Source organism: Mycetocola sp. BIGb0189, assembly GCF_024810155.1.
Taxonomy (GTDB): Bacteria; Actinomycetota; Actinomycetes; order Actinomycetales; family Microbacteriaceae; genus Mycetocola; species Mycetocola lacteus.
Window position 1 is genome coordinate 227692 of sequence record NZ_JANUED010000007.1, and the last position, 42103, is coordinate 269794.

The 42103-nt window shown below is 65.9% G+C and carries 40 protein-coding genes (1 of these 40 cut by a window edge); 21 read left to right on the top strand and 19 right to left on the bottom strand.

Features of this window, described 5'->3' with window-relative positions:
* Positions 1–2092, bottom strand: partial view of an MMPL family transporter gene (locus M2390_RS12615; RefSeq protein WP_259179203.1) — the 5' portion only. It extends 725 nt beyond the left edge of the window; only the first 2092 of its 2817 coding nucleotides appear in the window; the start codon lies at positions 2090–2092; its stop codon lies beyond the left edge, outside the window.
* Positions 2093–2212: 120 nt separating this feature from the next.
* Here M2390_RS12615 and M2390_RS12620 point away from each other — a divergent pair, with 120 nt between their 5' ends.
* Positions 2213–2872: a TetR/AcrR family transcriptional regulator gene (locus M2390_RS12620; RefSeq protein WP_187977284.1), complete on the top strand. Its 660-nt coding sequence runs from the start codon at positions 2213–2215 to the stop codon at positions 2870–2872.
* A gap of 163 nt (positions 2873–3035) precedes the next feature.
* Positions 3036–4430 (top strand): hypothetical protein, encoded by a 1395-nt coding sequence (locus M2390_RS12625; RefSeq protein WP_259179205.1) that lies wholly within the window; start codon positions 3036–3038, stop codon positions 4428–4430.
* A 310-nt stretch (positions 4431–4740) separates the two neighbouring features.
* On the opposite strand, the gene M2390_RS12630 is transcribed toward M2390_RS12625, so the two are convergent.
* The 3 genes from M2390_RS12630 to M2390_RS12640 all read right to left on the bottom strand — a co-directional run bounded on the left by M2390_RS12630 (position 4741) and on the right by M2390_RS12640 (position 8643).
* A complete protein-coding gene (locus tag M2390_RS12630; protein ID WP_259179207.1) occupies positions 4741–5586 on the bottom strand; it encodes a hypothetical protein in 846 nt (281 codons plus the stop codon).
* 278 nt (positions 5587–5864) lie between these two features.
* The gene (purL, locus tag M2390_RS12635; protein ID WP_396823061.1) at positions 5865–8237 is read right to left on the bottom strand and encodes a phosphoribosylformylglycinamidine synthase subunit PurL; all 2373 of its coding nucleotides are present in this window, start codon (positions 8235–8237) and stop codon (positions 5865–5867) included.
* A 154-nt stretch (positions 8238–8391) separates the two neighbouring features.
* Positions 8392–8643, bottom strand: a complete 252-nt coding sequence (locus M2390_RS12640) for an LPXTG cell wall anchor domain-containing protein (RefSeq protein WP_259179210.1) — start codon at positions 8641–8643, stop codon at positions 8392–8394.
* A 127-nt stretch (positions 8644–8770) separates the two neighbouring features.
* On the opposite strand from M2390_RS12640, the gene M2390_RS12645 reads away from it, so the two are divergent.
* Both M2390_RS12645 and M2390_RS12650 read left to right on the top strand, forming a co-directional pair.
* Complete coding sequence (locus M2390_RS12645) at positions 8771–9859, top strand: VanZ family protein (RefSeq protein ID WP_259179212.1); 1089 nt, start codon at positions 8771–8773, stop codon at positions 9857–9859.
* Positions 9860–9989: 130 nt separating this feature from the next.
* The gene (locus tag M2390_RS12650; RefSeq protein WP_259179214.1) at positions 9990–11060 is read left to right on the top strand and encodes a hypothetical protein; all 1071 of its coding nucleotides are present in this window, start codon (positions 9990–9992) and stop codon (positions 11058–11060) included.
* A gap of 88 nt (positions 11061–11148) precedes the next feature.
* Here the strand turns inward: M2390_RS12650 and purQ are convergent, their stop codons facing one another.
* The 4 genes from purQ to M2390_RS12670 form a co-directional block, all read right to left on the bottom strand.
* Entirely contained in the window at positions 11149–11850 is a 702-nt protein-coding gene (gene purQ / locus M2390_RS12655; protein WP_259179216.1) for a phosphoribosylformylglycinamidine synthase subunit PurQ, read from the bottom strand.
* The gene (gene purS / locus M2390_RS12660) at positions 11847–12104 is read right to left on the bottom strand and encodes a phosphoribosylformylglycinamidine synthase subunit PurS (protein WP_121687635.1); all 258 of its coding nucleotides are present in this window, start codon (positions 12102–12104) and stop codon (positions 11847–11849) included. The genes purQ and purS overlap by 4 nt, the downstream gene beginning before the upstream one ends.
* 185 nt (positions 12105–12289) lie before the next feature.
* Positions 12290–13576 carry an alpha/beta hydrolase gene (locus tag M2390_RS12665; protein WP_259179217.1) on the bottom strand — a complete coding sequence of 429 codons (1287 nt, stop codon included), beginning with the start codon at positions 13574–13576 and terminating at the stop codon, positions 12290–12292.
* Between the two features lie 141 nt (positions 13577–13717).
* The gene (locus tag M2390_RS12670; RefSeq protein ID WP_259179219.1) at positions 13718–14605 is read right to left on the bottom strand and encodes a phosphoribosylaminoimidazolesuccinocarboxamide synthase; all 888 of its coding nucleotides are present in this window, start codon (positions 14603–14605) and stop codon (positions 13718–13720) included.
* A 110-nt stretch (positions 14606–14715) separates the two neighbouring features.
* Here M2390_RS12670 and M2390_RS12675 point away from each other — a divergent pair, with 110 nt between their 5' ends.
* From M2390_RS12675 to M2390_RS12695, 5 genes are all read left to right on the top strand, one after another.
* Complete coding sequence (locus tag M2390_RS12675) at positions 14716–15639, top strand: biopolymer transporter Tol (protein ID WP_259179221.1); 924 nt, start codon at positions 14716–14718, stop codon at positions 15637–15639.
* Positions 15636–16733 (top strand): hypothetical protein, encoded by a 1098-nt coding sequence (locus M2390_RS12680; protein ID WP_259179224.1) that lies wholly within the window; start codon positions 15636–15638, stop codon positions 16731–16733. Before M2390_RS12675 ends, M2390_RS12680 begins: the two co-directional genes overlap by 4 nt.
* A gap of 33 nt (positions 16734–16766) precedes the next feature.
* Positions 16767–17126 (top strand): DUF4180 domain-containing protein, encoded by a 360-nt coding sequence (locus M2390_RS12685; protein ID WP_259179225.1) that lies wholly within the window; start codon positions 16767–16769, stop codon positions 17124–17126.
* A 118-nt stretch (positions 17127–17244) separates the two neighbouring features.
* Positions 17245–17589 (top strand): PadR family transcriptional regulator, encoded by a 345-nt coding sequence (locus M2390_RS12690; RefSeq protein WP_030147855.1) that lies wholly within the window; start codon positions 17245–17247, stop codon positions 17587–17589.
* Positions 17586–18122, top strand: coding sequence for an HAAS signaling domain-containing protein (locus M2390_RS12695; RefSeq protein WP_259179227.1), 537 nt, complete (start codon positions 17586–17588; stop codon positions 18120–18122). Before M2390_RS12690 ends, M2390_RS12695 begins: the two co-directional genes overlap by 4 nt.
* Here M2390_RS12695 and M2390_RS12700 read toward each other — a convergent pair.
* The 5 genes from M2390_RS12700 to M2390_RS12720 form a co-directional block, all read right to left on the bottom strand.
* Entirely contained in the window at positions 18119–19156 is a 1038-nt protein-coding gene (locus M2390_RS12700) for an aldose 1-epimerase family protein (protein WP_259179229.1), read from the bottom strand. The two genes, M2390_RS12695 and M2390_RS12700, sit on opposite strands and share 4 nt — an antisense overlap.
* A gap of 150 nt (positions 19157–19306) precedes the next feature.
* Positions 19307–20986, bottom strand: a complete 1680-nt coding sequence (locus M2390_RS12705) for an MDR family MFS transporter (RefSeq protein WP_259179232.1) — start codon at positions 20984–20986, stop codon at positions 19307–19309.
* A gap of 35 nt (positions 20987–21021) precedes the next feature.
* A complete protein-coding gene (locus M2390_RS12710) occupies positions 21022–21672 on the bottom strand; it encodes a TetR/AcrR family transcriptional regulator (protein ID WP_259179234.1) in 651 nt (216 codons plus the stop codon).
* Positions 21673–21859: 187 nt separating this feature from the next.
* Positions 21860–22345 (bottom strand): hypothetical protein, encoded by a 486-nt coding sequence (locus M2390_RS12715; protein WP_259179236.1) that lies wholly within the window; start codon positions 22343–22345, stop codon positions 21860–21862.
* A 4-nt stretch (positions 22346–22349) separates the two neighbouring features.
* Positions 22350–23306, bottom strand: a complete 957-nt coding sequence (locus tag M2390_RS12720) for an AraC family transcriptional regulator (RefSeq protein WP_259179238.1) — start codon at positions 23304–23306, stop codon at positions 22350–22352.
* 133 nt (positions 23307–23439) lie between these two features.
* Here M2390_RS12720 and M2390_RS12725 point away from each other — a divergent pair, with 133 nt between their 5' ends.
* Positions 23440–24168, top strand: a complete 729-nt coding sequence (locus M2390_RS12725) for an SDR family NAD(P)-dependent oxidoreductase (RefSeq protein ID WP_259179240.1) — start codon at positions 23440–23442, stop codon at positions 24166–24168.
* A 127-nt stretch (positions 24169–24295) separates the two neighbouring features.
* Complete coding sequence (locus M2390_RS12730; protein WP_259179242.1) at positions 24296–25402, top strand: FAD-binding oxidoreductase; 1107 nt, start codon at positions 24296–24298, stop codon at positions 25400–25402.
* 61 nt (positions 25403–25463) lie between these two features.
* Here the strand turns inward: M2390_RS12730 and purD are convergent, their stop codons facing one another.
* Positions 25464–26738, bottom strand: a complete 1275-nt coding sequence (purD, locus tag M2390_RS12735) for a phosphoribosylamine--glycine ligase (protein WP_259179243.1) — start codon at positions 26736–26738, stop codon at positions 25464–25466.
* 17 nt (positions 26739–26755) lie between these two features.
* On the opposite strand from purD, the gene M2390_RS12740 reads away from it, so the two are divergent.
* From M2390_RS12740 to M2390_RS12755, 4 genes are all read left to right on the top strand, one after another.
* Entirely contained in the window at positions 26756–27127 is a 372-nt protein-coding gene (locus M2390_RS12740; protein ID WP_187977317.1) for a sterol carrier family protein, read from the top strand.
* Positions 27124–27882 (top strand): SDR family NAD(P)-dependent oxidoreductase, encoded by a 759-nt coding sequence (locus M2390_RS12745; protein ID WP_259179245.1) that lies wholly within the window; start codon positions 27124–27126, stop codon positions 27880–27882. The genes M2390_RS12740 and M2390_RS12745 overlap by 4 nt, the downstream gene beginning before the upstream one ends.
* A 57-nt stretch (positions 27883–27939) precedes the next feature.
* Positions 27940–28179 carry a PLD nuclease N-terminal domain-containing protein gene (locus M2390_RS12750; RefSeq protein WP_259179247.1) on the top strand — a complete coding sequence of 80 codons (240 nt, stop codon included), beginning with the start codon at positions 27940–27942 and terminating at the stop codon, positions 28177–28179.
* 107 nt (positions 28180–28286) lie between these two features.
* Positions 28287–28952, top strand: coding sequence for a hypothetical protein (locus M2390_RS12755; RefSeq protein WP_259179249.1), 666 nt, complete (start codon positions 28287–28289; stop codon positions 28950–28952).
* A 146-nt stretch (positions 28953–29098) separates the two neighbouring features.
* Here the strand turns inward: M2390_RS12755 and M2390_RS12760 are convergent, their stop codons facing one another.
* Genes M2390_RS12760 through M2390_RS12770 form a run of 3 tightly spaced genes read right to left on the bottom strand, consistent with a single transcriptional unit; the run spans position 29099 to position 32024 of the window.
* Positions 29099–29863, bottom strand: a complete 765-nt coding sequence (locus M2390_RS12760) for a heme ABC transporter ATP-binding protein (RefSeq protein WP_259179251.1) — start codon at positions 29861–29863, stop codon at positions 29099–29101.
* Complete coding sequence (locus M2390_RS12765; RefSeq protein WP_259179253.1) at positions 29860–30936, bottom strand: iron ABC transporter permease; 1077 nt, start codon at positions 30934–30936, stop codon at positions 29860–29862. The genes M2390_RS12760 and M2390_RS12765 overlap by 4 nt, the downstream gene beginning before the upstream one ends.
* Complete coding sequence (locus M2390_RS12770; protein ID WP_259179255.1) at positions 30933–32024, bottom strand: hemin ABC transporter substrate-binding protein; 1092 nt, start codon at positions 32022–32024, stop codon at positions 30933–30935. The genes M2390_RS12765 and M2390_RS12770 overlap by 4 nt, the downstream gene beginning before the upstream one ends.
* Before the next feature lie 207 nt (positions 32025–32231).
* Between M2390_RS12770 and M2390_RS12775 the strand changes: the two genes are divergently transcribed.
* From M2390_RS12775 to purF, 4 genes are all read left to right on the top strand, one after another.
* Entirely contained in the window at positions 32232–36875 is a 4644-nt protein-coding gene (locus M2390_RS12775; RefSeq protein ID WP_259179257.1) for an HtaA domain-containing protein, read from the top strand.
* Between the two features lie 108 nt (positions 36876–36983).
* The gene (locus M2390_RS12780) at positions 36984–37367 is read left to right on the top strand and encodes a hypothetical protein (protein ID WP_121687601.1); all 384 of its coding nucleotides are present in this window, start codon (positions 36984–36986) and stop codon (positions 37365–37367) included.
* Positions 37364–38473, top strand: a complete 1110-nt coding sequence (purM, locus tag M2390_RS12785) for a phosphoribosylformylglycinamidine cyclo-ligase (protein ID WP_259179262.1) — start codon at positions 37364–37366, stop codon at positions 38471–38473. Before M2390_RS12780 ends, purM begins: the two co-directional genes overlap by 4 nt.
* 35 nt (positions 38474–38508) lie before the next feature.
* On the top strand, positions 38509–39963 hold the full coding sequence (gene purF / locus M2390_RS12790) for an amidophosphoribosyltransferase (protein ID WP_259179265.1): 1455 nt from the start codon (positions 38509–38511) through the stop codon (positions 39961–39963).
* Between the two features lie 76 nt (positions 39964–40039).
* On the opposite strand, the gene M2390_RS12795 is transcribed toward purF, so the two are convergent.
* On the bottom strand, positions 40040–40567 hold the full coding sequence (locus tag M2390_RS12795) for a GNAT family N-acetyltransferase (protein ID WP_259179267.1): 528 nt from the start codon (positions 40565–40567) through the stop codon (positions 40040–40042).
* A gap of 92 nt (positions 40568–40659) precedes the next feature.
* Positions 40660–40851, bottom strand: coding sequence for a DUF3073 domain-containing protein (locus tag M2390_RS12800; RefSeq protein WP_030147884.1), 192 nt, complete (start codon positions 40849–40851; stop codon positions 40660–40662).
* Between the two features lie 225 nt (positions 40852–41076).
* Here M2390_RS12800 and M2390_RS12805 point away from each other — a divergent pair, with 225 nt between their 5' ends.
* Positions 41077–41502: a CrcB family protein gene (locus M2390_RS12805; protein ID WP_259179268.1), complete on the top strand. Its 426-nt coding sequence runs from the start codon at positions 41077–41079 to the stop codon at positions 41500–41502.
* Positions 41499–41879, top strand: coding sequence for a fluoride efflux transporter CrcB (gene crcB / locus M2390_RS12810; protein WP_259179271.1), 381 nt, complete (start codon positions 41499–41501; stop codon positions 41877–41879). Before M2390_RS12805 ends, crcB begins: the two co-directional genes overlap by 4 nt.
* Positions 41880–42103: the final 224 nt, after the last annotated feature.

The window sequence follows — 42103 nt, forward strand, 5'->3', positions numbered from 1 at the left end:
CCTCGGGGATGAAGGCGGCGAACACGGCGATCATGATGATGGCGGCGGCGGTCACCACCTTGGCCGACCCGGTGAAGCCGCGTTCGATGGCCTGCTTGGCGGTGGCCCCGTGGACGTATTCCTCACGCATTCGGGCTACCAGGAAGACCTCGTAGTCCATCGCGAGTCCAAACAGCACACCCATCAGCAGGATGGGCATGAATGAGATCACCGGACCGGTTTGATGCACGTTGAACAGATCTGCAGCCCAGCCCAGTTCGAACACCGCGGCCACCACACCGAAAGACACACCCACGCTCAGCAGGTAGCCCAGGGTCGCCTTGATCGGGACCCAGATCGAGCGGAACACCATCGTCAGCAGCACCAGCGAGAGGCCCACCACGAGCAGACCGAATGGTAGCAGTGCGCCGCCGAGCATGGTCGAGACGTCGATCGCCATGGCCGTGTAGCCGGTGACCGAGAGCGAGACGCCGTACTTGTCCTGGAAGTGATCGTGCATCGAGCGGATCTTCGCCACCAGGTCCTGCGTCTGCTGCGAGTTGGGCCCATCGCTCGGGATCACCTGGATGATTCCGGTGTCCGCCGAGGCGTTGGGGGTCGCCAGCGGAACGGACTTCACGCCGGGCAGCTTCTCAATCTCGGCGGCCATATCCGACATCAGCTTGAGCGGATCGGTGCTCTTGACGATGGTTCCGGTGACGATCAGCGGACCGTTGAATCCGGCACCGAAGTTATCGGCGATGCTGTCATAGGTTTCGCGCGACTCCGAACCCGGGGCGTGCGACCCGGCATCCGGCAGGGCCAGACGCAGGTGCAGACCGGGCAGGGCGGCGGCGCCGAGACCCACCACGATCACGATGATGGTGACCAGCGGGAAGCGGGTCACCGCGCGCACCCAGCCGAGGAAGAAGCGGTTGGGCTTGGGCTCGGTGTGTACGGGTGCGGCGGCGGGGGCCGGGGCGGCATGGGCGGGCTTCGTGTCGTCGGCTTCGCCCTTTCCGCGGCGGGCAGCACGCTTCTCGGTGCGGGCGGCGTTCTTCAGCGCGCGACGTTCGGCGCGGCTGCCCACCTTGGGACGCAGGCGTTCGCCGGCAAAGCCGAGCATCGCGGGCATCAGGGTCAGCGAGATGAGGACGGCCACCAGGACCGATGCGGCGGCACCGATACCCATCGTGGTGAGGAAGGGGATGCCGGCCACGAACAGGCCCACCAGGGCGATCATCACGGTCAGACCGGCGAAGACCACGGCCGAACCGGCGGTGGCGATGGCGCGAGCGGCGGACTCGCGTGGGTCCATTCCACGCGCCAATTGCTCGGTATGTCTGGCCAGAATGAACAGGGCGTAGTCGATGCCCACCGCTAGGCCCAGCATCAGGGCGAGCATCAGGGTCGTGGACGGGACCGAGCCAAAGACGGTCACAAACATGATCGCCAGCGCCGACACACCCACACCCATCAGGGCGTTGAGCAGCGGCATTCCCGCGGCCACGACCGAGCCGAAGGTGAACAGCAGCACGATCAGCGCAACGACCACACCCACGGCCTCGGTCAGTGAGACGGCGGGAACCTCGGCGTTGAAGACGTCGCCTCCGAGGGACGCGGTGGCCCCCTGCGGAAGTTCCTTCTTGAGGTCGGCCAGCGCGTTTTCTACGCCGTCGATGGTCTTGGGCTTGACCTCAAGTGCGGTGCCGGAGAACTGGATCGAGATCAGCGCGGCACGATCGTTATCGGCAATATTGCCCTTGACCGTGTCGCCAAAGGGCGACACCGCACCCTCGATGCCGTCGATCTTCTCCAGCGTCGCGACGGTGTCTTCGACGCTCTTCTTGATCGTCGGATCGTCGATCTTAAGCTTGTCGCCGCTGACCACCACGATCTGGCCGGATGCGCCACTGATCTGGGGGAAGGTGGTCTTGAGGCTGTCGAGGGCGACCTGAGACTCGGTGCCCGGGATGCTGAAGCTGTTCTCGGTGCCCTGGCCGAGCAGGCCCGCGCCCGCACCAAACAGCGCGAGGATCACGATCCAGATACCCAGCACAAGTTTGCGGGCGCCGAAGGCCCAGCGGCCCAGCGAATAGAGTAGGGATGACACGAAATAACTCCTGAACGAGGGGCTCGTGGGAAAAGTTTGGATACGCTAGTGTATTCAATACACAAATGTATTCGATACATCGGTGTATCGCAATTTGTAGTGGAGAAAGCTGAGGATTTTATGAGTGCAGATACGGGAGAAGCGCCGGTCGTCGAAAGTGCCCGCCGCAAGCGGACCCGCGATCGCCTCATCGATGCCGCCTATGACGTGTTTGCCGAGCACGGGATCGCCGCGGCGACCGTCGAGCAGATCACCGAGCAGGCCGGATTCACCCGTGGTGCCTTCTACTCCAACTTCGAATCAAAGGAAGAGCTGTTCTTCGCCCTCGCCGACCGCGAAAACCAGGTGCGCTTCGACCGGCTCGAGGCGGGCCTGACCGCCTACCTCCCCGAGCGCGGTCAGATCACCACCGACCAGATTTCCGGCATCGTGCGTGACTTCCTCGGTCTGCAGCCCGATAACCGCTCCTGGTGCCTGATGCAGAGCGAGTTCCAGATGCTCGCGCTGCGCGATCCCGAGGTGGGCAAAACCTACATCGCCGGAGAGAATCGCGCGATGTCGATGCTCGGTGCCCGCCTGGATGAGCTGGTCGCGATGGTGGGGCTGCGCTTCACCATGGACTCGCGTGAGCTCTCCCAGGTGCTCGGTGCCATCTACTCGGACGGCATCACGCGCGTCATGCTCGCCGGCTCAAGCAACCCCGGCCCGGACACCATCGACGAGGTCTCCGACACCATCGCCCGCATCGTGCAGGCCTTCACCGAGCCGATCCCCGCCTAGCTCGTTCCGTCCCCCGGGCTAGCTCGTTCCTCCACAGGCTCTCCTTCCTGAGTGGTTTTCCACAGCCGAGTGGAAAGCCTGCCGGAGGTAATTGAGAATCCTAATATTCTGTTATGCAGAGAGTGATTCTTCGATGAGTGGGGCAATGCGATCGTGGCGTGTCATGCATTTTCTACGCTTCGGTGAACGAAACGTCAGGCAAACGCCGATTCTTTCCGTCAACCGCGATTCAGACATCGGATTTGGTCAAAGCGATATCGAGGCATTAGCGGCTCGGGCCTTGGCTGATGTGATCGATAAGTGGCCCCAGTGGGTTCACCGACGAGTGGACAGTGTGCACCCGCTTGAAGGGGAACGCGGGCGACTCAAACACTCGATTGACTGTACGCCGGTTCCCGAGCCGTTGCTCGCGTATGACCAGACTGAACGCGTACGCACCGACATCAACGATGTTCACGGGCTGTTGATGGTCCCCCTGGCATTCATCTCCAAGGGGCCAATGCGTCATCTCGACGCATTAGATGCGCGTGGAAACTCTTTGCCACTGATGGGAGCATCCGAAAGTAACCCTCTTATGTATGAAACCGTTTTGGTCTTGCTTGAGGCTTCCGGGGTGAGGAGAAGTGATGAGCTTGAGCGGATCGTGCGGGTGATTTTGTCGGACGAGGGAATGAAATATTCGGCACAGGTACGGGAGCTGTGTGAGGCAGGACGGTGGAATGGGGAGCAGATCTGGGCGGAAGACGTCTTCTTATCGAACGATGTCGTTGACCTTGTAGAGCAACTAGCGTCGAGCTTTCTCCTTATCGGCCTCGTGCCTGCGCGAGATAGCGGGATTCGGCAGGTTGTGAAATTCTCCTACCACTGGGTGATCGAGGAAGAACAAAGCATAAAAGCGAGATTCTTGAATCTATTCGTGGCAATCGGATGGGCCGAAAAAGAGATCGTCATCAACATGCATATGCCCCACGCGACAGCCTCGTACCACCTTGAATTCCAGACACCGCCACAATTGGACGTACGAAGCCTTCACCTCCCAAGCTCCGATGTCCCGAATCCCGTCTTCGGACCGACGCTGGATGACGATTCTGGAGTGCCGGTGGCTCACGTCCATGGTGCCTACGGATTTCTGCCCAAAGATGACGCAATCGTGCGGCTTGCCGTTCCGTGGAGAGGGCTGCGGGTGGTGACCCTATTCGTGACGTCTCTCACCGCCCTCATTTTTTTCCTCGCGCTGTTTCTGGACGGGGCCACACCGACGCTGAGAGAAGTGGGTGGGAACGCTGCTGCCCTCTTTCTAGCCGTACCAGCGGTCTTTATCAGCTTCCTTGCCTCAACGCCAGAGAACGTGTCGGCATCACGAGCCTTGGTACCGCTGCGCATCATGCTCATGACGTGCGCCCTGCTTTTGTTTGCGATGGCGGGAAGCTTGGTCGGGAAGCTTCATCTTGGCCCCCTTCTCCTCCTGTGGTGGGTGGGGCTCATCACTTCGCTGGTACTTGCGTTTCTCCTTGCGAGCGCAGGGCTCGTGAGACGAATCTTCAGTGCAATGACCTAGAGTACGTAACTGTGATCACGTATACTCGCGGTATCAACTTCGGGTGAATCGAAAGTGAGGAACGTATGACGACCAAGCAAGAAAAGAGCGGTGCAGGAGCACGGCGATTTGTTGTTCGAGGCGCGCGGATTTCCTCAATTGCTGGAGGTAAGACCCTGTCGGATCGCGCATCGCGAAAGACAAATCAGGCAGCCGAAAGTGCCTCGGTGATGAGCTCGCCTTCGTCTCGAGTGGGTAAGAGTCGATTCGCCTAGGTTTCCTAAACCTTTTACGAGGTCATTTCAGTAATCCTTAGCCGCAGTGGTGAGGGCTATTCCGTGTCTGGTCTTCTCTCCAGACCACTCGCGTAGTTCCAGCCCGGGTATCGCTCCACGAGGGTGTGAACCTCACGCCAGGGATCACTGGGAGCGGGATGCCAGAGCTGACCGGGCTGGACCAGCGCGAGCGTATACGGAGTGTGTTGCAGGAGCGCCGACACCGCGATGACGCCGAGTGTGGCGACGTCGGTTGTGCGGATGTGGGTTTCGATGCGAAAACGGCGCAGGCGATACCGTTTAGGATCCTGCCACTCGTGAAACAGGGTGATCGCGCGTGGCGCGATGTCTGCGGCTGAATAGGTCAGCGGGGCTAAGCTCGTGCCCTGCTCGGTGCCGTTTTCTGCATTATCGCTCGCCGCAGTGCCGTGGGCCTCTGCACTGTGCCCGTCGTTGGCATTCGGTTCGGTCAGACCGCCCGTGCGCGGAATGATGGCCCAGGCCAGATTCAGCGCCGTGAGTCGTGCCGAATACTCGTGAAGGGGCCGTTCGAGCGCGAGGAGTTCGGCGAACGTTGCCGATGTGTCGGTGGGACGCAGGCCTTGACCGAGCGCGATTGCTGTAGCCAGCTCCGAAGTGCGCAGGGTCATCGCCCAGGGCTCGGGGATTGCCGGAGGCAGGTTAAGCGGCGAATCCCATCCGATCCACCGCCACCGCGTGCGGCCCGAACGGTGCATGGAGTCCCAGCGTCGGGTATCCCCAAAGAGCCAGAAGAATGCGGGAAATACCAGATTGGCGGGTGCCCAGCACGCATCCCAGGATCCGAGGATTCCACGGGCCTCCGCCACCGGAAGGCGCTCGGCGTATCCGCTCCACTCGGCCGCAACGTGAGCGGGTTCCACGGTCCAGTCCCACCCCCAGTTTCGGGCGGATTCCGGGTCGGTGCTCGTCTGTGCCGGTGGGTGGCGGTCGCTACCGCCCACAAAATGGCCCCGCAATTCGCCCGCACGGATCATGCCAACCGAAAAGCAGGCATGCCGTGCCCAATCCCGCGGCGACTCCGTCATTTCGTCTCCTCGACCTCCGGGATCGCGCCTCGATGCCCGAGTGAGAGTCTAGGTGAAAACACGAAGCGGGCCGGGCACCGAAGTGCCCGGCCCGCCGCCGTATTCGCTACTCGCTAGGCGAAGCGCTTGGGCAGGGTGTCGACGTGTGCGGTGCGCAGCTCGTCGAGGCCCACGGTGAAGACGTCCTGGACCTCGAGGGTGTTCGAGGAGGCGTCGGTCACACCGATGCGCTGGACCGGGTAGCCGCGGCCCTCGCACAGTCCGCGGAAGCGGACGTCGTCCTCGCGGCGCACCGAGACCAGCACGCGGCCGGTCGACTCTGAGAACAGGGCGGTGGTGGTGTCCACGCCGTCACGCTCGATGATGTCGCCCAGCCAGATGCGGGCACCCACGCCGAAGCGCAGGACACCCTCGGCGAGGGTCTGTGCGAGCCCGCCGTCGGCGAGGTCGTGGGCGGCGCTGACGAGGCCCTCGGCGGAGGCTGCGCGCAGCAGCTCACCCAGGACGATCTCGCCGGGCAGGTCCACCTCGGGCGGGGTTCCACCGAGGTGCGAGTGCACGGTGCCGGCCCAGGCCGAGCCGGAGAGCTCCTCGCGGGTGGTGCCCAGGAGGTAGAGGTTCTCGCCGTCGTCCTGCCATCCGCTCGGGGTGCGGTCGGCCACGTCGTCGATCACGCCGAGCACACCGACCACGGGGGTCGGGAAGATCGGGGTGTCACCGGTCTGGTTGTAGAAGGAGACGTTTCCACCGGTCACCGGGATGCCCAGCTCGAGGCAGGCGTCCGAGAGGCCGTCCACGGCCTCGGAGAACTGCCACATAACCTCGGGGTTCTCGGGGGAACCGAAGTTCAGGCAGTCGGTCACGGCGGCGGGAACCGCGCCGGTCACGGCCACGTTGCGGTAGGCCTCGGCCAGGGCAAGCTTGGCACCCTGACGCGGGTCCAGCTGGCAGAAGCGGCCGTTGGCGTCGGTCGCGATGGCGATACCCAGGCCGGTTTCCTCGTCGACGCGGATCATGCCGCCGTCATCGGGGAAGGACAGCGCGGTGTTGCCGAGCACGTAGTAGTCGTACTGGTCGGTGATCCAGGACTTATCGGCCTGGTTCGGCGATGCGACGATCGAGAGGAACTGCTCGCGCAGCTCGGTGCCTTCGGTGGCACGGGGCAGGGCCTCGCCGCGGTCGGCGCGCAGGGCGTCGAGCCAGGTCGGGTAGGCAACCGGGCGGTCGTAAACCGGGCCGTCCACCGCGACGGTGGTGGGGTCCACGTTGACGATCTCCTCGCCGTGCCAGTTGATGATCAGGCGGCCGGTGTCGGTCACCTCACCCATGACCGAGGTCTCCACATCCCACTTGGCTGCGACGGCCAGGAAGGCGTCGAGCTTCTCGGGGGTGACCACGGCCATCATGCGCTCCTGCGACTCCGACATGAGGATTTCCTCGGGGGTCAGGTTCGGGTTGCGCAGTAGGGTGTTGCTCAGCTCGACGAACATGCCGCCATCGCCGTTTGCGGCCAGCTCGCTGGTGGCGCAGGAGATGCCCGCGGCACCGAGGTCCTGGATGCCCTCAACCAGCTCATCGCGGTACATCTCGAGGCAGCACTCGATCAGTACCTTCTCGGCGAAGGGGTCGCCGACCTGAACGGCGGGACGCTTGGAGGGGCCGTCCTCCTCGAAGGCAACCGAGGAGAGGATCGAGGCGCCACCGATGCCGTCGGCACCGGTGCGGGCACCAAACAGGACCACCTTGTTGCCCACGCCCGAGGCGTTGGCGAGGTGCAGATCCTCGTGGCGCAGCACACCCACGGCGAGGGCGTTGACCAGCGGGTTGCCCTGGTAGATCGGGTCAAACACGGTCTCGCCGCCGATGTTGGGCAGGCCCAGGCAGTTGCCGTAGAAGGAGATACCGCCGGTCACACCGTGCAGGACGCGTGCGGTGTCGGGGTGGTCGATGTCGCCGAAGCGCAGCTGGTCCATGACGGCCACCGGACGGGCACCCATCGAGATGATGTCACGGACGATTCCGCCGACACCGGTCGCGGCACCCTGGAAGGGCTCCACATAGCTCGGGCTGTTGTGCGACTCGACCTTGAAGGTCACCGCCCATCCCTGACCGATGTCCACCACGCCGGCGTTCTCGCCCATGCCAACCATGAGGTTCTTGGTCATCTCCGGGGTGACCTTCTTGCCAAACTTCCGGAGGTAGTTCTTGCTCGACTTATAGGAGCAGTGCTCGCTCCACATAACCGAGTACATGGCCAGCTCGCCCGAGGTAGGGCGGCGGCCGAGGATTTCACGGATCTTGAGGTATTCGCCCTCGGTCAGACCAAGCGCCGCATACGGCTGCTCGCGTTCCGGGGTGGCGATCGCGTTGGCCACGGTATCGGCCTCGGCGGCCGCGGCAGACGCGGCCTGGTTCTCTACGGTGGGGGGAATAGCGGTCACGGGTACGGTTTCTCCTCGAAGCAGCTGGTGCCGGACACCTCCCATCCTAGAGGGTGCGGGGGCCTACAAATCACCGTTCTGAACGCCCGACCATACGGCCTCGACACGCCGCGGTTTTGCGGGGAAGAAATACCCCTGAACCAGCGGCGAAAAGCCCGGCCTCCCGGCCTCGTTGAGAATGCGAATTTTCGCGAAAAACCTAGTCTTCGGACTTGTTTTTTCGTGCCCGCAGCAGGGTCAGAGCCACCCCGGCAATCACCAGAATGGCCCCGATGATGATGATCGGGAGTAACCCCTGAGCCCCGGTCTCGGCTAACTGCGCGGCGCTCTCGCCGGCAGCGCTGGGCAGGACGTTGAGGCCGACGGGCGCGAGAATTCCGGCAACGGCCGGAATGGCCAGCAGCGCAAGCAGGACGATGATCGCGCGATTGGGGTTCGATGTTGTACCCATGCCGAAAATCTACTCCGAGTACCGCTAAAAGTCGAGGGTCATCTGGAGGCTGATGTGGGTCATCCGGTGGGTGGAAAAGCGGAGAAAATGGCGGGGTGAACGCGGGCGGGAATGTTAGTGTTCCGAGGTGAATGAACTGCTGACCCCCGCCCTCATCGCTCTTCTTGCCGGTGCCGGTCTCGCCGTCGTCCTGGTGGTGCCCTTTATCGCGGCGAGCTATCGGCGGCGCGGAGGACTGAGCTTCTGGCGCAGCATCGGGTGGCTCGCGTTCCTGATCTATATGATCGCGATCTGGTGCTACACGCTGTTGCCCATCCCGAGTAGTGCCGACTATGCGGCCAGCGGTGTCCAGCTGGATGTCATGGACGGTGTGCGCGATATCGCGAATTATCCGCACGCGGGCCTGCGTGACCTGGTACACAACACCGCATTCCTGCAACTCGCACTGAACGTGGTGCTGTTTATTCCGTTTGGGTTCCTGATGCGCACCCTGTTCCAGCGTGGGTTTTTTGTCTCCACGCTGCTCGGTTTTGCCCTGTCTTTGCTGATCGAAACCACGCAGCTGACGGCCGTCTGGGGCCTGTTCCCGCGCCCGTACCGTGTATTTGATGTGGGCGATCTGGCGACAAATACGCTTGGTGCCCTCGTAGGCTCACTGCTCGCCTTCGTGTTTGTGGGCTTTGCTCGGCGCGAAGAGGTCCGTCAGCGTGAGCCACGTCCGGTGACCGCCGGACGTCGATTCCTCGGGTTCTTCTGCGACCTGCTTTTCCTGGGCTTGGTGGGTGGCGGGCTGGTGTTGATGGTTCGGGTGTACCGAGCCACGGCTCTGGGCCAGTCGGGGGCCGAACTTGCGACAACCACCGAGCTGGAGACGCTGGTGGGGCTGATCCCGATCGCCATCCAGTTCCTCTGCGTGATGATCGGTGGGGTGACCGTCGGGGAGTCCGCCGTCATGCTGGCACCGGTCTACCATCGGGTGCCCGCATTCATTTCCCGTGTACTGCGCTTTGTGTTTGGCCTCGGAGGGTATGTGGCGCTGACCATGATTGATGTCCCGGCAACCGCGTTCATTCTGCCCGTCTTCACTCTCGCCTCGATCATCGGTGTGTGGGCCACCCGGGATCGTCGAGGTCTCGCCGATGCGATCGCCGGAAGCTCGGTGGCCGATCGGCGACTGGTTCGGGGTGGAGAGCTGCGGGATCCCGCCCTCAGGTAGCGCGTGTATCGCGCGCGGCAGATGTGAGTTTTCTGGGGAATTTCCCCGGGGAGTGCTGCGCGCTTGCAGCGATCTCGGGCAGGCAGCACGCTAGGGAGGGGAGCGATTCTCCCCGCTGAAAGGGACGTACATGGCGGCATTGGGATTCGGACGTGGCTGGGTGAGGGTTGCCCGGGTGGAGGCATCACGGACGTGGTACACACGAAGTGGCCGGTGGATCCTCCTGGTGGCGATGCTCGCGGCGGCCATTGCGGCAGCCGTACCCGCGATTGCGGGTGGGCTGATCGCCCAGGATGATGTGGTCCCTCCGGAGCTGAACCTGGATGATCCCAACGTGGTGGGCTCGCTCTATCTGGCGGGTGCGGGAATTCTTGCGGTTCCGGCTCTGCTGTGGGGCATGCTGATCGGGGATCCGCGCGCGCCCCGGCGTCATGCGGTCGGTCGGGCGGTCCCCATGATGGATGCGGTGACCGAGCCTGCGGTACCGGTTCGCCGCGGAAGCCTGGCCGATTCACGGAGGCAAAGTGCCGTGGCGGCGGCACAGCACGCTCAAAGAAGCGTCGAGCGCGCCCGGCTTCGAGTGCGGGCGGTCCGTATTTCGGAACGGGTAAGCCTCGCGGCAGATCCCCGTGCCACGGTGATCGCGCGTGCCGTTGTTGCCGCCGGTGCCGGTCTGGTGCTGGGGATAGCGATGCTGGGCACCGCGGTGCTGACCTCCGTGGTTACCCTGACGATTTTTGGTTCATCACTGTGGCTCACCGACGACCACACGATGATGATCGGTGTCCGGATGATCCTGGTCTCGGCGATCCTCACGGCCACCGGCGCGGGCATCGGGGCGCTGCTGCACGGGCTACGTCCGGCCGTCCTTCGACCGATCCTGCTGACCCTTGTCGCCCTGGTGGTGGTGGGAGCCGATGTGGCGGTGCGGATCGCACAGTCCCTCGGGGCTCTCCCGGAATCGGCGCTGCGCTTTGTCCCAAGCGTGGTTGTTCGCGCCGCCTGTGGCATCTTCGGAACCGGTTTTCCTCCGGCGACTCCGTATGCGGTGTCCGGGCCGCGAGCCCTCGCACTGTTGGTGGTGCTCGCTTTGCTGGCGATCGCCGCGGCGACCACTCGCGCGGCGGTTGCGGCCAGGCACGTCCCGGAGACACGACAAACGCATCTCGAGCACTCCGTTCCGCAGTCAGTCGATTCTTAGCCGATGACCGGACGCGTCTCGTAGACACACAAAACGGCCCGCCTGGACTCGCGAAAGCGAATCCGGGCGGGCCGAATGCGTGTGGCGCCTAGACCGCCAGCAGGGCGTTGAGGGCCGAGGTGAAGAAGGCCAGGCCGTCGGTACCCGAACGCATGGCGTCCGCGGTGTCCGGGCCGAAGCCGGGCTCCACCGCGTGCTCGGGGTGCGGCATCAGGCCGACCACGTTGCCCGCGGCGTTGCTGATGCCGGCGATGTCGCGCATCGACCCGTTGGGGTTGACCCCGGAATAGCGGAAGACCACGCGGCCCTCGCCCTCCAGACGGTCAAGCTCCTCGTTCGAGGCGATGAAACCACCCTCACCGTTCTTCAACGGGATGATGATTTCCTGGCCCTGGGTGAAGGCGTTGGACCAGGCGGTGTCGGTGGACTCCACGAGCAGGCCCTGGTCGCGACGAATGAAGTTACCCTTTTCGTTGCGGATCAGGCCGCCGGGCAGCAGGTGCGCCTCGGTCAGCATCTGGAAACCGTTGCAGATTCCCAGCACCGGCATACCGGCATTTGCGGCCGAGATGACCTCGGTCATGATCGGCGCACGGGCGGCAATCGCACCCGCACGCAGGTAGTCGCCGTAGCTGAACCCACCGGGCAACACGATGGCGTCCACACCCTGCAGGTCGTGGTCGGCGTGCCAGAGAGCTACCGGCTCGGCACCGGCGATGCGGATCGCGCGCTGAGCGTCACGATCATCCAGCGAACCGGGGAAGGTGACCACACCGATCCGGTGGGTCATGCCTGGGCCTCTTCCACGCGGATGCTGGTGACATCCTCGATGACCTGGTTGGAGAAGATCTCGTCGGCGAGGGTGGCGACGTCGGCGAGAATCTGCTCGGTGACCTCACCCTCGACGGTGAGTTCGAAGCGCTTGCCGATGCGCACGTCGGTGATGGCGGAGTGGCCCAGGCGGCCAAGTGCTCCGGCCACGGCCTTACCCTGCGGGTCCAGCAGGTCGGCCTTCGGCATTACTTCTACGATGATTTTTGGCACCAGTGTCTCCCGGTGAGTCAGGGGGCGGATACGCATTCAGTCTAGTGGGCGATTCGCAAGAAATTTGCCACCGGCCGGTGCGCATGACACTCCGAAAGATGCCGCATGTTTTCGGGGGCTGATCACCCCAAGAATCGGGCCGAAAATGCGGGGGCTCGGTCGGGGTTTTGACCCGCGCCTTCGGCCTAGAGGGTGCGCAGGATCGCGACCGCGTGCAGATGCCAGTGCTCGGCGAGTGGCACAGCGGCGGTATACATGCCCGCGTCATGGGTCGCGCCCTGGAACTCGATTGCGCTCGCCGAAACCCCGGCCCGACGCAGGGCCCGAGCGTAGGCGGCACCGTCCCCGCGGAGGGTGTCGTACTCGGCGATGATGATGTGGGCGGCCGGAAGCCCGCCGAGATCGGCGGCGTGCAGGGGCGAGGCCAGCTGCGTGCGGGCCTGATCGGGGTGGGCCAGATAGCGCGACCGGATTGCGCGCAGTTCACGGGCTACCAGGAATTTTGGGACCCGCATTTCGCGCAGAGGACGCAGGTCGATATGGGAACCGGTGAGATCAAGGCTCGGTACCTCCAGCAACTGGAGGCGTAGCGGATGGTTCGCGCGCTCGCGGTTGGCCAGGGTCACCGCGGCGGCGATGTTTCCACCCGAGGAGGCACCGGTGATGCCGATCCGGTTCGGATCCAGACCCAACGCCGGTGCCCGGGTAAACAGCCAGTCGAGCGCCGCATATCCCTGCTCCACCGGGGTCGGGAAGCGACTGCCGGGTGCGCGGGCGTAATCCACCGCGAGGTAGGCGACGCGGGCATCCTGGGTGCGCCGGCGGAAGCCCGCATCCACGCTGGTGTAGTCAATTCCGCCCACGTGAAAGGCCCCACCGAAAAACGCCAGCACGACGGGGAAGCCGGTCTCGGGTGCGGGGGACTCGGGTAGGTAGAGGCGCACGCGGACCTCGGGGAACCCGGGAACCGGGATCACAAACTCGCGTGTGGTGAGATCGGGCCCGTCGAGGCCGACCCGTCCGTGGAGCTTGCGATCCCAGAGCAGCGCGTTGCGCTCCTCCCAGGCGGGAGTGCCGCGCGGTACCCGGTGGGCCTTGGCGGCGGTGAACGCCTCGAGGGCACCGGTTGGCGAGATTTCCCGCCAGTGTGCGGTGGCCTCGGGCCCGGAGTCTTCGGGGGCGGGGTTTGCGCTGGTGCAGGGGTCTTCAAACTCCTCCTCGTCGAATGGAGTATCCCTCGAGGCCGGGACCCGGGGCTCCAGTGCCGCCGTCCCGGGGTGCCGAGAGCCCGCGAAAAGGCGCGAGCCGAGATCACCCAGAATCGCGATCGCGTGGGCGGGTAGCCCGCGGATTGCCGTCAGCACACGCCCCGGCAGTGCCCGGGTGGTCGCGGCTATTCGCTGTCGAATATCGGTGATCGTCCCGGCACGGTTTTCTCGGAGCTGACGCTCAAAGTACGGGTCCAGTGGCATCCGCATCCCTCCTTCCGGCCGTACCCCCGCACGGCCCTGTGCTCCAGGGTAGCGATCCGAGGGCAGGCAAAACAGGGCATCAACACAAAACCCGGGATCTCGCAGGGAGATCCCGGGTTGTGGACGGCGCGGCCCGGGTGATTAGGCTCCGCGCAGGCGCTCCAGCAGCTCGCGGTACCGGGCGGCGGTGCGCTCGCGAATGTCGAGGGGCAGCTCGGGCGGGGTGCCGGTCTTGTCCCAGTTGGCCGCGAGCCAGTCGCGCACGATCTGCTTATCGAAGCTCGCCATCCGCGCGGCCGGATCGGTCTCGGATGCGTAGATGTCGGCGTCCCAGTAGCGGGAGGAGTCGGAGGTCAGGACCTCGTCGGCGATGGTGATCGCACCGGTCTCGGGGTCACGGCCGAACTCAAACTTGGTATCGGCGAGGATCACCCCGCGCTCCTCGGCAATGGCCGACGCCCGGCGGAAGATTTCCAGGGACAGATCGCGCAGTGCGGTGGCATCCTCGATGCCCACCAGCTCGATGCTACGCTCAAAGGTGATGTTCTCGTCGTGCTCGCCCAGCTGCGCCTTGAACGCCGGAGTGTAGAGGGGTTCGGGTAGACGGTCACCGTTCTGCAGGCCCGCGGGCAGCGGGATGCCGCACACACTCTGGCTTACCTGATACTCGGCCCAACCGGAACCGGTGAGGTAGCCGCGCACCACGGCCTCGATCGGGAACATGTCCAGCGACTTGGCGCGCATCGCGCGGGCGGCCACCGGCGCGGGCAAGTCCTCGCCCAGCGGCAGCAGGTGGTTGGGCACGAAGTCCAGCCGCTCGAACCACCAGTTGCTCAGGCTCGTCAGCAGCTCACCCTTTTCCGGGATGCCGGGGGAGAGGACGTGGTCAAACGCGCTCACCCGGTCGCTGGCAACCACCAGGATTTCGGGCGCAGGCGCGCCTTCGGCAAGGCCCGCGGGACGGTAGAGGTCGCGCACCTTCCCGGAGTAGAAGTGGGTCCATCCGGGCAGCTCTGCATATTCGCTCACGCCTCCATTATGGGGTATCGGGCGTGTCTCAAAAACCGGGCCGGGAATTCGCTCAGCGGTCCCACCGCGGGCTACCTGCGCGGAGGGCTTCCGCGGAGTAGGGTCGATGCATGAGCACTCCCGTGACCTCCTCGTCCTCCTGGCGACAGCTCCTGCCCGGGCAGCACGCCGAGCTGCGTATTTTCCACGTGGACACCGGCCTGGATGAGCTGGTCTATCGCGAAAATGAGGCCGTAATCGAGGCCCCGAACTGGAGCGTGGACGGCGACTGGCTGATCCTCAACCGTGACGGCCTGCTGTATCGGATCGCGCCCACCGGCGGCGAACTCGAACGGCTGGACACCGGGGAACTCATCGATTCCAATAATGACCACGTGCTTTCGGCGGATGGTCGATTCCTCTATGCGTCCTCCGAGGACGGCCACCTCTACGAGGTGCCGCTGCCCGGCGGGCCCGCACGGCGGGTCACCCACCCGGGTGACGGCGTCCCGATGCACTACCTACACGGCATCTCCCCGGACGGACGGACGCTCGCGTTTATCGGCTCCCTGCCCGCCCGGGGGATCGAGGACTACAACGTCCTCATCGCGGATGTGGCCACCGGCGCGATTGACGCCCTGACCACGGCCGCGGCCCCGCACGATGGATCCGAATACGATCCGAGCGGAGCATATGTGTACTTCAACTCCGAGCGGGCCTCCACGATCCCCGGGCACTCGCAGCTGTTCCGGATGGGTACCGATGGGGCCGGCATCACCCAGCTGACCTTCGACGAGCGCGTGAACTGGTTCCCGCATATCTCCCCGGACGGCACCCGGCTGGTGTACCTGAGCTACCCCGCCGGGACCCTCGGCCACCCGGCAAACCTGCCCGTCGAGCTGCGACTGTCCACCCCCGAACTGGATCCCGCCCACACCCGCACCGTGGTGTCGCTGTTTGGCGGGCAGGGCACGATCAACGTGCACAGCTGGGCCCCGGATTCGACCCGCTTCGCCTACGTTGCCTATCCCGTTACCGAGGAGACGAACCGATGACCACCCCGATTTGGCGCACCCTGCTGCCCGGCCAGCGCACCGAGGTGCGCGTCTATGACGTGACCACCGGCACCGACTCCCTGGTTTTTGCCTCGGAGACCGACCTCTTGGAGGCCCCGAACTGGCACCCGGACGGGACCTTCCTGGTGCTCAACCACGAGGGCGGCCTGGTGCGGGTCCCGCTGAGCGGCGAGGGGCCCCCCGAGGTGATTCCCACCGGCAACCGCGGCGACCTCAATAACGACCATGTGCTCTCCCCGGATGGTGGCACCATCTACGCCACCGCGAAGAACGGGCACCTCTATGCGATCCCGATCGCCGGTGGCATCCCCACCCAGATCACCCGGGATGATGACGGCCTGGTGAAGCACTACCTGCACGGCATCAACGCCGGCGGCACCCTGCTCTCGATCGTGGGGCTGAGCTTCCCACACGGCCCCAACACCCCCGAATTTGCGCGGTTCCGCGTCGCCCTGGTGCGGATCGCCGACGGTGCCCTGATCCCGCTCAGTGCCGCCGCCAGGCCCGAGGATGGGGCAGAATTTGGGCCCGACGGGTCGCTGTACTTCAATGCCGAACCCGAGGGATCGACCCCCGGTCACGCGCAGCTGCACCGGATGGCTGCCGCGGACGTGCAGGGCACACTGGGTGAGGTCAAGGACCCGACCTCCCCGCTCTCGATTGTCGAGATCCTCGGCGAATCCGCCTTCCCGCTGCTGCGGGCGATCGAGCACGTGGAGGACTGCGCGCTGCCTCGGCTGGTGGGGGAGCTTCCGGCGGGCACCGTGGCGAGCCTGGCCGATGGATCCGGGCGGGACTTTGTCCTACCGGTGGCACACCAGCTCACCAACGACGAGCGGGTCAACTGGTTCCCGCACCCCTCGCCGAACGGGGAGCACCTGCTGTGGCTGTCGTATCCCGCGGGGACGCTGGGTCACCCGGAAAACCTCGAGGTGGAGCTGCGCTTGGGCACCCCGGACGCGGCCGAGGCACGCACGGTCGCCCGCCTGTTTGGTGGGCAGGGCACCACCAACGTCAACGGATGGTCGCCGGACTCGACCCGGTTTGCCTACGTGGCCTACCCGATCGGCTAGTTTTCGGCCGCGCGGGTTCGCTAGCCTGAGCACATGAGTATTGAGGAGATCGCCCAGCACCGCGTGATGGTGCTGCCCGAAACCGGAGAGTATGTGACAACCCCGGACGGCATGGCCGAACTGATCGGCTCGCTCTGGGGACAGAGCGTGACCCTGGTCGCGGTCCCGCGCGAACGCCTCGATCCCGAGTTCTTCCGGCTGGCTTCCGGAGTTGCCGGGGAGTTCCTGCAGAAGCTGGTGAACTACCGCACCCCGGTCGCGATCATCGGCAACATCGGTGCCGAGACCGCCGCCAGCGCGCCGCTGCGCGACTTCGTCTGGGAGTCCAACCGCGGCACTCAGGTGTGGTTCGAGCCGACCCTCGACGCCCTGCGTGAGCGCCTGCGGGGCTAGACCCGCCTCGGATTCTTCGCGCCCGATCATGTTCCGGGTGTGGATGTGTGCTGCCGTTCGGAAGGTCGCTAATATTAATTAGTACCTAACAGTGTGTGATACCTGCTACGCTCTCAGCATGTCGGAGGAAACCGAGGCCGTTCTGGTCCAGCTGCGTAAGGGCGTGTTGGAGTACTGTGTGCTCGCCTGTCTGCGGGGTGGACCCGCATATGGGCTCGAGCTCGCGCAGCGGCTCGCGCCGCATCGGGCACTGTTTGCCAATGCAGGCACGCTGTACCCGCTGCTTTCGAGGCTTAAGAAACAGGACCGGGTAGAGACGTACTGGGAGGAATCCAGCAGCGGCCCGCCGCGGCAGTACTACCGGCTGTCTCCGTCGGGAACTCGGGCGCTCGAAGCCTTTGAACTGGTGTGGGGCCGGTTCAATCAGGACGTTGAAACAGTACTAGGAGGGGAATCAGTATGACCGGGGAATCTGCCATTGACCGTCCGCTGGTGGCCGCGTATTTGCGGGAACTTGACCTCGCGTTGGTCGGAGCCGACCCGCGCGAACGTGCCGAGACACTGGCTGCCATTGAGCACCATGTGAGTGATGCGCTCGCCGAAGATAGCTCACCCGAGGCGACCAAGCGTGTCCTCGCCGAGCTGGGCCCCCCGAGCGCCATTGCCGGTGCGGCCAGTCCCTCGTCCGGTCCGCAGCCCGCCTCGGCCGTACCCAAATCCGATCGCCTCGCCACCGGTGCCCTGGTCCTCGCCTGTAGCAGCATCGTGCTCATGCTGGCGTCGCCGCTGGTTGCCGTGCCGCTGGCGCTCATCACGATCATCATGTCGATCGTGCATTTTCGTGCGCCCGGTGCCAACCGCCGATACACCTGGCTCGCGCTGGGACTCGCGCTCGTCCCGCTGGTCCTGGTGGCCGTGTATCTGCTGCTGTTCTTCCCACCGACGGGAAACGACATCAACCCGGGCGTTCCCGGGTTCGGCTACCCCGAGGACTAAGCCTCCGCCGAGCCCTCGCGCGCGAAGGCGAACTCGATGCGGTGGCGCACCGTTTCGCCGGGCTGCAGGATCGGCAGGGTGCCGGCCTCGCGGGCGGCGGCGCGGCCGGTGATGGTCGCGCAGTTGGAGGGTTCGAGGCCCAGCACGTAGGTGCCCTCGCCAAGCATCTTCCACTGGTAGAGGTTGCCTAGGGTGGCGCGGTCAAAGCGGATCTCGGCGCTGATGCCGATGTTGGGGTTGGTCAGGCGGGCGCGGCTCCAGCCGCTCGCCTCGGCGGCGGGCGGCACATGCCGGTAGACGCGCTCGGGGATATCGGCCACCGGCGCGTGGAACTGGTTCCAGATATCCATCTCGGCACGCGCGTGCTCGTCGATCCCGATCCGCTCATCGGCGGCGATGTCCAGGGTGCTTTCGGGACTGAGCAGCGGCCAGCCGAAGTTCGCGTGATACAGCACCATATGCGGCTGATCGGTGTCGCCGAGGTTGGTCACCTGATCGGTGATCCGCAGCGTGCAGCCGCCCACCCGGGCGGTGATTTTCCGCCGCACCTCGATGTTCTCCCCGAATACGGTGGCCTGACGCATGGTCCCGATCACCGTGAGTTTGCCGCCGCGCACCCGCACCGTTTCCAGGGTGGCCGGGGTCGCGCCAAAGCGTCCGTGGGTGCCAAACTCGCGGCCCTGATCGGTGCTGGGCGGACCAAACGTGTCCATCCCGCAGGTGGCAAGCAGCCCGCCACCGAAGGTGCGCAGGAAGTTCTCACCCTGTCCGTCATAGGCGGCGGGGGATCCGATCCCGGTGGGGGACAGCCAGGCCACTGGAACCCCGGCAAAGCTCACCCGGCCCACATCCAGCGCGCGGTCCGGGTGCAGGTCCACGCTCAACCCGCCGCCGGTGTCCAGCGCAATCCGCCGCGATCCGGCCCCGGGACCGTTGGCCTCCACAAACGAATCGATGCGGGCCAGCTGCTCGGCCCGGCCGGTAAACCGGCGAATCTGTTCGGCCGGAACGCCATAGGTGTGTGCGGTGGTCAAATCCCTGAACTCCCGTGTTCGTGGAGGGCCAAGACGGTGAGTGGCCCGATCACTCCCCATCCTGGCGCACCCGGCCGAAAATCTCGGGAGAGACACAAAAACCCCGGGCCGATCGGTGAACGATCGACCCGGGGTTTTGTGATGGGCGGGTTAGCGCTGCGCGCCCTGCGGGCCGGGGCCGGTGGGCCTGTCCGGGGCGATCACGGGGATCGAACCGGTGTCGGCACCCACCACGGAACCGGCGGCCACGGTGACCGAGTCCACCGAGATGGAACCGGTCGCGGGGGCGGAGTCGGGACCCTGCTTGGCGCGCTCAAGCGAGGTGGCCAGCGGCTTCTCCTTGATGAAGAGCAGCAGCACGATACCGAGGATCACCAGCGGAACCATGTACAGGAACACCGGGGTCAGTGCGTCGTTGTAGGCGCCGATGATGATGTCGCGCACCTCCTTGGGGAGAGCCTTGACCACGGCCGGAGTCAGCGAGTTGCTGTCACCGCCGGCGCTCCCGCCGCCGGGCTGCTGCGGCATCCGCTCGGCGAACAGGTCGCGCAGACGGGCCACGAAGAGGCTACCCACCACGGCGGAACCGATCGAGGCACCGATCTGACGGAAGTAGTTGTTCGCGGCGGTCGCGGTACCCACCTGGGCCAGCGGGAACGAGTTCTGCACGATCAGCACCAGGATCTGCATGTTCAGGCCGAGGCCCAGACCCATGATGGCCAGGTAGGCGCAGATGATCCACACCTGCATGCCGGCGGTCATCGTGGACAGCAGGACCAGCGAGAGCGCGACCAGTGCGGTACCGATGATCGGGAACATCTTGTACTTGCCGGTGCGGCTGACGATCTGACCCGAACCGATCGAGGAGATCAGCAGGGCGGCCATCATCGGGATCATCAGGAAGCCGGCCTGGGTGGCGTCGGCTCCGGTGACCATCTGCAGGTAGGTCGGCAGGTAGGCCATCGCACCAAACATGGCGATACCGATGATCAGACCCGCTCCGGTGGAGAGGTTGAAGTTGCGGTCGCGGAACAGGTGCAGCGGCATGATCGGCTCGGCGGCGCGGCGCTCGACCATCACGAAGGCGACGGCGGTGACGATGGCACCGATGATCAGGCTGATGATGACCGGGGAGTTCCAGTCATAGGTGGTGCCACCCCAGGTGGTGACCAGCACGAGGCAGGTCGAGGCCAGGGCGATAAACAGCATGCCGGCCACATCGAGCTTCGGACGGGCACCGGTGTGCTTGGGCAGACGCAGGAACGCGACGGCCGAGGCGATCGCCAGGATACCCAGCGGAATGTTCATCCAGAAGGCCCAGCGCCAGCCGATGCTCTCGGTGAACCAACCACCCAGCAGCGGTCCGGCCACCGAACTCAGCGCGAACACACCACCCATGATTCCCATGTAGCGGCCACGCTCGCGGGCGGGGACCACATCGGCGATGATCGCCTGGGAGAGGATCATCAGACCACCACCACCGAGGCCCTGGATCGCGCGACCGGTGATCAGCCAGGTCATGTCGGGGGCGAGACCACCGACGATGGAACCGGCGATGAACAGCGCGATCGCGCCGATGAACAGGCCCTTACGGCCGATCAGGTCGCCGAGCTTGCCGTAGACCGGCAGCATGATGGTGGAGGCCAGGATGTAGGCGGTGGTGACCCAGAGCATGTGGTCCACACCGTCGAGCTCGCCCACGATGGTGGGCAGCGCGGTGGAGAAGATGGTCTGGTCAAGCGAGGAGAGCAGCATGGTGACCATGAGCCCTGCAAATACGAGAAGAATGCTGCGCCTGGTGGGGGTGGCAGCCGCTGAGGGAATAGACATGAGGTGCGTTTCTGATCCGTGTGTGGGTGGGGGAATTAGGAGTGTGTGGGCTCGTCGATGATCCGTCGGATCATCTGGAGCGAGTCTGCGATGAGTTCTTCCTGGGGTGCCCCGTCGGGGTCCTCGAGCCAGCGGTGCATGGCCGGATGCATGATCGCGAAGGCGAGCAGCACCACCACCCGGGGCTCATCGGGGAAGACGTCGGAACCCTCGGTTCCGACGGCATCACGGCGCTGTTGCAGCAGGGCGGTGAGTTCGGTTTCGGCCTCGGCCATCCGCGCGAATTCGCGCACCGCAAGATCCGGGGTGGAGTGGATGAGCGCCCGGCGCTCACGCATCGCCGCGGGGTCGGTGCGGTTGCGGGTGCTCATCATCCGGCGGAACAGCTCAACCAGGTCGAGCAGCGTGGTGCTGGGCCGCTCGTTGACAAACCAGTCGATCATTTCGGGGGTCGGGCGGGGCGGGGTGTGTCCGAGGAACACGCCCTCCTTCGATCCGAAGTAGTTGAAAAACGTGCGCGGGGAGACCATGGCGGACTCGCAGATCATCTCCACGGTGACGCCCTCGTACCCGTGTTCCTGGGCGAGATCGAGGGCCGCGCGTTCGATGGTGCGTTCGGTGGCCAAGCGCTTACGTTCGCGCAGTCCCAGTTCGGACTCGGGAACACCGGCGGCGGGGAAATACATAACTAACCTTCTTTGTGCAGAGGAGTTAATTATGCAGAGACTGCACGCTTTGCGCAATCCGGCGTGGCTGACGCTCGTTTTGTGAGGCTTTCCGGTGGCCCGAGAGCCGCGTCATTCCGGGCGAAATTAAGTAGCTGTGAGGTTGCTGCGAGGGGGTGCTTCTGGGGATTCAGGATGTGGACGAAGACTAGATGAGGGTAGAGATACGCCGTATGATCTCGGCGCGCTCCTCCTCGACCGGAACCACGATCAGGTAGCGCGCACCCGACTCGGTGTGAAATGAGAGGGCTGGGCCGCCGCGATTAATGAGTCCCAGCGTGCCCCCGCCGAGCAGGCGCAGACCAAGGCCGGTGTGCCAGGGATTCACGGTCTCCGAGGCAACTGAGCGAAGCTGGTTCGCGGGGATGGTCTTGACATACAGGGGGAACCAGATCAGCCGCACGGTGTCCTCGCCAATTTCGATGCGATGGTGGCTGAGCAGGCACCCGGTCAGGACCGCGGTGACCACAACGAGGACGACCGAGGACAGAATCCATTCGCCGGACGAGAGCCCCTGGGTGGTCAGGAGATAGACGAACATGCTCGCGCTTGCGAGCATCAGGAGGGCAACCAGGGTCAACACGAGTGGTGAAAGAAACGTGGACGTGGTGCGAAAGTGGCTCCGGGGCTGCATGCGGTCAGTGCTCCTTCGGGGCGGCCGAGGATGCGGGCCGGGTGGGGAGCCGGTTCGCCTCGCGATACGCGCGCGGTGCCAGATCGAAGGCCCGGGCGAAGGCGCGGGAGAAGGCGAACTCGGAGGTGTAGCCCACCCGGTGGGCGATGGCGGCGATCCGCTCATCGGTTTCGCGTAGCTGCTGGGCGGCGAGATCCATCCGCCAGGACACCAGATAGGCACCGGGGGACTGCCCGACCAGAGTGGAAAAACGGCGGCTGAGCGTTGCACGTGAAACGCGCGCCTGCTCGGCCAGCGTATCGAGGCTCCATTCGCGGGCAGGATCGGCGTGGATCGCATTGAGTGCGGTTGCGACCACCGGGTCGGTCAGCCCACGCAGCCAGGACGCCCGGGTGAATTCGGTTGTCGCGATCCACTCGCGCAGGATATGGATCAGCAGCACGTCGATCAGTCGATCGATGATCGTGTTGGTGGCCATTCCCGGCCGAGACACCTCCTGAGCGAGCAGCTTGGTCACCTCGATGATCGGGCCGCCCTCGGGATGCGCGGGAATGTAGATGACCTCGGGTAGCAGCTCAAACAGCGCGGTGCTGGTGGTGAGGTTATGGATGTAAAACGCACACAGCACGTTGGTGGAGCGCGGCGCGCTGCCGGTCTCCAGGACCTCGCCGGGGGTGCGTGAGCGCACGTGGTTGTAGCGGTCAAAGTGGACCGGGGTGGTGTCGCGGTCGCTGGCGAAAACATGAGCGGATCCGTGTGGGAGCAGCACCACGTCACCGGGAAGCATTTGAATCGTCTCATGCCCGGGCACCGAGAGGTAGGCGACCCCCGCGGTGATCGCGTGGAAGGCCGCCTCGGGCACCGCATCCAGTTCAAAACCCCAACGGTTGCCGGCGCTGATCGGGGTGGTGAGGCTGCCGCGGACCCCGGCCAGGGACAGGACATCTTCGAGTGCGCTCATGGCCTCAGACTACTCGGCATCGCAGGGCCTGCTGTCGAATGAGACGAACAGATAAAAAATCGAGCAAAACAAGCATTCACCGAATCAGTGCGGGTTCCTAGAATCGAATCATCATCAACGAATTGAGGAAATCATGCAGATCAACAATGCCATCGTGTTTGTCACCGGAGCCGGCCGAGGCCTCGGCACCCACTTTGTTACCCACCTGCTGAAGCTGGGGGCGGCGAAGGTCTATGCCGGGGCGCGGGACACGGCGCGGGTGAGCGCCGAGTGGGTCACGGATGAGCGGGTGCAGCTGGTCACCCTCGACGTCACCGATCCGGCCAGCGTGGCCGCCGCCGCAGCGATTGCCGCCGATGCCACCATCCTGATCAATAATGCGGGCACCCTGAGCTTTGGTGGTGCACTCGACGGGGCGATTGAGGACTACCGTCTGGACCTGGAAACGAACCTGTTCGGCGTGCTGAACACCTCGCGTGCCTTTACCCCAAGGCTGATCGCCAATGGGCCGGCCGCCATCGTCAACGTCGCCTCGATCCTCGCCTTCGCGCCCGCCCGCAATATGACCGGATACAGCATTTCCAAGGCCGCCGCACACGAGTACGGCCAGGCGCTGCGTGCCGAGCTGCGGGACAGCGGAGTGCAGGTCTCGGTGGCCTATCCGGCACAGATCGATACCGAGATGCTCAGTGGTGTCGACATGGATAAGGCACAGCCGTCGAGCGTGGCCGAGCGGATCCTCGCCGGGGTTATTGCCGGTGAGCGTGACATCTACCCCGACGACGCCTCCTCCTCCCTCGCGGGCCTGTACGCGGAAAACCCGTGGAGCCTGGAGCGGATCTTCCTGCGCACCGGCGAATAGGCGAGGCCGGGGTCGTCAGGCTGGTGCCCCGACGGCCCCGTCCGCGTTCTGATTCGCCACCTGCGCACCCACACAGACCGTGCCTGGGCCGGGGAGTGGGCGGTGGCCCCGCTGGTAGCCTTCATCCATGAGTGCGCAGACGACAAAACGCATTGCCGTGATCGGTGCCGGGGTGCTGGGGGCCGCGATCGGGTACTCGCTGGCCCGAAGCGGATCCCAGGTTCTGATTCTCGATGCCGGACAGCCCGCCGGTGGTGCCACCGGCGACGCATTCGCCTGGATCGGGCTCTCCGCCTCCGCGGCCGACCTCGAACAGGCGGCACTGCGCCGCTTCGCCTCCGCGGAGCTCGACCGCCTTGCCGAGGAGCTGACGCTCCCGTTTGCCCTGACCCGTCGCGGTGCGCTGTCCTGGTCGGACGCCCGCGGTAACCCGGATGCGGACCTGATGATCGATCCGGAGCTGCGGGCGCACGTACGCGTACTGTCCACCGAGGGGTGCGCCGCCCGGGAACCGCATCTGCGCACCCCGCCCCGAGCGGCGGTCCTGGCCGAAACCGATGGCAGTGTGGATCCGGTGGCGCTCACCCGGTCGCTTCTGAGTGGTGCCCTCGCCCGTGGAGCAGAGTTCGTGCCCGACACCCGTGTGCATGAGCTGGTGGTGACCGACGGCCGGGTTACCGGGGTGCGCACCGCGGCCGGGACCGTCACCGTGGATGAGGTCGTGGTCGCGGCCGGGACGGGAACCACCGCGCTGCTGCGGAGCGCGGGAGTGCACGTACCGGTGGTCGCGTCGCCGTGCATCCTGCTGCGGCTGCGAACCTCGGCACCGCTGATCAACGGGATCGTGTCCGGTCCCGAGTTTGAACTTCGCCAGGCAGACGAGACAACGCTGCTCGCCGCCGAAGACTACCTCGATGACTCGGTGGAAAACGGGCCGGAGGCGGTGGCCACCCGCGCGCTCGCAACCATTCGCCGGGAAATCCGCGGGGCCGAGGAGGCCACCCTGGAGAGCGTTCGGGTGGGGCTGCGGCCGATTCCCGAGGACGGACGTCCGGTCCTCGGACGTACCGGAACCCCGGGGCTGTCGGTTGCGGTCGCCCACGCGGGCATCGCCCTGACTGCGGGCATCGGCACGCTGCTGGCGCGGGAGCTGCTGGAGGGGATCGAGTCCGATCTGCTGACCACGTTCCGGCCATCCCGCTTCGTCGAACCGGACGCCACCCCGCACCCGTGACACAAAAAACCACCGTGGGCCCGCTCCGCATGGAGCCTGCCCACGGTGGTCAGGGTTGGAGCTAGTGTGCGACCTTCGCGGCGATGTCGGTGCGGTACTGGCCGCCCTCCAGGCCGATCTTGTCCAGCGCCGCATAGGCTGCGGCGCGGGCGGCGGTGAAGTCGTCGCCGAGGCCCACCACGTTGAGCACGCGCCCACCGGTGGCGAACAGCGCGTCACCCTGGACGGCCGTTGCCGCGTGGGTCAGGTGCACGCCGGGGACGTTTTCGGCATGGGCCAGGCCGGTGAGTACGCGACCGGTAATCGGTGCCTCGGGGTAGCCCTCGCTGGCCAGAACCACGGTGACCGCGGCCTGGTCGGAGAATTCCGGACGGGGCTGCTCGGCCAGGGTGCCGGTCGCGGCCGCATAGAGCAGCTCGGAGAGGTTCGAGGTGAGACGCGGCAGGACGATCTGGGTCTCGGGATCGCCGAACCGGGCGTTGAACTCGATGACCTTGACCGTGCGGCCACCATCCACCAGGATCAGACCCGCATAGAGCAGACCCACAAACGGGGTGCCCTCGGCGGCCAGCTGACGGATGACCGGGGCGGCCACGGTGTCCAGCACCTGGTCCACAAACGCGCGCTCGGAACCGAAGTGCTCATCCAGCCAGGGCAGCGGCGAGTAGGCGCCCATGCCGCCGGTGTTGGGGCCGGCATCGCCGTCCTGCAGGCGCTTGAAGTCCTGGGCGGGGGAGAGCGGCAGCACGTTCTGGCCGTCGCTCAGGAAGAACAGGGAGACCTCTTCGCCGTCGAGGAACTCCTCGATCAGCACGCTGCCGGCGTCGAGGTACTGGCGGGCGTGCTCGATTGCGGCGTCGCGGTCGGAGGTGACCAGCACACCCTTACCGGCGGCCAGGCCGTCGGCCTTCACCACGTGGGGTGCGCCGAGCTCGTCGAGGGCGGCCACAACCTCCTCGACGGTGGAGGCGCGGAAGGCGCGCCCGGTGGGGACATTCGCCTCGGCCATGATCCGCTTGGCGAAGTTCTTCGAGCCCTCAAGGGCGGCGGCGGCACGGTCGGGGCCGAACACCGGGAACCCGGCGGCACGCAGCACATCGGCCACACCGGCTACCAGCGGGGCTTCGGGACCGATGATCACCAGGTCGGCGTTTTCGGCACGCGCGAGTTCGGTGACCGCGTCGGGGTCGGTGGCGTCCACGGCGACCACGGGTACGCGCGCGGCGATACCGGCATTGCCGGGGGCCGCCACGATGGCGTGACCGGCGTCTTCGCCGAGCAGGGACAGGACGATTGCATGCTCACGGGCACCGGAGCCGAGGACCAGGATCTTCACGGTACTAGCCTAGAGGTATGGCACGTGCACAGATACCCGATTCCGACGGTCTCGCGGCCGTTCTGGCCACCCGCGGCGAGGCACCGACCCGCGATCAGAAGGCGATGGCCGTTCGCTATACGCTCCAGCTGCTCGCCGAGCGCGCACCCGGAAACACCGTCGAGGTACGGGTTCCACCCTTCGGGGCCACCCAGTGCATCGAGGGTCCGCGGCATACCCGTGGCACCCCGCCGAACGTGGTCGAGATGACCGCCGAGGTGTGGCTGGATCTGGCGCGCGGCGTCCTGGACTGGGATGACGCGGTGCAGGCGGGTAGTGTCTACGCCTCGGGTCAGCGCGCCGATATTGGTGGGCTGCTGCCGCTGCTGCGTGGAAGGTTTGCCGAGTGAGCGCCGCCGAGAACCGCGGCCCGATCACGCTGATCACCGGCGGAACCCGCGGCATCGGGGCCGCCACCGCCCGTCGTCTCGCGGCCGCCGGGCACAGCCTCGTGCTCGGATATCGGGGTAACACCGCCGCGGCACAGGCGCTGGTTGCCGAGCTGGCCGCAGCCGGAACCGCGGTCCTGGCGGTCGGGGCAGACCTGTCCACCGACGCGGGGATCGACACCCTCTTTACCGCGGCCCTGGAGCGTTTTGGGCACCTGGATAACGTGGTGAATAACGCCGGGGCGACCCTGCACATCGGACCACTGGCCGAGACTCCGAGCGACACCGTGCGTGCGGTAATCGACACTAACCTGACCTCGGCGGTGCTGGTCGCCCAGCGTGCGGTGCGCGAATTCCTGGCCGCCGAGACGCCCGGCGTGCTGGTGAATGTCTCCTCGACCGCCGCCCGCAACGGATCTCCCAACACCTACGTGCACTATGCGGCGGCCAAGGCCGGGGTGGATGCGCTGACCCAGGGGCTCGCCGCCGAGGTGGCCCCGCACGGAATCCGGGTGGTCGGGGTGGCCCCGGGCACCACGATGACCGACATTCATGCGGATGCCGGGGAGGCCGACCGCCCGACAAAGGCGGCCGCGCGCATCCCGCTGGGTCGGGCCGCCGAACCGGACGAGATTGCCGCGGCCATCGCCTGGCTGGTCACGCCGGATGCGAGCTACACCGCGGGTACCACGATCCGGCTCTCCGGCGGGGCGTAGGCCGTCTCGGCCAAAGCAAACGGCTGTTATTCTGGGGTTCACTATCGAGGGGGAACCATGGAACCGAATCCGCTGCTACCGGCCGGCTACGACATCGTCTGGAGCCTGGTCGTGTTGGCGATCATCGGACTGGCCATCGCCGCACTGATCTCGCTGGCGCGCAGCCCCCGCACCGGCACCCCAGCCGACTCGTTCCGCGCCCTCTGGGCCCTGGCGATCATCTTCCTGCCGCTGATCGGTGCACTCACCTGGTTCTTCTTCGGTCGCCAGCCCGCCCGCGCAAACCCCCGAAGCTAGTACCTCCGGGGCTCGCGCACGATTCACGGACCATCACCGGCTCTATCGAGCTCGCGGATGTTCCGGGCGCTCGGTTGATTCTCGACCTCAATTGCAATTCTGTGGGCATGACGGCATTGAGAATTCAGCAGGAGTTGCTTCACGGTGCGTATTCGGCGGGCAGGAACCCGGTTGCCTTTATCGATGAGTCGTATCTGGCCCCCGGTGCCGTGCCGCACTCGCAGGCGGCACCCTTCTACCTGATGGCAGCGTATGTACTGCCGCGGGCCGAGCTGAACGAGGTTCGGCACGAGCTTCGGCGCATTGCGGGGGCGGAGTATTGGCATTCCACCCAGGCGCACCAATCAGAGAACGGGCGGCGTCGCATTCATGATTTTGCTCGATATATCGCCACCGGTGCGGACGAACTGATGATCAGCGTGCGAACCCCGGTTGAGCATTCGGATTCCGGAGGTGAGCGCGCGCGGGTCCGTTGCTTTGGATTGTTGTTGGGCGCGTTGGAACGAGGCGAGGCTGGAGATGGCATCGGGCTTGCGGTCTTCGAGGAGAGAAAATTCATGACTCAACGCAACGCGGACGCCCGGATCATCGCTCGGGCTCGAACAAGCGCTATTATTTCGCGGCAACTGAGAGTGATTCCCGCGTCGCCGTCACACGAGAAGCTCCTGTGGCTTCCCGACCTTCTGGCGTTTGCGATGTATCAACAGCGCGTGGGCGGGTCGCAGAACTATTCACATACATTTCGTGAGCGCGTGATTGAGGTGCGCGTTTAAAAGAAGCAACCCCCGGGTGCCGTAGCAATCAAACCGGGGGCCAAGGTGACTGCCCGAGTACAAATACCGGGGGATCACCTCTTGCTGTCTCTCATGGTGCCACTCAGTGCCGCCAATTGCAATGAAGTTGACCGCATTGGCCGGGACTAGCGCAGCGGCACGATCAGGGGCGGGCGGTCCGGGCGCTCGATGATCTCGACCCGCTGACCGTAGACCTCCTCGACCCGTGCGGTGGTCAGCACCTCACTCGGGGTGCCCGAGGCGGCGATACGCCCGCGCGAGAGCAGGGTGATCCGGTCGGCATAGGCGGCGGCCAGGTTCAGATCGTGCAGCACCACCACCACGGCGTCGCCGGCGCGCGCACGGTCGCGGGCGATGCGCAGCACGTCCTCCTGATGGCGCAGATCGAGGGCCGCGGTGGGCTCGTCCAGCAGCACAATCGGCGCGCGCTGGGCGAGCACCCGGGCCAGTGCCACGCGGGCGCGCTCGCCACCGGAGAGGTGGGGGATCGTGCGGTCCATCAGGTGGGCCACGTCGGTCTGCGCCACGGCCTCGGCGATTGCCCGCTCATCCTCGGCCTCGGCCGGGGTGCGCTGCCAGGGCGCGCGTCCCATTTCCACGATCTGCGCGGCCGTAAACGGGAAGGTGACTGTGTTGTCCTGGGTGAGGACCGCGCGCTCGCGGGCCAACTCCTTCGGACGCCACTCGCCGAGATTCTTCCCGTCGAGCAGCACCGCACCGGATGCCGGGGTGCGATCCCCCGAGAGCATCGCCAGCAGCGTGGACTTCCCCGCACCATTGGGACCAATCAGGGCGTGCAGCTCACCGGGAAGGACCCGCAGCGAAACATCCTGCAGCACGGGTTTGCCGGAAAAGGACAGCGAGACGCCCTCGGCCATCAGGTCACTCATGCCCAGCCTCCCTGCGACTTACGGGTGCGAATCAGCAGCCAGAAGAAGAACGGTCCACCCACCAGCGAGGTGACCATACCGATTGGCAGGTCCGCGTTGGCAATCGCGGTGCGAGCGAAGAGGTCGGCGAGCACCACCAGCAGCGCGCCGCCGAGCACCGACGCCAGTAGCAGCGGGCGGTGGGCGGGGCCGATGATCATCCGCATCAGGTGCGGGATCACCAGGCCCACAAAACCGATAATGCCGGTGAAGGCCACGGCCACCGAAACCAGCACGGCGACCAGCAGGATGACGGTGATCCGCAGCGCCTCGACGTTCACACCCAGGTGGCGGGCGCTCTTTTCTCCGAGGGCAAATAGGTCAAGCTTCGGGGCGACGAGGTAGGCGACGATCAGGCCGATCACCACCACCGGGAACACGGTCGCCACCTGGGTCCACAGGGCACCGTTGAGGCTGCCCAGCTGCCAGAACACGATCTGCTCGCGTGAGGAGGTGTTGCCCAGGAAGGTCAGGAATCCGAGTCCGGCGGCGCAGATCGCGTTGATCGCGATGCCGGTCAGGATCAGCGTGACCACCTCGGTTTTGCCTCCCGAGCGGGACACCATATAGACGGCAAACACGCTGATCAGGCCGCCCACAAACGCCAGCGCGGGCACCGTCCAGTTACCCAGAGCCGCCATCCCGGTGACAATCGCCAGGGCCGCGCCGAGCGCCGCCCCCGAGGAAATCCCGATCACGCCGGCATCGGCCAGCGGGTTTCCAAAGATCGCCTGCAACAGCAGACCCGACCCGGCCAGCGCGGCTCCCACCAGGACACCCAGTAGCAGACGGGGCATCCGTACGGTCCAGAGCGCCGCCTCGGCGCCGGGGGCCGCGGGCGGAACCGAGACGCCAAACTTGGCGATGATCAGGTTCCACACCTCGTGCGGGGCGATCGGAAACTGGCCGAGTCCCAGCGAGATAAAGATGGCGAGCACCAGCGCGATCGCCAGCCCGCCGATCAGCGCGAGACGGCGGCCGGTGAGGCGGTGTTTGGACACACGGGTGCGTGCGGGGGCCTGCGCGCCACTCATTTGGCGGGGGTGGCGCTGGGTTCCGGTGCCGTATAGAGGGCGCGGGCGAGGGACTCCACCACGGCCGCGGTGCGCGGTCCGAAGCCGAGGATCTCGGTGTCGTTCATGGTGACCACGCGGCGGTGTTCGCCGGCGGGGGTCGAGGCCAGGGCGGGGATCTGCTCGAGCAGCCCGTCGATGCCGTTGACCGATTTGAGGCCGTCGGTCATCATCAGCAGCACATCGGGCTTGGCGTTCATCAGGGCCTCGGCGGTCATCGGCTTCATCCCGTTCCAACCGATTTCCTTGGCCACATCCACCCCACCGATCGCGTCGATCAGCGAATCGGCGCCGGAACCCTCACCAAAGAGGTAGTAGATGCCCGCGCCACCACGGGCGTAGAGGAAGATGACGCGGGGGCGCTTGGACTCATCCGCGGGCACAATCTTCTGCGCGTCACCCAGGGCGGTCTTGAGTTCGGTGTCGATGCGCTCGGTGAGCTTGGTTCCGGTCTCGGGGATGCCCAGGGCGGTGGAAACCTCGCGCACGATGTCGCCGGTGTTGGAAATGGTGCGGTCCTGGGTGATCTTGACCACCGGAATGCCCGCCTGGGCGAGCTGCTCGCGCACGGCCTTGGGGCCGAGGCTGCCATCGGTGAGGATCACGGTGGGGGCCATCGCCAGGATCGCCTCGGCGTTCAGGGTGTGGCTGGAGCCGGTGGCCAACGGCAGCTTCTCGGTTCCGGGGAACGAGGTGGCGGCGTCGCGACCGATCAGGTTCTTGCCGAGACCCAGGCCCCAGACGGTGGCGGCGAGGGTGCCGGAGATGTCGAGGGCGAGGATGCGCGAGGCGTCCGTCACGGTGACCTGCGCGCCGGCGTCATCGGTCACGGTGACCGGAAGCTTCGGAGACGGGTCCTTCTCGATCGGGTCGATCGCCGGGTTGGCCAGGCAGGCGTCGGAGACGCCGGTGATCTGGTTGGCCGGGGTGTCCAGCTTCAGCTCGCTGAGCGGAGTTTGGGCGCAACCGTCGTTCTCGGGCGTCGTTGCCGTAGCGCTACATGCGGTGAGCAGCAGCGCGGTCAGGGTGAGAAGTGCGGCGGTGCGCACGCTTTTTCCGCGGGGTGACATCTGGTTTCTCGCTCTACGTGGGGAATTTAACGAGGTAAGGCTAGCCTCAGCTTGACAAGTGCCGTCCCGACCAGATTTACTCGATCATAGCCTTGCCTTACTTAGGCTAACCTATCTGCGCCTCAAGTGGTACTTCACCTGAGCTTGCTGCGGATAGAAACCCCACACCCCACCTCTGGAGTTTCCGTGTATCTCTCAGCCCTGTCCTCGCGGCTGCGGGTCTGGCTTGCCCCGATCCTGGCACTGGCGCTTGTCGCCGGTGGTCTGATCGTTGGTAGCGCCCCCGCCCAGGCCGCCCCCGCCCCCTCGATTTCGGTCACGCCCAATGGGCCGCTTGACCCCTCGCAGGCCAACACCCTCGAGGTGAAGGGCACGGGATTTGAGGGCCCGGGTGCCGCCAACGGCGCCTATGTGCTGTTTGGTGAGACCTCGGTGTGGAGCGGTGGCACGGCCCTACCCGCCGACGGGTGGATGGCGCAGACATTTGTCCCCAAGTCCATGGTGGTGGATGGTGCCTTTACCACCACCCTGGTGGTTCCCGCCGGCAAGCTGGATCCCGCAAAGACCTACCAGGTAGCGACCTCGGCCGCACACGCGCTGTCGATCACCGACCGCAGCATGGACTCGTTTGCCCCGGTCACCGTCAAGGGTGCACCGACGCCCGAGCCGACCCCGACCCCGGAGCCCACGGTTACTCCGGAGCCGACCCCGACCCCCGAGCCCACGGTGACCCCGGAGCCGACTCCGACCCCCGAGCCCACCGTTACTCCCGAGCCGACTCCGACTCCCCAGCCCACCGAGACTCCCGCCGCCCCCAAGGTTGTGGTTTCCAAGACCACCGGCCTGAACGGTGAGGGTGACACCGTCACGGTGACCGGCACCGGATTCCTCCCGACCGATAAGACCGTGGGAACGCGTCCGCCGCTGGCCGGCAAGTTCACCGGTGCCTACGTGGTGTTTGGCAAGTTCGCCGACAACTGGAAGCCCTCCGCAAGTGCTCCCGCGAGTGCCCGGGTCACCGGTGCCACCAAGTGGGCCGTTCCGGCCGAGTCGATGCAGGTGATTGGTGGGGCAAACGCCGGTGCCATCGAGCTCAAGGCCGACGGTTCCTTCAGCACCGAGATTCAGGTCAAGCGTGGATTTGATAAGGAACCCGCAACCGGAAACTACGGCATCTACACCTACGCTGCCGGTGGGCCGGTCGAGGCGAGCTTCGAGACCGCAACCCCGCTGACCTTTGCCCCGCAGCAGGGCAAGGTAACCGTTTCCAAGACCACCGGTCTGAACCCCGACGGCGACACCGTCACCGTCAAGGGAACCGGCTTCTTCCCGACCGCAAACACGATCGGTGCGCGTCCGCCGCTGGCCGGTAAGTTCACCGGTGCCTACGTGGTGTTTGGTAAGTTCGCCGACACCTGGCAGCCCTCCGCGGGTGCCCCGGGCACCGCACGCTCGGTTTCCGACCAGAAGTGGGCCGTAGCGGCCGACTCGATCGAGACCATCGGTGGCGCGAGCGCCGGTGCCATCGAGATCAAGCCCGACGGCACCTTCGAAACCACACTGACCGTCAAGAAGGGGTACGACAAGGAGCCGCAGGCCGGCAACTTCGGGATCTACACGTATCCCGGCGGTGGGGCCAAGGAGGCTCTGTTCGAGACGGCCACCCCGCTGAGCTTTGCCCCGGCGCAGGCCAGGGTTACCGTGGACAAGGTTGCGGGTCTGAACCCCGCCGGAGACCTGGTGACCATCAAGGGAACCGGATTCCTGCCGACCGCAAACACCGTGGGAACTCGTCCGCCGCTGGCCGGCAAGTTCACCGGTGCCTACGTGGTGTTTGGCAAGTTCGCCGACACCTGGAAGCCCTCGGAGAACGCACCGAGCTCGGCTCGTTCGGTTTCAACCCAGCGCTGGGGCGTAGCCGCCGAGTCGATGGAGACCATCGGTGGCGCGAGCGCCGGTGCCATCGAGATCAAGCCCGACGGCACCTTCGAGACCACCCTGGTGGTCAAGCCGGGCTATGACAAGGAGCCGCAGACCGGCAACTTTGGGATCTACACCTACGCCGGTGGCGGTGCCAAGGAAGCGCTGTTTGAGACCGCAACCCCGCTGAGCTTCGCTCCGGTTGCCGCCAGCCCCAAGCTGAGCATCACCCCGAACTCCGACGTCGACCCGGCCAAGGCCACCGCGTTCACCGTCTCGGGCACCGGCTATGTCGGCCCCGGAGCGGCCAACGGCGCCTACGTTCTGATCGGCCCGAAGGGCAACTGGACCGCCGGTACCCCACTGCCCGCAACCGGGTGGCTGACCCAGGGCTTCGTTCCCGCCGCACAGGTGAAGGACGGCACGTTCACCACGATCCTGAACGTTCCCGCCGGAACCTTCGTCGCGGGAACCGAGTACGCCGTGTACTCCTCGGCCGCCCACGGTCTCTCGATTACCGATCGCTCGCTGGATGCCTCGGCACCGATCACGCTGAAGTCCAACCTGCCGACCCTGACCATCACCCCGAATAAGGACGTGGACCCGGCGAAGAACAACACCTTCACCGTCTCGGGCACCGGCTATGTCGGCCCGGGTGCCGTCAACGGTGCCTACATTCTGATCGGTTCGAAGTCCAACTGGGCCGCGGGCACTCCGCTGCCCGAGACCGGCTGGCTTGCCCAGGACTTTGTCACCCCCGCCCAGATCAAGGACGGTGCCTTCACCACCACGCTCGTGATCCCCAGCGGTCAGTTTGTGTCCGGTGGCGAGTACGCCGTCTTCTCTTCGGCGGCACACGGCCTCTCGGTGACCGACCGTTCGCTGGATGCCTCCGCGGCGATCTCGCTCAAGTCGTCGGTCATCATCGACCCGAATAAGCCCTCGCTGATTGTGTCCCCGAGCGCCGATGTCAACGCGAGCGTGGACAACGTCTTCACCGTGACCGGATCGGGATTCACCGGCTCCGGCGCGCAGTTCGGTGCCTACATCCTGCTGGGTGAGAAGGGCTACTGGACCGGAAACTCGGCCCTGCCCGGCGACGGATGGCTCGCTCAGGAGTGGGTCCAGCCCAGCCAGATCGTCGGTGGAAAGTTCACCGTTTCGATCAGGGTTCCCGCGGGCACCCTGAACTCGGCCAAGACCTATGAGATTGCAAGTTCCGCAGCCCACGGCCTGTCGGCCACCGACCGCAGCCTGGACGCCTTTGCGACCATCGCGATGCGTTCGGGCACCGGTAACGGCGGGGTCGAGCCGGCCAAGCCTCCGGTGGATCAGCCCGCCGTCACCAACCCGGTGGCATCCATCACCGGTGGATCGCTGCGCTGGTCGGTCAAGAACCAGTTCTCCGACTACGTGCAGGGACCGATCGCCAAGGGCTCGGTGAGCACCGTCGGCGGTGCCACCCGGGCAAACGGCGCGTTCCAGTTCGGCCAGTCCGCGGTGAGCGACTTCAACCGGGCTACCGGTACCGGAAGCGTGAGCTACTCCGGTGGAGTGCGCTTCTACGGCCACGGCGGCGTGCTGGACTACACCCTGTCCAACCCGACCATTCAGGTTCTCTCGCCCACCAGCGCGACCCTGACCGCGAGCCTGAACGGCAACCGGATCGTCTTTGGCACCCTGAACCTCGGCGCGGCCACCCGCACCGAGAACGGTGCGGCCACCACCTGGAGCGGCGTGCCCGTCCAGGTGAGCGCCGCCGGTGGCGAGCTCTTCCAGGGCCGCTACGCGAGCGCCGATCCGCTGACCTTCACGATCGGTTCGCCGGCCGCCGCCCCGCTGGGTGTCTCCGGCACCGTGCTGTCGGTCTCGGCCAAGGACAAGAACACCACCCTGCCGATCCCGGCCACCCCGCCGGCCACCACCGGGCTGAACGTCACCGAGACCGAGCTCGCGAAGCTCAGCACCGGTGAGAGCGCGACCGTGACCGCGTCGGGCTTCCAGCCCGGCGAGAAGGACATTCGCGTGGTGGTCTACTCGACCCCGATCCTGCTCGGCACCATCACCGCCGACGCCAACGGAAACGCCAGCTGGACCGGCGCGCTGCCCACGACCCTCGAGGCCGGCGAGCACACGCTGACCTTCCAGGGCTCGGTCAACCACGGATTCGTGTTTACGCTGGCCGAGCGTGCCCTCGCCGAGGGTTGCGCGGTCGAGGGCGCAACCCTCAACTGGGGCTTCAAGGCGTCGTTCCTGAACTACATCGAGGGCATTGCCCGCGGTGAGTACACCGCCGCCGACGGCGCCACCTTCACCTACCCGGAGTTCGCCTTCACCGCGGGCACCGGATCGGTGGACGGCGAGAAGCAGCGCGGACTGGTGACATTCGCCGGCTCGATGCACTTCACCGGTCACCAGGGCGTCCTGGACACCACCCTGGCCAACCCGCAGATCGAGCTGGTGGATGACAAGACCGCCTATGTGCTGCTGGATGTTCACGGCACCACCCAGGATGGTCAGGCCATCGATCAGAAGCAGGTGCGGTTCGCGCAGCTGGATCTGACCACCACTCCGCTGACCCGCGGCGACAATGCTCTGAGCGGCAACAAGGTCCCCGCGACCCTGACCGCCGAGGGTGCCGCGGCGTTTGGAACCTACCCGGCCGGTGAGGCGCTGGACGCCGTCACCTTCAGCATCCCGCTGGGGGCCGAGTGCGGAGTCAAGGCCGAGGCTAAGCCCGAGGCGGCGAAGCCGGTAGCGGCCAAGCCGGCCGCCACGAACGCCGAGGCGCCGGCCGACAACTCCTGGATCTTCTGGACCGCGGGCGGCCTGCTCGCCCTGATCGTGATCGCCACCGCGAGCACCATCGTTGTGGTCCGTCGTGGCCGCCTGGCCGAGGCCGGCGAGTAGCCAGAACCATACCCCGCGGCCCGGATCTCCTCAGAGGATCCGGGCCGCGGTTTTTTGTGCGGATTCTCCCGATTCGTCAGCCACCGATCAATAGGGGACAATGGGTATATGACCGAGTCTCCGGAGCCCCAGTCCGACCCGCTGCAGGAGGAACGTACCCGCACCACGGTCCGTGTGCGCCGCTCCCCGAAGTACTTCACATTCATTGTGATTGGCGGGGCCCTGGGCATCCTCACCGCGATGATCCTCACCTTCTCGTTCCCCAAAAATGAAGACTTTAGCCAGGGGCAAATCTTCGGATTCCTGGCGCTGGTCTGCGTGGTTGTGGGGATCGCGATTTTTGGGAGTTTGGCCATCCTTTTGGATCGACTGGTTGGGCGCAAAGAACACGTCATCGATGCGGATAAGCTATACGTGCACCCCGTGGAAGAGCCCCAAGATCTCCACGAGCCGGTGGCTCCGACTACGACCGAGGGTACCGACCAAAAATGACCTCTGCCTCCGCCTCCTACCGTGACGCCGGCGTGGATACCGCCGCCGGAGACCTCGCGGTTTCGCTGATGAAACAGGCGGTTTCCGCCACACACGGACCGGAGGTGCTGGGAGGTTTCGGCGGCTTCGCCGGCCTGTTTGACGCGTCCGCCCTGCTGGGCTACCGTCGCCCGCTGCTGGCCAGCTCGACCGATGGTGTGGGCACCAAGGTGGCCATCGCCCAGGCGCTGGACAAGCACGACACCATCGGCCAGGACCTGGTCGGCATGGTGGTGGATGACATCGTCGTGGTGGGGGCCAAGCCCCTGTTCATGACCGACTACATTGCCTGCGGCAAGGTGGTTCCCGCCCGTATCGCCGACATCGTTGCCGGCATCGCCCGCGCCTGCTCGGCCACCGGCACCGCCCTGGTGGGCGGCGAGACCGCCGAACACCCGGGCCTGCTGGGTGTGGATGACTACGACGTCGCCGGTGCCGCCAGCGGCGTGGTCGAGGCCGACCGCGTGCTCGGAGCCGAGCGCGTGCAGGACGGCGACGTGGTCCTGGCACTGGAATCCTCCGGGATCCACTCCAACGGTTTTTCCCTGGTCCGGCACATCCTCGCCGGCGCGGATATTCGCTACACCGATCACAGCGCCGAACTCGGTGCCAGCTTCGGTGAGGCACTGCTGGAGCCCACCCGGCTCTACACCACCCCGCTGTTGAACCTGCTCGGCGATGAGCGTTTCGACGGTGCCATCCACTCCCTCTCGCACGTCACCGGCGGTGGCATTGCCGCCAACCTGGCCCGTGTGCTGCCGCTGGGTTCCTGGGTCGAGGTGGAGCGTTCCACCTGGTCGCCCGCCCCGGTCTTCCGGGTCCTCTCGGACATCGCCGGCACCAGCCTGGAAAGCGCCGAGGGCACCTGGAACCTCGGTATCGGTTTCTTCGCCGTGGTCTCCGCGGAGGTGGCCGATGCGGTCACCGCGGAACTCACCGCCGGTGGAATTCCGACCTGGGCCGTGGGAACCGTGCACACCTCTGCGCGCGACTTCAGCGGCTTCGAGCAGGGTGCCAAGGGTGTGGACGGCGGCGCCGTGCGACTCATCGGTCACTACGCAAACTAGAACCCCTCACACCCCGAAGAGAGCCTTTAAAACCCATGTGCGGTATCGTCGGCATCGTCTCATCAAATCCCGTCAACCAGCAGGTCTATGACGCACTGCTGCTCCTGCAGCACCGCGGTCAGGATTCCACCGGAATCGCCACCTCGGACGGATCCACCTTCCACATGCACAAGTCGAAGGGGCAGGTGCGTGAGGCGTACCGCACCCGGAACATGCGCTCGCTCACCGGCACCGTGGGCCTCGGCCACGTGCGCTACGCCACCACCGGCAGCGCGGCCAACGAGCAGGAGGCCCAGCCGTTCTATGTGAACGCGCCCTACGGCATCATCCTGGTGCACAACGGAAACCTCACCAACACCCGCGAGCTCTCCCGCGACCTGTTCCATGTGGACCGTCGTCACGTGAACTCGACCAGCGACACCGAGCTGCTGCTCAACGTGCTGGCTAACGAACTCCAGTCCTCGCTGAGTGGCCTGGACCTCGACCCCGACACCGTGTTCAACGCGGTCTCGCAGGTCCACGAGCGGGTCGAGGGCTCGTATGCGGCGATCGCGATGATCGCCGGCCACGGACTGCTCGCCTTCCGCGACCCGTTCGGCATCCGCCCGCTGGTGCTGGGTCGCCGTCCGGGCAAGGGCCAGGACGAGTGGATCGTCGCCTCGGAGTCGCTGGTGCTGGAGAGCGCCGGTTACCAGCTGGTGCGCGATGTCGCCCCCGGCGAGGCCGTGTTCATCACCCCGAGCGGTGAGCTGCACATCCGTCAGTGCGCCCTGAAGCCGCGCCTGGTGCCCTGCTCATTCGAGTATGTCTACCTGGCCCGTCCCGACTCGGTGATGAACGGTATCTCGGTCTACGATGCCCGTCTGCGCCTGGGTAACCGCCTCGCCGACACCATCGCCGAGCACATGCCGCTGGGAGACATCGACGTGGTCATGCCGATCCCCGACAGCTCGCGTCCCGCCGCCATGCAGGTCTCGCAGAAGCTCGGGATCGAATACCGCGAGGGCTTCTACAAGAACCGCTACATCGGACGCACCTTCATCATGCCCGGACAGGAGCAGCGCTCCAAGAGCGTGCGCCAGAAGCTCAACGCGATGGGCAGCGAGTTCCGCGGCAAGAACATCCTGATCGTGGACGACTCGGTGGTGCGCGGCACCACCTCCCAGCAGATCGTGCAGATGGCCCGCGAGGCCGGTGCCAATAAGGTGACCTTCACCTCGGCGGCCCCGCCCGTGCGCTTCCCGCACGTCTACGGCATCAACATGCCCTCGCGTGCCGAGCTGGTGGCTCACGGACGTAAGATCCCCGAGATTGCCAAGGCGCTGGGTGCCGACCACATGATCTACCAGGAAGTGGCGGACATGCAGAGCGCGATCATCGAGGGCTCGGATGTGACCGAACTCGAGATGAGCTGCTTCACCGGTGAGTACGTGACCGGCAGCGTGAGCGAGGAATACCTCGCCTGGGTCGAGAAGAACCAGCTCTCCTAGGCCCAGCCAGACACACAGCGGTGCGCCGCCCGAGCTTCGGGCGGCGCACCGCTGCGTGTGGCGAGACCTCTGGGGACTACTGGGCGGCGCTGAACCCGGGGGAGCGCCAGATCTCCTCGCCGTCCTCGAAGACTCCGGTGCGCTCAAGACCCAGCGCCCGTGCCACGCCGTTGGACCCGAGGTTCTCCGGGTGGATGAACGCCTCAAGACGGGTGACGCCGTGCGCGTGCAACCATCCCACGAGCCCGCGGGCGGCCTCGCTCGCAAAGCCGCGGCGCTGGAAATCCACGCCCACCACCCACGCGATCGCCGCGGTGCCCTCATCCACGGAGATCGTGGCCTGTACCGTACCGACCACGTGGCCGCCCTCACGCACGCGAAGGAGCCAGTTGGCCCACACATCCGAAATCTCGGCCGGCGAGCCCGCAGCGAGGCGCTCATAGCGTGCGGTGAGGGCGTCGTGGGCCAGGGGCTCACCGCCGATATAGCGATGCAGTTCGGTGCTGTTCAAGACGGTGAACGCCTCATCGGCGTGGCCCGGGGTGAGCGGCTCCGCATCGAGCCGAGCGGTGGAAAAGGGACTGAGCGAGATCGACTGTGTCATTGCGCCCGAGCCTAGCAGCGGGCTCGGGTTAACGCAGTGAGGGCCCCTGCCGCACGCGGCTGGGGCCCTCACTGACAGGGTGGAGGAACACGCTAGGCGTGTTTGCTCTCACCCTCATAGTCGTCGGCATACTCTGCCCACTTTGCGATCTCGGCGTCGTAGTGATCACCGGGGGCATGCCCGGTGAGCTCGCGCTCGAGCGCATCGTAATTGACCTCGGGACTGAATGATTTCAGCTCACGAGCGATCTTGGTGTGCTTTGCCTTTTGACGGCCGCGCCCCATGCGAGACCCCCTCACGAATCAGTTTGTCGAACGGGGTTACCCGCCCGATGGTTTCACCAACCAGGGAACGATAAAGACTAACCTTGATCGTAGCATGCCGTGCGGCAAAGAGCGTCCATCGGGACACTCGTGCAGGGACGCCACGCCGAAAATCGCGAATTCGTTACGCGGGGCGCACGGGTGCGGCATATGCTTCCAAGACACGATACGGGAAGGGCGGTTTCGGTGAGCGAACGTGCACACACATACCCGCCGCTGCATACGTTTATTCTGGTGGGCATCGGCGCGATGGTGGGTGTGGCCGCGCGTGCGCTGCTGGGCGAGGTGTGGCCGCCGCAGAACCACGTCGCCTATACAACGGTGGGGATCAACCTGGTCGGGGCGTTCCTGCTCGGTCTCCTCACCGAACGCCTGGCCGCCCGCGGTCCGGAGACCCCACGCATCCGCGATGTGCGGCTGCTGCTGGGTACCGGGGTCATCGGCGGATTCACCACGTTCTCGGCCATCGCGATGGACACCGTCTCCCTGCTCCACCTGGGGCGGGTCACGGATGCCCTGATCTACGCCCTGATTTCGATGCTGGGCGGCGTGCTGACGGCCTGGCTCGGCATGATCCTGGGGGCCAAATTCTTCCGCGGACGTGCCCGATGAGCGCCGGGGTTTTCGCACTGGTCATCCTCGCTGGTGGACTCGGCGGCATGCTGCGCTACTGGCTGGATGATCGGATCCGTGCGCGGGTTGGCACGGCATTCCCCTGGGGGATCCTGGTGGTGAATGCCTCCGGTGCCTTCGCCCTCGGGCTCCTCACCGGACTGCTCGGTGCGTGGGGTCTGGATGACAGCGTCCGGCTCATCCTGGGAGTGGGATTCCTGGGCGGGTATACAACGCTCAGCACCGCGAGTGTGGACTCGGTGAAGCTCATTCGGGCGGGCCATCCGGGCCGCGCTCTGATCAATTCGCTCGGCAGCCTGACGCTCGGCGTGGCGCTGGCCGGGCTGGGGTATTTTCTGGGCTCGCTCGCGGGGTAGCGACGGCTCGTCTGGGCCGGTCATCAGCGTCATACGTGTCGTTCGGGACCACGAGGGGTTAAAGAGGGGTGGGGGGGGGGGGCCCCCCCCCCCCCCCCCCCCCCGGGCCCCCCCCCCCCCCCCCCCGGGCCCCCCCCCCCCCGCCCCCCTCAGCCCGCGCCCCCCCGGGCCAGCACCCCCCCCCCCCCGCGCCGGCACCCACGGCCGAGCCCGCCCCGCCCGGC

Bases quoted from the DNA above. Each gene is read 5' to 3' on its own strand.
- M2390_RS12620 (WP_187977284.1), top strand. From the start codon at position 2,213: ATGAGTGCAGATACGGGAGAAGCGCCGGTCGTCGAAAGTGCCCGCCGC.
- M2390_RS12625 (WP_259179205.1), top strand. From the start codon at position 3,036: ATGCATTTTCTACGCTTCGGTGAACGAAACGTCAGGCAAACGCCGATT.
- purL (WP_396823061.1), bottom strand. From the start codon at position 8,237: ATGGGAGGTGTCCGGCACCAGCTGCTTCGAGGAGAAACCGTACCCGTG.
- M2390_RS12640 (WP_259179210.1), bottom strand. From the start codon at position 8,643: ATGGGTACAACATCGAACCCCAATCGCGCGATCATCGTCCTGCTTGCG.
- M2390_RS12650 (WP_259179214.1), top strand. From the start codon at position 9,990: ATGGCGGCATTGGGATTCGGACGTGGCTGGGTGAGGGTTGCCCGGGTG.
- purQ (WP_259179216.1), bottom strand. From the start codon at position 11,850: ATGACCCACCGGATCGGTGTGGTCACCTTCCCCGGTTCGCTGGATGAT.
- M2390_RS12665 (WP_259179217.1), bottom strand. From the start codon at position 13,576: ATGCCACTGGACCCGTACTTTGAGCGTCAGCTCCGAGAAAACCGTGCC.
- M2390_RS12675 (WP_259179221.1), top strand. From the start codon at position 14,716: ATGAGCACTCCCGTGACCTCCTCGTCCTCCTGGCGACAGCTCCTGCCC.
- M2390_RS12680 (WP_259179224.1), top strand. From the start codon at position 15,636: ATGACCACCCCGATTTGGCGCACCCTGCTGCCCGGCCAGCGCACCGAG.
- M2390_RS12685 (WP_259179225.1), top strand. From the start codon at position 16,767: ATGAGTATTGAGGAGATCGCCCAGCACCGCGTGATGGTGCTGCCCGAA.
- M2390_RS12690 (WP_030147855.1), top strand. From the start codon at position 17,245: ATGTCGGAGGAAACCGAGGCCGTTCTGGTCCAGCTGCGTAAGGGCGTG.
- M2390_RS12695 (WP_259179227.1), top strand. From the start codon at position 17,586: ATGACCGGGGAATCTGCCATTGACCGTCCGCTGGTGGCCGCGTATTTG.
- M2390_RS12705 (WP_259179232.1), bottom strand. From the start codon at position 20,986: ATGTCTATTCCCTCAGCGGCTGCCACCCCCACCAGGCGCAGCATTCTT.
- M2390_RS12710 (WP_259179234.1), bottom strand. From the start codon at position 21,672: ATGTATTTCCCCGCCGCCGGTGTTCCCGAGTCCGAACTGGGACTGCGC.
- M2390_RS12715 (WP_259179236.1), bottom strand. From the start codon at position 22,345: ATGCAGCCCCGGAGCCACTTTCGCACCACGTCCACGTTTCTTTCACCA.
- M2390_RS12720 (WP_259179238.1), bottom strand. From the start codon at position 23,306: ATGAGCGCACTCGAAGATGTCCTGTCCCTGGCCGGGGTCCGCGGCAGC.
- M2390_RS12725 (WP_259179240.1), top strand. From the start codon at position 23,440: ATGCAGATCAACAATGCCATCGTGTTTGTCACCGGAGCCGGCCGAGGC.
- M2390_RS12730 (WP_259179242.1), top strand. From the start codon at position 24,296: ATGAGTGCGCAGACGACAAAACGCATTGCCGTGATCGGTGCCGGGGTG.
- M2390_RS12740 (WP_187977317.1), top strand. From the start codon at position 26,756: ATGGCACGTGCACAGATACCCGATTCCGACGGTCTCGCGGCCGTTCTG.
- M2390_RS12750 (WP_259179247.1), top strand. From the start codon at position 27,940: ATGGAACCGAATCCGCTGCTACCGGCCGGCTACGACATCGTCTGGAGC.
- M2390_RS12755 (WP_259179249.1), top strand. From the start codon at position 28,287: ATGACGGCATTGAGAATTCAGCAGGAGTTGCTTCACGGTGCGTATTCG.
- M2390_RS12760 (WP_259179251.1), bottom strand. From the start codon at position 29,863: ATGAGTGACCTGATGGCCGAGGGCGTCTCGCTGTCCTTTTCCGGCAAA.
- M2390_RS12765 (WP_259179253.1), bottom strand. From the start codon at position 30,936: ATGAGTGGCGCGCAGGCCCCCGCACGCACCCGTGTGTCCAAACACCGC.
- M2390_RS12780 (WP_121687601.1), top strand. From the start codon at position 36,984: ATGACCGAGTCTCCGGAGCCCCAGTCCGACCCGCTGCAGGAGGAACGT.
- purM (WP_259179262.1), top strand. From the start codon at position 37,364: ATGACCTCTGCCTCCGCCTCCTACCGTGACGCCGGCGTGGATACCGCC.
- purF (WP_259179265.1), top strand. From the start codon at position 38,509: ATGTGCGGTATCGTCGGCATCGTCTCATCAAATCCCGTCAACCAGCAG.
- M2390_RS12795 (WP_259179267.1), bottom strand. From the start codon at position 40,567: ATGACACAGTCGATCTCGCTCAGTCCCTTTTCCACCGCTCGGCTCGAT.
- M2390_RS12800 (WP_030147884.1), bottom strand. From the start codon at position 40,851: ATGGGGCGCGGCCGTCAAAAGGCAAAGCACACCAAGATCGCTCGTGAG.
- crcB (WP_259179271.1), top strand. From the start codon at position 41,499: ATGAGCGCCGGGGTTTTCGCACTGGTCATCCTCGCTGGTGGACTCGGC.